This window comes from Pseudomonas sp. IT-P171 (assembly GCF_949767765.1).
Lineage (GTDB): Bacteria > Pseudomonadota > Gammaproteobacteria > Pseudomonadales > Pseudomonadaceae > Aquipseudomonas > Aquipseudomonas fluorescens_B.
The window spans coordinates 56,475-112,143 of the sequence record NZ_CATKQN010000022.1 but is presented as its reverse complement, the minus strand read 5'-3'; the positions used below and the strand labels follow the sequence as shown (position 1 = coordinate 112,143).

The following is a 55,669-nucleotide window of genomic DNA, read 5'->3' as shown; positions in this document are numbered from 1 at the left end:
TGTCGAGCAGGCTGTAGGTGATCAAGCGCGATTCGCGTTTTTCGGCAGCCAGTTGCCGACCGAAATCGTCGTCGAGGTTAACCACCCGGCATTTCAGATCGTTCCAGGCAAACAACCTGGCCTTGGCTTCGCCGTAGGCTTCCATGGTGCCGTGGTAATCCAGATGATCGCGGGACAGGTTGGTCATCACCGCCACATCAAACGCCAACGCGGTGACACGCCCCTGATCCAGACCGTGGGACGACACTTCCATGGCCACGGCTTTGGCACCGGCCTTTTTCAGGTCAGCCAGGGTTGCCTGCACCGCGATCGGGTTCGGTGTGGTGTGCAGGCCGCTTTCCAGCGCGCCGTAGAAACCCGAGCCCAATGTGCCGACGATGCCGCAGTGTTGACCGAGCAGGTCCAGCGCTTGCGCCACCAACTGGGTCACGCTGGTTTTGCCGTTGGTGCCGGTCACGCCGACCAGGTTCAGGTGGCGGCTCGGGTCACCGTAAAAACGCCCGGCGATGTCCGACAGCTGCGCCGCGAGGCCTTTCACTGGGATCATCGGCACATCGGTGATCGGCAATACAGTTGCGCCTTCGACTTCATAAGCCACGGCCGCCGCACCACGCTGCAAGGCGTCGGTGATGTGCGCGCGACCGTCGAACTTGCCGCCGGGGACGGCAAGAAACAGGTCGCCTGCCCGTACGTTGCGGCTGTCCAGTGCCAATTCACGGATCAACAGATCGCGGCCGGCGTGGGCGAAAATCTTGTTCAGACTCAGAGACATCAGCCGCGCCCTCCATTGGCTTTCAGCGGAACGACCGGTGTTGCGTTGGCCTGTTGAACCGGTGGCAGGTTGTCCGGCGTGATGTTCATCAGGCGCAACGTCCCGGACATCACTTTGCTGAACACCGGCGCCGATACCAGGCCCCCGAAGTAACCGGCCTTGGTCGGTTCATCGATCACCACCACGATGGCGTAACGCGGATCGCTCATCGGGCCGAAGCCGGCGAACAACGAGCGGTAGGAATTCTCGGCGTAGCCTTTGGTGCCGACCGACGTTTTACGTGCGGTACCGGACTTGCCACCCACGTGATACGCCGGCACCTGCGCACGGAATACACCGCGCGGGGCCTCGATCACTTGTTGCAGCATGGTCTGCATGGTTTTCGCGACCGCTTCCGGCAACACTTGCGTGGTTTGCGGCGCCTTGTCGGTCTTGATCAGCGTCAGTGGCGCGAGGCGACCGTTGTTGGCCAGGGCCGAGAAGGCATGGACCAACTGGATCGCAGTCACGGAAATACCGTAGCCGTAGGACAGCGTCGCGGTTTCAGCCTTGCGCCATTCGCGGTAGTTCGGCAGGTTGCCCACGCGCTCGCCCGGGAAGCCGAGGCCCGTGTCCTGGCCGAGGCCGACTTTCTGCGCCAGACGGAAAATGGTTTCGCCGCCGATATCGAATGCGACCTTACTCATGCCGACGTTACTGGAGTTGATCAGAATGCCGGTCAGGTCGAGCACCGGACCTTCACTCTTGGAGACGTCCTTGATGGTGTACTTGCCAATCTGCAAGGTGCCCGGATACACCTCGACGGTGTCGGTCGGTTTCCAGCGGCCGGTTTCGATCGCAGCGCTCATGGAAATCGCTTTCATGGTCGAACCCGGTTCGAACACGTCGATCATCGCGCGGTTACGCATCATCGCCGGTTGCAGGTTGCGACGGTTGTTCGGGTTATAGGTCGGCTGGTTGACCATGGCGAGGATCTCGCCAGTCTTCACGTCCATGATCACCAGGCTGCCGGCCTTGGCGCCGTTCTCGATGATCGCGTTGCGCAGTTCGCGGTTGGCCAGGTATTGCAGACGCAGGTCAATGGACAACGCCAAGGGCTTGCCGGCCTTGGCGTTTTTGGTCACCTGAACATCTTTGATAAGTCGCCCGCGCCGGTCCTTGATGACCTGTCGCTTGCCGGGGACCCCGGCGAGCCATTCGTCATAAGCCAGTTCGACACCTTCACGACCGTGGTCATCGATGTCGGTAAAGCCCACCATGTGCGCGGTCACTTCGCCAGCCGGGTAGAAACGGCGGAATTCTTCAATGCCGTAGACGCCCGGTACTTTCAGGTCGAGCACGGACTGGCCTTGCTCAGGCGTCAGCCCGCGCACCAGATAAATGAATTCTTTGTTGGCCTGGGCTTCGAGACGTTCGGCCAGGGCTTTCGGATCCTGACCCAACGCGGCGGCCAGTGCGGGCCACTTCTCTTTGGCCAGCTGCATTTCCTTGGCGTTGGCCCACAGGGTGGTGACCGGGGTACTGACGGCCAATGGCTCGCCGTTACGGTCGGTAATCAGACCACGGTGAGCCGGAATCGGGATGTGACGAACGCTGCGCGCGTCGCCCTGACCTTTCAGGAAGGCACGGTCGACCACTTGCAGGTCAATGATGCGCCAGCAAATCGCCGCGACCATGACGCCGAGCAAACCCACCACCAGGCGAAAACGCCATGGGAACATTGCGCCTTCGAGTTTCATCATGGCGCCACCATCTGCACGTCAGCCGCGCCGGGGATGTGCATCTTCAGTTGCTCGGTGGCCAGGACTTCGATGCGGCTGTGGGCGGTCCAGGTGCTCTGCTCGAGAATCAGCCGCCCCCATTCCGCCTGCGCCTTGTCGCGCACGCTCAACTCGCTGTACAGCGAGTTCAACAGCTGACGGTTCCAGTGGGCGCTGTATGACACGCCGATGGCCGACACAAGCACGCCCACGAACAGCAGCAGCATGAAAAAGCTTCCGCCGGGCAGTGGCTTGGCGAAAAGCTTGCTCACCGCAGCTTCTCCGCGACGCGCATGACGGCGCTACGGGAACGTGGGTTGGCTTTGAGTTCGGCCTCGGAGGCGGACTGCGCTTTGCCATGGACTTTGATTTTCGGTTCGAAAGCGACGTGACGCACCGGCAGATTGCGCGGCAGGTTGTCGGCTTCGCCTTTCACCAGCTTGCGCATGAACAGTTTGACGATGCGGTCTTCCAGCGAATGGAAGCTGATGACGACCAGACGACCGCCGATTTCCAGGCATTCCAGCGCGGCTTCGAGGCCGGCTTCCAGATCGCCCAGTTCATTGTTGACGTGGATACGCAGGCCCTGAAACGCACGGGTCGCCGGGTTCTTGCCCTTTTCCCACGCCGGGTTGGCGACTTTCAGGACTTCAGCCAGGTCGCCGGTGCGCTCGAACGGCTTGATGTCGCGACGCTCAGCCACGGCACGCGCCATGCGGCCGGAGAAACGTTCTTCGCCGTATTCCTTGAACACCCGGGCGATTTCTTCCACCGGCGCGGTGTTGACGAACTCGGCGGCGCTGATCCCGCGGGACGGGTCCATACGCATGTCCAGCGGACCATCGTTGAGGAAACTGAAGCCGCGCTCAGGGTCGTCGAGCTGTGGCGAGGACACGCCCAGGTCAAGCAAAACGCCGCTGACCTTGCCGGCAAGACCGCGCTCGACCACTTCCGAACCGAGCTCGGCAAAGCTGCGCTGCACAACGACAAAGCGGCCGTCTTCGGCCGCTAGCGCTTGCCCGGTGGCAATCGCTTGAGGATCTTTATCAAATCCGAGCACTCGACCATCGGGACCCAGCTTGCTGAGGATCAACCGACTGTGTCCGCCGCGCCCGAACGTGCCGTCCAGATAGCAGCCATCAGGACGTACGGCGAGAGCCTCGACGGCTTCGTCAAGCAGTACGGTGATGTGGTTAAAGCCGCTATCAATAGTCACAGGATCAAATCACGCAGTTCATCAGGCATGGCGCCCGGTTGTTGAATAGCAGCCAGGTCAGCGGCAGAAACCGCATCCCAGGCATCCTCGTCCCACAATTGGAACTTGTTCAGTTGGCCTACCAGCATCGCGCGCTTGTCCAATCGGGCATATTCACGAAGACGCGGCGGAACCAGAAAACGACCACTGCCATCGAGCTCGAGGTCGACGGCATTACCAATCAGTAAACGTTGCAGGCGGCGGTTCTCTTCGCGAAGCGAAGGCAGTGCGCGCAGTTTGGTTTCAATAATTTCCCACTCATCGAGGGGGTAAACACACAAACACGGATCAACGGCATCAATTGTGACGATTAGCTGCCCGGAACTACGCGAAACGAGCTCGTCACGGTACCGGCTCGGCATGGCGAGACGGCCCTTTGCGTCGAGACTGATAGCGTTAGCTCCGCGAAACACGTCAGCGTTTCTCCAAATATTAGCGTTTTGCGTTCAAAAAACCCACTTCATGCCACTTTCCGCCACTTGCGCACACTATAGGAATGCGGCCACCGCACCGTCAAGGCGCGGATTAAAGGAAAACCCTTACAGAACTGAGATTTAGGAGCGTATTAGGAGGGGTAACGAGAATCTGGCGGATGAATTTGCCCAATAACTTGAATCAGCACTGGAGGCTGCACTCAGAAGTTAAAGTAGTTTGTTAAGAGTAAGATTTTTTCGGTATTACAAAAGAGGATATGCGATGGATTATGCAAGGAGGGAAACTGCCATTACGAGCGCCCTGCTCAATGATTCAAGCAGGGAGGAAAAAAGGTGGAGAGTCGATCTGTAAGCCGGGTTCTGTCTTGAACAGTCATTCGTCTACGATGGCCATCACTGGACATCTTTAGCAACCTACCCGGTCCCAGCGCGGGCCACGCCTTGGGACCCTATTTGGTCTTGCTCCAAGTGGGGTTTACCTAGCCACGAACTGTTGCCAGACGTGCGGTGCGCTCTTACCGCACCTTTTCACCCTTACCGGCGCCGAAGCGCTTAGGCGGTTATTTTCTGTGGCACTTTCCGTAGGCTCACGCCTCCCAGGCATTACCTGGCACTTCGCCCTATGGAGCCCGGACTTTCCTCCCCCCCCTAATTTTCATAGAAGGCAGCGACTGTCCGATCGACTCTCCGCCGCGAAGGTTAACGGCAGAGCGGCCGAAGAACAAGCGTTAAACGCCTTCAGCCACGCCTGCACGTCGGGTTTTACTCGCCCTTCTGTTTATCCAGCGCCACCTGATACAGAACATTCTTGCGCTCGCCGGTAATTTGCGCCGCCAAGGCTGCGGCACGCTTGAGCGGCATCTCTTCGAGCAACAGATTGAGAATGCGCATGGCTTCACTGCTGACGGCGTCCTCGGTTTCGGGGGCCGACCAGCCCGCGACCAGCACCACGCACTCACCGCGCTGCTGATTGCTGTCCGACTCGACGAACTCGCGCAGCTCGGCCAAGGGCAGGCCTTTGAGGGTTTCGAAGGTTTTGGTCAGCTCCCGCGCCAGCAACGCCGGACGCTCCGGGCCAAAAACCAGCTCCATGTCTTGCAGGCATTCAAGGATGCGGTGTGGGGCCTCGTAGAAAATCAGCGTACGCGGCTCTTCTTTAAGCAGTTCAAGACGGGCACGACGACCGACAGCCTTCGCCGGCAGGAAGCCTTCGAAGATAAAACGATCCGAAGGCAGACCCGCCGCAGACAGCGCCGCGATCAATGCACAGGCGCCCGGAACCGGCACCACGTTGATTCCCGCCGCGCGAGCCTGACGCACCAGGTGATAACCCGGATCGGAAATCAGCGGCGTCCCGGCATCGGAAATCAGCGCCACATCGTCGCCAGCGAGCAGGCGGGTAATAAAGCGGCTACCTTCATCCCGCTCATTGTGTTCATGGCAGGCTGCCAGCGGCGTAGGAATGCCGAAGTGCTGCATCAATCGCTGGGAGTGACGCGTGTCTTCGGCGGCGATCAAGGCCACTTCGCGCAGGATCTTCAGCGCGCGCGCGCTGATGTCGTCCAGGTTGCCGATGGGCGTCGCCACCACATAAAGCGAGCCAGCAGCGGAATTCAAAGCACCTGGAGCAGTCAAAGCGCACACCTCATGATCGGTAAAAGCCGCCATTGTAGCGCGTAGCGATGCTTTCGATACGCGCAAGCAAGCCCGGTTTTTTCAGCCATTTGTGCAGTGCTGCAACATTTGTACGAGCTAAATTGATCGATTCACGCCAGCAACATCGCGCCCCGGCCAGTGCTTGGGTACAATTCCACGCTAATTTGATCGAGTATCAGGAACACTACATGATCGCTTGCCTGCGGCTGTTCACTGCCCTCTGCCTCGCTGCCTTGCTGGCGGCTTGCGCCAGCTCGCCCTCTTCCAGCCTTGGCGAACTTCCACGGACCCCGGATGCCAGCATCGAGCAACTGCTCGATCAGGCCGCCAAAAGCAAAACACCGGAGCAAGCTGCCCTGCTTCGCTTGAGTGCGGCAGACCTGGCTTATCGCCAGGGCAATGCCGGCCAGTCCGCGCAAATCCTGCAACAAGTGCCGGTCGAACAACTCAAGCCTGGCCAACAGGTATTTGCCAGCACCCTGGCGGCTGAACTGGCCATGACGCGCAATCAGCCGAAAGCTGCGCTGACGGCCTTGAGCCACCCGAGCCTGCAGCGCCTGGGCGAATTGCCTGTCGAACAACAGGTTCGCACTGGCACCGTGCATGCCCGCGCCCTTGAAGCCGATGGCCAGACCCTCGCCGCCGCACGGGAGCGTATTTTCATCGCGCCGATGCTGAGCGGTGAAGCGGCAAGCAAAAACCACGAAGCGATCTGGACCCTGATCGCCTCGCTGCCAACCGATCAACTGCAACCGACCACCAACGACGACCTCGGTGGCTGGATGGGCCTGGCGCTGGCGGTGAAAACCGCTGGCACCCTGGAGCAGCAGCAAGCCGCGATCGACACCTGGCGCGCCCAGAACCCTAAACACCCGGCCGCCGCCCAGTTGCCCCTGCCACTGACCAGGCTCAAGGAACTGGCCAGCCAGCCCCTGAGCAAGATCGCCCTGCTGTTGCCGCAAGACGGCCCGCTGGCAACCGTCGGCAAAGCGCTTCGCGAAGGTTTCATGGCGGCTCATTACCAGGCTCAACAAGCCGGTCAGAAACCGCCAGCCATCGAGTTCTATGACAGCTCGCGCCTGACCTCCCTCGACGAGTTCTATCGCAAGGCTCAGGCCGATGGCGTGCAACTGGTCGTCGGGCCGCTGGAAAAGCCGCTGGTCAAACAGCTCAGCGCTCGTCCGCAGCTGCCGATCACGACCCTGGCGCTGAATTACAGCGAAGGCGAACAAGGCCCGGCGCAGCTGTTCCAGTTCGGTCTTGCCGCTGAAGACGAAGCGCGCGAAGTGTCTCGTCGCGCTCGCGCCGACGGCCTGCATCGCGCCGCCATCATGGTGCCGAAAGGCGAATGGGGCGATCGCGTACTGAGAGCGTTCAGCCAGGATTGGCAAGCCAACGGCGGCAGCATCATTGCCACCGAACGTGTAGACCAGCCGGTGCAACTGGCCCAGCAGATTGCCGACATGTTCCAGCTGCGCCAGAGCGAAGGCCGCGCCAAGAGCCTGCAAAGCACTGTTGGTTCGCAGGTAGCCGCCCAGCCGTCGCGCCGTCAGGACATCGAGTTCATCTTCCTGGCCGCCACACCTCAGCAGGCCCAGCAGATCAAGCCGACCTTGAACTTCCAGTACGCTGGCGATGTGCCGGTGTACGCCACGTCCCACGTGTTCAGCGCCAGCGGCGACGCCAACCAGTACAACGACATGAATGGCGTTCGTTTCTGCGAAACCCCATGGCTGCTGGATGCCAATGATCCACTGCGCAAACAAGTGACTGCACAATGGCCACAAGCCGGCGGCAGCCTGGGCCGCCTGTATGCGATGGGCGTCGATGCCTATCGCCTGGCTCCACGCCTGGGGCAACTCAAGGCACTGCCGGACAGCCGCATCGAAGGCCAATCGGGCAGCCTGGGCATGACTCAGAACCAACGCGTGGTGCGCCAGTTGCCATGGGCCCAGTTCGTCAACGGCCAGGTTCAACGCCTGCCGGACACCCCGCGCTGATGCCTGACAGGTCACGCCAGCAAAGCGGTAAAGATGCCGAGCGCCACGCGCTCGAGCATCTTCAACAACAGGGTCTGCGCCTGCTGGCGCAGAACTGGTTGTGTAAACGCGGCGAGCTTGATCTGGTCATGCTTGATGGCGATACAGTAGTATTCGTTGAAGTTCGCTACAGAAAAAACACTCAATGGGGTGGCGCGCTCGATAGCATCGATGAGCGCAAACGGCAGAAACTGATTGTTGCCGCGCAGTATTTTCTTCAGCGCGAGTCGCGTTGGGCCAATTCCCCTTGCCGTTTCGACGTGGTCGCCATCGACAGCAACCACGATCAGTTGAACTGGCTGCAGAATGCCTTCGACAGCTGATCGCGTGCGTCCCGAAACGGACACTTTCACCCAACAATTTTGCTCTTTGCTTTGCGGGCTGCACATTCATGTGCCGAGTAGCCGCGCTAATTAAGGTCACACAGATGGACATGCAATCCCGAATTCGCCAGCTTTTTCAGGCCAGTATCGACACCAAGCAAATGGCGATGGACGTACTTGCACCGCACATCGAGCAAGCCAGCCAGGTGATGGTCAACGCCCTGCTCAACGAAGGCAAAATGCTGTCCTGCGGCAACGGCGGCTCCGCCGGCGACGCCCAGCATTTCTCGTCCGAGCTGCTCAACCGCTTCGAACGCGAGCGCCCGAGCCTGCCGGCTATTGCGCTGACCACCGACAGTTCGACGATCACCTCGATCGCCAACGACTACAGCTACAACGAAATCTTCTCCAAGCAAATCCGCGCGCTCGGCCAGCCGGGCGACGTATTGCTGGCGATTTCCACCAGCGGCAACTCGGCAAACATAATTCAAGCGATCCAGGCCGCACATGATCGCGAAATGATTGTCGTAGCATTGACCGGTCGCGATGGCGGCGGCATGGCGTCGCTGCTGTTGCCCGAGGACGTCGAGATTCGCGTACCGGCCAACGTCACCGCACGTATTCAGGAAGTCCACCTGCTGGCGATCCATTGCCTTTGCGACTTGATCGACAGCCAACTGTTCGGGAGTGAAGAATGACCCCTAATCGCCTAGGCCTTCTGGCCTTGACTCTGTGCCTTGGCATCAGCGGCTGCACCTCGGTGGTTAACGCCAGCCGTGAAGCACCGATCGATGATGACCGCGGCACGCGCACCTTGGGCAGCAAGATCGACGACTCTCTGATCGACACCAAGGTCGGCGTGAACATCGCCAAGGCCGATCCAGCCCTGGACAACGATTCGCACATCGTCGTCACCAGCTTCAACGGTGTCGTGCTGCTCGCCGGCCAAACCCCACGCGCAGATCTCAAGGCCAAGGCCGAACAGGCCGCCGCCGCTGTCCAGCGCGTGAAAACGGTACATAACGAACTGCAGGTGCTGCCGCCCTCTGGCTTCCTTGCCCGCCAGAACGACACCTGGCTGACCTCCAAGATCAAGACCCAGATGCTCACAGATCCGAACATTCCGGGCTCGCGCATCAAGGTTGTCACCGAGAACGGTATCGTTTACTTGCTGGGCCTGCTGACCAAACAGGAAGCGGCTCAGGCGACCAATCTGGTGCAGGGTGTTTCCGGGGTGCAGAAGATTGTGAAGTTGTTTGAGTACATCGACTGACACTGTACGAGCTATCGAGCGAAACGAGGCTGCGATCTTCTGATCGTGGTTAAAAGCAAAATCAAAAGATCGCAGCCTTCGGCAGCTCCTACGGTTTGAAAATGGTGAAGTAATAAAAAAGGCGATCCTCTCGGATCGCCTTTTTTATTACTTCACCACTTTCAAACTGGGTCGACCGCTGGGACGCGGCGGCTCACTGTCGGGTGGCGGAAGATCATCATCCGGCTCAATCTCTTCCTCGTCTTCCATAGGCGATTCCAGATCAAACACCATGCCCTGACCGTTCTCCCGGGCGTAAATGCCCAGGATCGATGCGATAGGCACGTACAGAGTATGCGGCACGCCACCGAAGCGCCCTTCGAAGCTGACCGCTTCGTTGTCCATGTGCAAATGGCGCACGGCGGCCGGCGAAACGTTCAGGACAATCTGTCCGTCACTGGCGAAACCTTGTGGCACCTGCACCGACGGATATTCGGAGTTGACCAGCATGTGCGGGGTGCAATCGTTGTCCACAATCCACTCGTAGAGCGCGCGGACCAGATAAGGTCGACTGGAGTTCATAGCGGCTCCTTAAGCCTTAGCGCATATCGCGTTCGACACCAGACAGACTCGCCTGGAAAGCCTCACGCGCAAACGAGCGCTCCATATAATCAAGCAGCGGCTTGGCAGGCCGCGGCAGTTCAATACCTAGAATCGGCAAGCGCCAGAGTATTGGCAATAGGCAGCAATCCACCAGACTTTGTTCCTCGCTGAGGAAAAACGGCTTGTCGGCGAAAAGCGGCGACACGCCAGTCAGGCTTTCGCGCAGCTCTTTACGAGCCACCACGCGAGCTGCTTCCTTGGTCCGCGAATCCAGGATCAGATCCACCAGACCACACCAGTCACGCTGAATACGATGAATCAGCAAACGGCTGTTGGCACGCGCCACTGGATAAACCGGCAGTAAAGGCGGATGCGGGTAACGCTCATCCAGATATTCCATCACCACGGTCGACTCCCACAACGCCAGGTCACGATCGACCAGGGTGGGCAGGCTTCCGTAAGGGTTCACCTCAATCAGTTTAGGCGGCTGGCGGCCAGCTTCCACATAAATGATCTCGGCGCTGACACCCTTCTCTGCAAGTACGATACGCACTCGGTGGGAATAGTGGTCGGCGGGGTCGGAGTAACAGGCCAACCGATTGGTCACGCCCATGGCGGTCCTCCTCGCTTGTTGAAATTATCGGAAGCGGAAAAAACGCGCGCGCCCAGAGGGCGCCTCCCGTAACGCCTGGATGACCAGACTCGTTACATTTTCAGAGACGCCCTGGGGCGCGCGCGATTAACAGCAATTGCTTGAAACTTTATCAGTGCACATCTTTCCAGTATTCGCGCTTGAGCAAGTAGGCGAATACAAAGAAGAACGCCAGGTACAGCAACACATAGGTACCGATGCGCTGATGCTCCAGCTTAACCGGGTTAGCCGAGTAAGCGAGGAAGGTTACCAGATTCTTGACCTTCTCATCGAACTGCTCTTCGGTCAGAGCACCGCTCTTCGGCACAATGGTCAGCTGATCGCACGCTTCATGAGTCAGCGCGGTACCGGTCAGCGGATCATATTGCTTCTTGCCGTCCTCGACGATCTGGACCTGTTTGCAACCGACGACCTGACGACCTTGCAGGCCCACCAGGACGTTCGGCATACCCACGTTCGGGAAGACCTTGTTGTTCACGCCCCAAGGACGCGTCGGGTCTTCGTAGAACGACTTCAGGTAACCGTAGAGCCAGTCCGTACCGCGAACACGAGCCACCAGGGTCAGGTCGGGCGGTGCAGCACCGAACCAGGTCTTGGCGTCAGCCGGCTGCATGCCGATGCTCATGTGGTCGCCAATCTTGGCGCCGGTGAACACCAGCTTCGACAACATCAGATCGTGAGGAATACCCAGATCGTCGGCAACACGCTCGTAGCGTTGGAACTTGGCGCTGTGGCAGCCCATGCAATAGTTGGCGAACGTACGTGCGCCGTCCTGCATGGCAGCTTTATCGGAAACGTCGATGTCGACTTTTTCCAGCGCCGGGCCCGCTTGTCCTGCTGCGAAAGCAAACACTGGCAGTGCAGTGAGCATCAATACCGCAAATAGCTTTTTCATCAGCCAGTCACCCTTTCCGGAACCGGTTTGGTCTTCTCGAGCCTGGTGTAGAACGGCATCAGAATGAAGTAGGCGAAGTACAGGAAGGTACATACCTGCGACAGCAGCGTACGACCCGGCGTCGGAGCCAGAACACCCAGAATGCCGAGGATCACGAACGAAATGCAGAACACCACCAGCCAGATTTTGCTCAGCCAGCCTTTGTAGCGCATCGACTTGACGGGGCTGCGATCCAGCCACGGCAGGACGAACAGCACAGCGATGGCTGCGCCCATGGCGATAACGCCCAGGAGCTTGTCCGGAACCGCCCGCAGAATCGCGTAGAACGGTGTGAAGTACCAGACCGGAGCGATGTGCTCAGGGGTCTTGAAGGCGTTCGCCACTTCAAAGTTCGGCTTCTCGAGGAAGTAGCCGCCCATTTCCGGGAAGAAGAACACGATCGAGCAGAAGATAAACAGGAACACCACCACGCCGACGATATCTTTCACGGTGTAGTACGGGTGGAAGGCAATGCCGTCCAGCGGTACGCCGTTTTCGTCTTTGTGTTTCTTGATGTCGACGCCGTCAGGGTTGTTCGAACCGACTTCGTGCAACGCCAGAACGTGCAGCACCACCAGACCGAGAATCACGATCGGCAGGGCAACAACGTGCAGGGCAAAGAAGCGGTTCAGGGTGATACCGGAAATCAGGTAGTCACCACGGATCCACTGGGTCAGGTCGTTACCGATGACCGGGATCGCACCGAACAGCGAGATAATCACCTGGGCGCCCCAGTAGGACATCTGACCCCACGGCAGCAGATAACCCATGAAGGCCTCAGCCATCAGCGCCAGGTAAATCAGCATGCCGAAGACCCACACCAGCTCACGCGGCTTCTGGTACGAACCGTAGAGCAAGCCACGGAACATGTGCAGATACACCACGATAAAGAACATCGAAGCGCCGACGGCGTGCAACATACGCAGGATCGAGCCGTACTCGACGTCGCGCATGATGTATTCGACGGAGGCAAAGGCTTCTTCCGCCGACGGGGTGTAGCTCATGGTCAGCCAGACACCGGTGACGATCTGGTTGACCAGAACGAGCAGTGCCAGGGAGCCAAAGAAATAGAAGAAGTTGAAGTTCTTCGGGGCGTAGTACTTGCTGAGATGGTCTTCCCACATCTTGGTCGCGGGAAAGCGCGCATCAACCCAATCCATGAACTTGCTCATCACGCTTTCTCCGTATCGACGCCAATGACAATGATGTCATCGGTCTCATAGGAATGCGGGGGAACTGGCAGGTTCAAAGGCGCAGGTTGCGACTTGTAGACGCGGCCAGCCAAATCGTAGTGGGAACCGTGGCAAGGGCAGAAATAACCACCTACCCAATCCTTGCCCAGATCCGCGGGCGCCACTTCTGGACGGAAGGTCGGCGAGCAACCCAGGTGTGTGCAGATACCGATCAGCAGCAGAACCTCTGGCTTGATCGAACGCGTTTCCGGGTCGACATAAGTCGGTTGAGTCGAGTTCTTAGAGGTAGGGTCAGACAGCTGGCCCTCGATCTTTTTCAGATTCCCCAGGATTTCCTCGGTACGGCGGACGATGAACACCGGCTGACCGCGCCACTCAGCAATCATCTGCTGGCCTGGCTCGATTTTGCTGACATTCACTTTCACCGGTGCACCTGCGGCTTTCGCCTTGGCACTGGGAAACCATGACCCCACGAACGGGACCGCAGCCCCCACCGCTCCTGCAGCACCCACCACGGATGTGGCTGCTACCAAGAAGCGACGCCGGCCTGCATTCACGCCGTCATTGCTCATTCAGTCCTCTCCCATCAGCTTTGTGGCCTGTTAAATCAGGCATCTACTAAGTAAAACTATGTACTTATAAAAATTTTGCCGAATGGTAATGAAAAGCCCCAATTCTGACAAGGTAATTACCGAAGGGCTCCACTGCCAAGCCTTGCAGTATAGGGGCTCTACGGCTGTGGCAAGTTGTCACAGAGCAATTCTTTGATAAATCGCGCCCATAAAAAAACGCCCAGCTTCGCGAGGAAACTGGGCGTTCTTTTTGAACGCGAAAGCGAATTAACGCTTCGAGTACTGCGGACGCTTACGCGCTTTACGCAGACCGACTTTCTTACGTTCAACTTCACGTGCGTCACGGGTTACGAAGCCGGCTTTGCGCAGAGCACCGCGCAGAGTTTCGTCGTAGTCCATCAGAGCGCGAGTGATACCGTGGCGGATTGCGCCAGCTTGACCACTTACACCACCGCCGATCACGGTGACGTAGATGTCGAACTTCTCGACAGTCTCAGTCAATTCCAGCGGCTGACGAACTACCATGCGGGCAGTTTCGCGGCCGAAGAAATTATCCAGCGAACGGTTGTTGATGGAGATGTTACCAGTGCCCGGACGCAGGAAAACGCGTGCGGTTGCGGTCTTGCGACGGCCAGTGCCGTAATTTTGAGTCGCCGACATAATGAACTATTCCGTTAAAACTTCAGTTCTTGGGGCTGCTGAGCAGTATGAGGGTGTACAGCGCCCGCATAGACTTTCAGCTTACGATACATGTCGCGACCCAGCGGGTTCTTAGGCAGCATGCCTTTGACCGCGGTCTCGATCACGCGCTCAGGGGCTTTAGCGATCAGCTTTTCGAAGTTGATCGACTTGATGCCGCCCGGGAAACCGGAGTGGGAGTAGTAGATTTTGTCGGTGGTTTTAGCACCGGTTACACGAATCTGCTCGGCATTGATAACGACGATGTAATCGCCAGTGTCAACGTGAGGAGTGTACTCAGCTTTATGCTTGCCACGCAGACGGCTCGCGATTTCGGTGGCCAGACGACCCAGGGTCTGACCTGCAGCGTCGACGACAAACCAGTCGCGCTGTACTGTTTCCGGTTTAGCAGTAAAAGTTTTCATTCTTTATAGCCTCAGGGGCCGCCCTGTAAATTAGACGGCGGATCTTACTGAATAGTGCGTACTTTGACAAGTCAAAGGCAGCCGGATACAGACGCTTTCGGGGGCTCGGGTCGGCGCGTCCGTTCAACGGCAAGATTCTTCGGCGGCGGCGCATCACTTCCACTGCAGAAAGAGGTGCGCAATTATGCAGATTGCGAAAAATATTTCAACCTGCTTTTATGATTGTTTTGCCCAAGGAGCACCCGATGGACTATCGACAGCTAGGCCGAACCAATCTGAACGTGAGCGCCATCTGCCTCGGGACCATGACCTGGGGCGAGCAAAACAGCGAGGCTGAAGCCTTCGCACAGATTGAACGGGCCAAGAGTGCCGGGATCAATTTCATCGACACTGCCGAGATGTACCCGGTGCCGCCGAAGGCCGATACCTATGCCACCACCGAGCGCTACATCGGCAATTACTTCAAAAGCCGCGGCGATCGTGCCGACTGGATCCTGGCCAGCAAGATCGCCGGCCCCGGCAACACCATCGACTACATCCGCGACAAAAACCTGCGCCACAACCGCCAGCACATCACCGAAGCGGTGGATGCCAGCCTCAAGCGCCTGCAAACCGATTACATCGACCTCTATCAGTTGCACTGGCCGGAGCGCAGCACCAATTTCTTCGGTCAACTGGGCTACAAACACAAAATCGAAGCCAACCTGACGCCGCTGGAGGACACCCTCGAAGCGCTGGACGAACAGGTCAAGGCCGGCAAGATCCGCCACATCGGCCTGTCCAATGAAACGCCGTGGGGCACCATGCGTTTCCTGGCGCTGGCCGAAGCCCGTGGCTGGCCACGTGCGGTGTCGATCCAGAACCCGTACAACCTGCTCAACCGCAGTTTCGAAGTCGGCCTGGCGGAAATCGCCATCCGCGAACAGTGCGGCCTGCTCGCCTATTCGCCACTGGCGTTCGGCTTTCTGTCGGGCAAGTACGAAGGTGGCGCGCGTCCGCCGAAGGGCCGCCTGAGTCTCTACAGTCGCTTCAGCCGCTATTTCAATCCGCAGTCGGAAGCAGCGTGCAGCCGTTATGTCGCACTGGCCCGTGAGCACGGCCTGGACCCGGCGCAAATGGCGCTGGCGTTCGTGACGCAGCAACCGTTCGTGACCAGCAACATCATCGGCGCGACGACGCTGGAACAGCTGGACAGCAATATCGCCAGTTTCGAGCTGAAACTATCCGACGAAGTGCTTGCGGGGATTGAGGCGATTCACAAGGATCACCCGAATCCCGCGCCGTAAATTGTAGCGCCAAAGAAAAAATCGCAGCCTTCGGCAGCTCCTGCATGGGATTGACGTACACCCTGCAGGAGCTGCCGCAGGTTGCGATCTTTTCACCCATCACAGAGATTCAAAGCGACCGCGCAATAATCTCCTTCATGATCTCGTTGGTGCCGGCATAGATCCGCTGCACCCGCGCATCCGCCCACGCACGCGCAATCGGGTATTCCCACATGAACCCGTAGCCGCCATGCAACTGCACGCACTCGTCGAGCACCTTGCACTGCAGGTCCGTGCCCCAATACTTGGCCATCGCCGCCGTCGGCACATCGAGTTTGCCTTGCAGGTGCAACTCCAGGCAGCGATCGACGAAGACCCGGCCAATCTGAATTTCGGTCGCCATTTCCGCCAGCTTGAATCGGGTGTTCTGGAAGTCGGCAATCGCCTTGCCGAACGCCTTGCGCTCGCGGGTGTACTCCAGCGTCCATTGCAGCGCAGCCTCAGCCGACGCCAATCCGCCCACTGCGACCGTCAGACGCTCCTGCGGCAATTCCTGCATCAGATACGCGAAGCCCATCCCGGCCTGCCCCAGCAGGTTTTCCTTGGGCACCCGAACGTCCTGGAAAAACAGCTCCGACGTGTCCTGCGCCTTCATGCCGACTTTCTCCAGGCGCTTGCCCTTGGCAAAGCCGGGCGTGTCGGCCTCGACCAGAAACAGACTGGTGCCCTTCGCGCCCGCCTTCGGATCGGTCTTGGCCACGACAATCACCAGGTCCGCGAGATAGCCGTTGGTGATAAAGGTCTTCGAACCGTTGATCACGTATTCGTCGCCATCAAGCACCGCGGTGGTTTTCACCCCTTGCAAGTCGGAACCCGCGCCCGGCTCGGTCATGGCAATCGCCGTAACCATCTCGCCAGACACCAGTTTCGGCAGGTATTTGTGTTTCAGCGCTTCGCTGCCGTAATGCAGGATGTATGGCGCGACGATGTCCGAATGCAGGGAAAAACCGATGCCGGTCAGGCCCAGACGCCCCACTTCTTCGATCACCACCGCACTGTAGAGAAAATCAGCTCCCAGCCCGCCGTACTCTTCCGGCAAATGAGAACACAACATCCCCGCCTCCCCCGCCTTGTTCCAGAGTTGGCGATCGATATAGCCCTGTTTCTCCCACTGCCCATGAAACGGCACGGCCTCTTTTTCGAGGAACGTTCGCACGCTGTCGCGAAAAAGTTCGTGCTCGGGACTGAACAAGGTTCTGGGGATCATGCGACACCTGTCGTTATTGTTAGAAGGAATTGACCTTCAGAGACTAAGCCCCGCATCCGATACAGGACACTGGACACATCCGACAAAAAATAAGACGATCCAGCCGTCTGGTGACCACTTTCCCCTATAAGAATAAAGTTGAATTATGTCTAACCAAGTCTCCACGCCCTTGCGGCGCGTCAGCATCCTGGCTATCGACCGGGTTTTCGCTTCCACCCTCATGCAAGCCAAGGATTTCTTCCACCTGGCCAGCCTGCGCTACGGCAAACAACTGGGCCAGGGCCTGACACCGGCGTTCGAAACGCGGCTGGTCAGCCCCGATGGCAAACCGGTGAACAGCTTCAGCGATGTGATCATGCCGGTGGACGGCGGCCTGGAAAACGCCGACGTCATCATCCTCCCGGCGTTCTGGGACGATTTCGAAACCCTTTGCCAACGTTACCCACAGGTCCTGCCGTGGCTGCGCCAGCAACATGCTCGCGGCGCGGTACTTTGTGGCGAGGCCACGGGGGTGTTCTGGCTCGCCGAAGCCGGGCTGCTCAATGGCAAGGAAGCGACCACCTACTGGCGCTTCTTCAATGCGTTTGCCGAGCGTTTCCCGAAGGTTCACCTCAAGCAGGACAAGCACCTGACCGACGCCGACAACCTGTATTGTGCTGGCGGTACGACCTCGGCGTGCGATCTCTATATCTACCTGATCGAGCGCTTCTGCGGCGCCAACGTGGCCCAGGCCGTGGCTCGCGACATTCTTTATGAAGTGCAGCGCAGCTATTCGCCGGGACGCATCGGTTTCGGCGGGCAGAAGCTGCACCAGGACGTGATCATCCTGCAGATCCAGCACTGGCTCGAAGAACATTTCGCCGACAAGTTCCGCTTCGAAGACGTCGCGCGCGAGCACGGCATGAGCATCCGCAACTTCATGCGCCGCTTCCAGACCGCCACCGGCGACAAGCCGCTGCATTACCTGCAACGCCTGCGCATTGAAACGGCAAAGGGCTTGCTGTCCGGCAGCCGCAAAAGCATCAAGACCATCAGTTATGAAGTCGGATATGACGACGCGAGTTTCTTCGCACGACTGTTCCGCCAGCACACGGAATTGTCTCCGAACCAGTATCGGCAGCAGTTTCAGCAGGCGGCTTAAACGCTCGACATTAAACACATGTGGGAGCTCGCTCCCACTGTGGACCTTGCATGTGCAGGGAGTTGGCCATGCATTTTCCTACGCAAATTGCTGAATAAAGAACGACAAAGCCACCGATCAGGCTCACAGACACAACCCCTGAAAAGTCCCAGCATCCTTCCCTGCTTTCAACATCAGGGAGGATCAACAGTGACCATCGGATCAAGCTACGAATACCCGGCACACGCGACCAAGACTGCCGCTCGAACAAAGCGCTCGACTGACGCCAAATGGACGGCACGTTTTCCAAATCCCCCAGACCTCTGCTTCGACTATCGAGCATTGGTCGAACAGGAAAACGGCATCGCCAAAGCCACCACCCCGCACCATAAGATCTGCATCATCGGCGCAGGTGTCACCGGGCTTACTGCCGCCAGAGAACTCTATCGTTGCGGCTTTACCGATATCACCCTCATTGAACAATCCAGGAGAATTGGCGGCCGGCACCTGACCGTTGCTGGAAGCCAGCGCTCCTCGATGAGCCACACCCCCTTTGAAATGGGCGCAATGCGCATGCCTTTCTTCAACAGGGCAGACGAACCGCCGACAGACGGCCGCTCGCTGATGGCCTACTACGCGAAGACGTTTGATTTGGCATTTTCGGATTTCGCCAATCCCGGAAGCCAATGGGTGACCTCGACCGGAATTTATCTGCGAGAGGGCAGCATGGGCGACGGTCAAACTCCGCAAATGCTTATCTGGAAGAATGAAGATGGCCAGACACCACCTCCCGGCGATGAACTGCAAAAGGTTTATGCCAAGTGGAAAACCTTTGCCGATCGCATGACTCGGCACGTCGCAGAGGTCTACGCCAGCCAGGAATGGGAAGGCATGTGGGACGCGATCGTCGAAAAGTACCAAAACATTTCATTTCGCGACCTCGTGAGCATGGCGCCCCTTGAAGATTGGGATGAACGATCGCCGGGAGACTTCGGCGGAATGGGCATGTCCGCGCAAGAGTCGGCCATTTTCTATGCCATCGGCATCGGCGATGGCAGTTGGGGAGCGTTTTATGATGTCTGCTCCCTTTATCCCCTGCGTACTGCGATTTTCGGGTTCAGCAGCCAGTTGCAACTGATCCATGGCCGGGTGGATGCTCAGGGCGATCCGTTGGCGTCACCCTATCTGCAGAGCAAAGCCGTATTTGATTCAAAAGGGCTGACTTTCGACGGCCCCCGTTACATCGGACTCGCTGCTCTGGACGAATGTCTGCTGTTCATGAAAACCGCGGAAACCGGAAAATCTTTCTACGATCATTGCAGTGAACGGGGCAGCGGTTTGCTGACGGATTCGTCCGTCACAAAACTCAAAAAACTGCCCGATCAAAAAATACGCGTCTGCTACGACTGGAAACACAGCCAAGACGAGCACTCCCAGGAACAGTTCGAGGACTTTGATTCGGTCATCATGACCCTTCCTTCCTGGTTGATCGAAACCCGGATCAAGCTTGAAAACTTCACGCCACACATGCTGCCTTTCGAAACGATCGATGCCTATAAAACGGCGCATTGGGAAACCAGCTGCAAAGTCTTCGCACCGCTGAAGAAATCTTTTCTTTCGAAAAACGGAAAAATCCCGCAAGCCATCGTCACCGACAGTTTTATCCACGACGTCTACACCTATCGCTACAACGATACCTACAGCTATGACTGCATCCTGTTGAGTTACACATGGGAGGACGACGCCACCAAGCTGGCCTCATTTACGGACAAGGAACTGGTAAGCACATGCGCCAAAGAGCTGGACCGAATCCTTATGAACGCCGCCAACATCCAGGAAAAAATCTCTCCCTACATCGGGCTTGATCAAGCAGTGGTCCAACGCTGGATGACCGACAAAAATGCCCTGGGCTGTGCAAAGTTGTACCGGCCCGGCACCTACTACGACGCCGTAGGCCTGATGAAATACAACAGAGACTTCGCGCATGTTTCAGGCCTGTATTTGTCCGGAGAGTCATTTTCAGTCGATGCCGGCTGGACGGAGCCTTGTTTCCGAGGCGCCGTTGATGCGGTCATTCACATCTGCAACAAAACGTCTGCGACCTTCAATGGAGGGTTTTCCTTGAGCGACTATCCACACTACAACGTCAGGGCCTGATCACTTGCAGGAGCCACGAACGGGTCTGATTAGGATCCGGACTACAACCTAAACGGAAGTGGCTGACTTACGCCGATCTGCTGATTCACCTCTTATAAACACGCAATTAAACAGCGTGAATAACTATAAAAAGAGGTCATCAACAATGAGTGAGCCAATAAGCCCTGTTCGTGTAGCAGTCGTGCAATTCGACCCTCAGGTCGGCGTGAAGAATCGTGAAGGAAATCTGCATCGCAGCCTGCAACTGGCGCTGGAAGCTGTAAACGGCGGAGCGAATCTCATCGTCCTGCCTGAACTCTCAAGCACCGGGTATTACTTCAGCAGTAGACAGGATGCGTTCGATCACTCGGAGGCGATTCCCGGAGGTGCAAGCCTGCAAGCCTGGATGGAATTCGCCCGCCAGCACAGCGTTTACCTCGTAGCCGGTCTCGCCGAGCGCGACGGCATGCAGCTGTTCAACACCGGCGTCCTGGTAGGGCCGGAAGGACTCATCGGCAAATACCGAAAGGCTCATTTGTGGAACCTGGAAAAACTGTGGTTCACACCGGGCGATCTGGGTTTTCCGGTTTTCGATACACCGATCGGCCGTATCGGGTTGTTGATCTGTTGGGATATCTGGTTTCCGGAGGTGCCGCGAATTCTGAGTCAGCAAGGGGCGGATATCATTTGCAGCCTGAACAACTGGGTCTGGACGCCACCACCTCTGTTCGATGACGCCGGCAAGTGCATGGCTTCGTATCTGACAATGACCGCTGCGCATGTAAACAACGTGTTTATCGCCGCGGCCAGCCGAATCGGCGAAGAACGAGGGGCTCGTTATCTGGGTTGCTCGCTGATTGCCGGAACCAATGGCTGGCCGATCGGCACTGTCGCCTCGGCGGACCAACAAGAAATCCTGTTTGCCGATATCGACCTGACCAGCGCCCGCAGCGCACCCATCTGGAACAACCTGAACGATCTGCATCGCGATCGCCGAGCCGATCTCTACGATCAGATGCTCGGTTACCGCCAGCATTCGTGCCTCCCGCGCTGACAGGGGGGTTGACTCATGCAAACCACAACCCAGAAAAAACGACTTGCCCACCGATCGCCATTCGACACGGCGATCATCCTGCTGATTATCGGCACGCTACTGCTGGCGACCTGGCTTTCATTCACCCACCGTACTGCCTGGTCCGCTCATTGGCCCGGTTACGGCGATTTGCTTTCAGGTCTTCCCGAACCAAGTGCCTGGTTACGCTGGGTGCTCGGAGACATCAGCGAAGTGGCGTTCTACAAGCACGAGTTCGCCTCTATCGGGCTGTTGGCTGGCGCCTATCTGGCCTACTGGGCGAATCGGACCGGAAGATCCTGGCAAGGTTTTGCCATCTCGTACGGCAGCGGATTATGGCCGTGGCTGGTCACCAGTTCATTGCTTGGGCTACTGCTGAGCAACCTGCTTTGGGGCTGGACGGTAACCGCCACTAGCTGGCAACCCACCTTCGCCGCCTTCGTTTCACTGCCGGCAGCAATGGTGCTGATGTTTGGCGGTGGCTGGAAGGTCACGGTCAACGGCGCAATCATGGGGGCCATGCTCGTCACTCCGATGTGTCTGCTGATGGTCAATTACCTGTGCAACCCGCTGGGACTGCCCGTGGTGATTGGTAATGTCTCGGGCATGGCGGTCGCCAGCGTGCTGGCCTTTCTGCTCTGCCGTTATCTGCCAAGCCTGGTGAAGTCAGAGCCATCTACAAATCCATGCGACCCAGCGCCCGAACCCACCGCCACCAAAACGCCTGACTACGGAGTGATCTGGAGTATGCGCCGAGTCTTGGCGGACTTTTCGGAAGCGCCATTTTTTGGCAACGAATGGGCGAGCCTCGGCCTGATTCTGGGCGCCTTGCTGGCGTTCACGCTTAACCCGTTGAGTCCGGTCTACGGTTCGCAGCTGCTGCCCCAGTTGATTGGTGCACAAGCACTGACCTCAGCGCTGGGTGTACTGATCTGGCGTCGGCACTGGATATCGTATGGCTGGTATCCCACCTACGTTCCGCTGGTGTCGGTGGTGCCGGCGGCGCTGCTGACGTACGGCGGCAGCTGGCAGGTCATCGTCATGAGCGCACTGCTGGGGGCCTTGATTGCGCCGCCTCTGGCGTGGGCGATTGCCAGGCGGTTGCCGGCGGACATGCATGGTTTCATCGGCAACGTTCTGTCCATGGCCATCAGTACGCTGCTGATCATTCCATTCATCGGTTTCCTGATGACCCACTAACCCCAAGCCACTCGGCTGTAGCGCGGACGCGGTACAGCCAACCTCTTCAAGCTCAAGCGAGGTAGCACATGGACTTACCCGAACTGGCCATCGCGACGCTCGGCGGCACCGTAAGCATGCAAGCCAGGAACGCCGGCGAAGGTGTTATTCCCACACTCACCGGCGAAACGCTGCTGAATTCGGTACCGGAACTGACGACACTGGCACGGGTCAACGTTGAAACACTCGGGCTTATGCCCAGCGCATCACTGGATTTCGAATTCTTGCTGAGCGTCCTGTCCTGGGCAAAATTCCAGATCAAGCAAGGTGCCGTCGGAGTTGTCATTACCCAAGGCTCGGATACCCTCGAAGAAACGGCCACCTTTTTCGACTATTTGTGGGACTGCGATGAACCGTTGGTCCTGACCGGCGCCATGCGTTCAGCGGCCCAGGCGGGGGCTGATGGTCCCGCGAATCTGTTGGATGCGTGCCGGGTAGCACTGGCTGCAGACAGCCGTCGGCGAGGCGTTCAAGTGGTCATGAACGGGCAGATTCACGCCGCGAGCGCCGTCCGAAAAACCGACTCATTGGCGTTGCAGGCGTTTTCCTCGCCCATCGTCGGTCCTGCCGGCATGCTCATTGAGAACAGCGTCCGATATATGCGCCCGCCAACCCAGCGGAACATCTTGCCGCTGCCGCAGCAAACAACGCAGAAAATCGCCCTGCTGGAAGTCTCGCTTTCTGCGGACACCCTTGTCCTGAACAACATCCTCGACCTCGGATACGACGGGCTTGTAATCGCAGGATTTGGTGCAGGGCATGTTCCCGGAAACTGGTCTGATGTGATCGAAACTATCGCCCAAAAAATTCCTGTCATCATTGCAACCCGGACAGGGTCCGGTTCTACCGCGCGATCCACCTACGGTTTTATTGGCGGCGAGATGGACTTGATCCGTAAAGGCGCGTTGATGGCTGGATTGCTTTGCCCTCGCAAAGCCCGAATTTTGTTGTGGTTGCTCGTTGGTTGCCAGCGGCAGCATCAACTGACGAGTTATCTCTGGGAAATCTGATACTCCCCCCTGTGGGAAATTCTATGGCGCAGGCTCGTTCCCAGAAATTGTGGTGAGCAGACAGCGCACAAAAAAAGGGCCTGCATCAGCAGGCCTTTTTTTATTTTCCGAAACGCCCTACGGCTTATGCGCCCGGGACAGGAATTCGTGGGACTGCATTTCCAGCAGTCGGCTGAGGGTACGCTGGAACTCGAAGTTCAGGCGACCGCCGGTGTAGAGGTCTTTGAGCTCGACCTCCGCGGAAATGATCAACTTCACGTTACGGTCGTAGAACTCATCGACCATGTTGATGAAGCGTCGGGCGATGTCGTCGGTGGTGACGCTCATCTGCTCGACACCGCTGAGCAACACGGCGTGGAAGATCTTGCCCAGTTCGATGTAATCGTTCTGGCTGCGCGGACCGTCACACAGTTCGCGGAAGTCGAACCAGGCCACGTCATCGCAGGTGCGCAAGGCACGTATCTCGCGGTTCTCGATCATCAGCACATCGTTCTCGATGGCTGCCGTGCATTCCGGCGTCAGGGCGCGGAAGCTCTTGCGCAGGCTTTCGTGGGACGCTTCGTCGAGCGGGAAGTGGAACAGCTCCGCTTGCTCGAGGTGACGCAGGCGGTAATCGACGCCGCTGTCGACGTTGACGATTTCGGTGTTCTGCTTGATCAGCGCGATGGCCGGCAGGAAGCGTGCGCGTTGCAGGCCGTCCTTGTACAGGCCGTCCGGCACGATGTTGGACGTCGCGACCAGGGTCACGCCGTTCTTGAACAGCTCTTCCATCAACGTACCGAGGATCATCGCGTCGGTAATGTCGGAGACGAAGAACTCATCGAAACAGATCACTCGCGACTCGTCGGAGAAGCGCTTGGCGATGATGGTCAGCGGGTTTTTCTCGCCGCCGAGGGTCTTCATCTCTTCGTGCACGCGCTTCATGAAGCGGTGGAAGTGAGTGCGGGTCTTTTCCTTGAACGGCAACGCTTCGAAGAAGGTGTCGACCAGGTAGGTCTTGCCGCGGCCTACGCCACCCCAGAAATACAGGCCCTTGACCGGCGCCTGCTCTTTCTTGCCGAACAGCTTGCCGAGCAGGCCCGGTTTGCTCTGCGAGGCGGCGACCAGATCGTCGTACAGGCGCTGCAAATGGCGCACGGCAGTTTCCTGCGCGGCGTCATGGAAGAATTCCGGGCGTTTCAGATCAGCTTGATATCGTTCTAGGGGCGTCATAATTCGTTAGCAAGGCAACAAAAACGGGCCGTCACTGTAGCGACGGCCCGCAGGAATGGCAATCAGCCCTTGGTCGGGCCGAGCCGTCGATTATTCCTGAACCGGTGTCAGCGCAATCCGCAGGGCGTCGATGGCGACGTCGCGAGCGGCACTGTCGGCGAAGGCCGGGCTATCGGCAACGCACTCGCCTTCCAGCCAGACACTGAAGCTCAAGTCTTCGCTGCGCACGTCCAATGGCTGGCCCGCTTGCAGTTGCTTGGTCACCTGACCGGCGGTTTTACCATCGGCGAAGTTGCGCGACAGCAGCAATTGCTCTCCATCGGCCGCCAGCAGACGGAAGCGGAAGCTGCCGTCGTCTTCACGGAAGCTGACAAAACGCGCGGCTTTTGCGGCTTTCTTCTTGGTGGTCGCCGCGACCTGAGTCTGAGCAACGAAAGAACGCAGGCCCACCGCTTCACGCAGTTCGTGGAGGAACGGTGTCGCCACCGAGCGAGCCTTTTTGGCACCGACTTGCAGGATGTCTTCCAGATCCGCCGGGCGCTCGATCAGCTGGTGATAACGCTCACGGGACTCGCCCAATTCGCTGTCGAGCAGCTGGAACAGGCGATTCTTCGCCTCGCCCCAACCCAGCCCCTGCAACAGTTCGCTGCGGAATTCGTCGGACTGCGCCGGGGTGGCGAAGGCCTGGAACAGCGTGAACAGGTGCGAATTGTCCGGATCTTTGGCTTCGCCCGGCGCGCGGGAGTCGGTGACGATCCGCGAGATGGCGTCCTTCATTTCCTTGGCGCTGCTGAACAACGGGATGGTGTTGTCGTAGCTCTTCGACATCTTGCGACCGTCGAGGCCTGGCAGCGTGGCGACGCTTTCTTCGATCAGCGCCTCGGGCATGGTGAAGAATTCTTTGCCCTGGCCGAACAGGTGGTTGAAGCGCTGGCCGATGTCCCGGGCCATTTCCACGTGCTGGATCTGGTCACGACCGACCGGCACCTTGTGGGCGTTGAACATCAGAATGTCTGCGGCCATCAGCACCGGATAGCTGTACAGGCCCATGGTGATGCCGGCATCCGGGTCTTCGCCGGTTTCGACGTTCTTGTCCACCGAGGCCTTGTAGGCGTGTGCGCGGTTGAGCAGCCCCTTGGCGGCGACGCAGGTCAGCAGCCAGGTCAGCTCGGGGATTTCCGGGATGTCGGACTGACGATAGAACGTCACGCGGTCCACATCCAGGCCACCGGCCAGCCAGGTCGCGGCGATTTCCAGACGCGAGCGCTGGATGCGCAGCGGGTCATCGCATTTGATCAGGGCGTGGTAGTCGGCCAGGAAGTAGAACGAATCGGCATTGCTGTCGCGGCTGGCAAGGATCGCCGGGCGGATGGCGCCGGCGTAGTTGCCCAAGTGCGGCGTGCCGGTGGTGGTGATGCCGGTGAGAATACGGGTACGAGTCGTCATGGGTAATCGCTTGTCAGACTGCAATCAATTCGAAAGACGCGGCAGGATCAGATCCTTGAGATCAGTCAGCTTGCCATGAAAAAAGTGTCCGCATTCTGCCACTTTCAGCAGCTCATGGGGGCGCTCGAGTTTCGAGGACCAGTCGTAGACAAGTTGCGGATCGATGACTTCGTCGGTTTCCGGCTGGATCAGGGTCAGCTCGCCATGCTGCGGCAGTTGATCCTGATCTCCCAGACGCATGACCGCAGGCGCAATCATGAACACATGCTTGAGCTGCTCGCCCTTCGCTTCCAGGCGTCCGCCGAGACTGGCTGCAACAAATCCGCCGAAGGAGAAACCGAACAGCGTCAGCGGCAAATCAGGATGCTCGGCCCGCAGCCATTCGGCCGCCGCCTGAGCATCGTCGACTTCGCCGGTGCCCATGTCGTGCGTGCCTTCGCTGGCACCGACGCCACGGTAATTGAAACGCAAAGTAACCAAACCGGCATCGCGCGCGGTGCGCTGCAGGGTCGAGACCACTTTGTTGAGCATCGTGCCTCCCTGCACCGGGTTCGGGTGGCAGATCAGCGCAATGCCGCGAGGTGCTTCATTGTTCAGGTAAAGCGCTTCCAGTTGGCCGACCGGGCCATCAATCACTACAGGGGTTTCGCGCATAAGCAAGGAAGGAACTCCGTGACCTCGAATCGGGTCGACTCGTCTAGCAAATTGTCTGTGCCGATGTATTGCGAGTGAATCGCGGTATACAGCGCAGGTTCGAGCCGTTAACGTAAAGCAAAGCCGTTTATAGAGGAAGGACTCGTGGAACACTCGCTCTTAGTTTGGTTGTTGCCGACTCTTGCCCTGGTTGTGGGTGTCGCCATTGGTTTCCTGATCGCTCGCCTGGTGCCCAACGCCGCGCCGAGCAGCACACAACGTCAGCTGGAAGACATTCAGGAACGTTTCGACAGTTATCAGAACGAAGTGGTCACCCACTTCAACAGCACTGCAACCCTGGTCAAGAAACTGACTCAGAGCTATCAGGAAGTGCAGGATCATCTCGCCGAGGGTGCCAATCGCCTGGCCCTGGACGAGCAGACCCGCCAACGCCTGCTGGCCTCGCTGCACGCCGACGCGGCAGCCGCCCCACGGGAGCGCCTGACGCCGCCGCGCAATCAGGAGCCGCCTCGCGATTACGCCCCCAAAGCCCCGAACGCGCCGGGCATGCTCGATGAGCATTACGGCCTGAAGAAGTAATCAGGTTTCACGCGACATGAAAAAGCCCCCGGATGAGTGATTGTCCGGGGGCTTTTATTTCCGATGAGCTCTTCGCTGAAACGGGCGGCCTCCGGTAGGAGCTGTCGAGTGCAACGAGGGCTTTTGATTTTTTTAGAAGCAAGATCAAAAGATCGCAGCCTGCGGCAGCTCCCACACAAAAAAACCGCCCGATCTGTTGAGAATCGGGCGGTTTTTTTACGCCTGGGGTTCAGTCAGACGATTATGGATACTGTTGAACAGTACCTTGCTGCTGACCACCATACTGCTGACCCGGAATGGCCTTCAGGTTGACCTCGACCCGACGGTTCTGCGCCCGGCCATTGACGTCAGCGTTGCTGGCAACCGGATTGTCCGGACCGGCACCCCGTGCCGACAGGTTCGCACCGCTCACGCCTTGCGACGTCAGGTAGGTTGCCACGCTCTGGGCGCGACGCTGGGACAGGTCCATGTTGTGCTGACGGCTGCCGGTGCTGTCGGTGTAGCCGACGATCTCGATCTGGTTCTGGTTGAACTCCTTGAGCGAGCCTGCCAGGTTGTTCAGCGGCTGATAGAAGCTTGAGGCGATGTTCGCCGAATCGGTAGCGAACGTGATATTGCCAGGCATGATCAGCTTGATCTGATCGCCCTGGCGCTGCACTTCGACGCCGGTATTGGCCATGCTCGCGCGCAGCTTTTTCTCTTGCTGGTCGGCGTAGTAACCGTAACCGGCAGCGGAAGCCCCCACCACGGCGGCACCAATCAGCGCCCCCTTGCCTCGGTTGTTGTGGTCAATGGCGGCACCGGCCAATGCGCCTGCCAGAGCACCGAGGCCACCGTACTTCGCGGTTTTGCTCATGCCCGTGGAACCACCGTCGGCCTGGCCCTGATTGTCGTAAGGATTAGGCGAGGCACAGCCCGACAGCAAAGCCACAGCCGTAGCGACAATAATCAAACGCTGCTTGGTGAACATGAAGAGCTCCTACTTTCTGCATTCTAGGGTGCAACGGAACAAGGCATCGGCCTTAGCGGGCTTTGGATCATTTCGGGCGGCGAAAATTCCATCGGCTACCGTCAGGCCCGCACAAAAGGGTTGTCACGCATTTCATCGCCCAGGCGCGTGTCCGGCCCGTGCCCCGTCACCACTGTCGCGTCCTCATCAAGCGTATACAGCCGTTGCTTGATCGAACGCACGATGGTCGCCTGATCGCCACCCCACAAATCCGTGCGCCCTACCCCGCGACGAAACAGCGTGTCACCGGCAATCAGCAGCTTGGCCTCTGAAAACCAGAAGCTCATGGACCCCGGCGTGTGACCGGGCGTATGCAATGCCACGCCGCAGCCGCAGGCCAGTTCTTCATCATCAGACAACCAGCGATCGGGGGATGGAACCGGGGTATAAGGCACACCGAACATCTGGCATTGCATCTCCAGATTGTCCCAGAGGAACTGATCTTCCTTGTGCAGATGCAAGGTCGCGCCGGTTTTTTCCTTCAACTGACCGGAAGCCAGGAAATGATCCAGGTGCGCGTGGGTGTGAATGATGCTGACTACCTTCAGGCCCAAGGCGTCGAGCCGAGCCAGGATCAGCTCGTGATTACCACCCGGATCGACCACGATGGCCTTTTTCGTGACCGGATCGCCGATGATCGTGCAGTTGCACTGCAACGGGCCGACTGGGAAAGTTTCGCGGATGAGGGTCGGTAGTTGGGACATCGGGGCATGCTCGATAAACAGGGACAGGGGATTTTCGCACACATTGGCATCCCGCCCTTTACCGCCATGTGTATCGACAAACGACGTCAGCCCAAAACGCCCAACGCCTTCGCCCGAGCCACCGCCTGCGTGCGACGCTCAACCCCGAGTTTGCTGTTGATGTGGCTGGCATGGGTTTTAACCGTGTGCAGGGAAATAAACAGCTGGTCGCTGATTTCCTGGTTCGAGCAGCCTTGGGCAATGAGTTTCAGAACTGACAGTTCGCGGGAGCTGAGCTGTTCGCAGGATTGTGAGGGTTCCGGGGCAATGCGTGCAGCGACAAGGGGGAGCCGTTCTGAAAGGCTCTGCGAAACCGCCGCTTTTGCGCAGTTCTGCAGCTGCTCGCGAACCCAGTCAGGGTATCTGTTCAACAAACCGTCAAAAGGCTGCAACGCGCCGCCGCTGGCCGCTTCCAGGGACTGAGCGAAGGCTTGACGGGCTTCAGGCTCACGGTTGTGCGCAAGGAGCAGTTCGGTTTTCTGTGTCAGGGCCATCACACTGAGCAACTGCCGACCGGATTGCTGACCATGCTCGAGCAACGCGTTCAATCGCCCCTCGGCCAGCATCGGTTGCGCCTGAATGACCTCCAGCAAGGCCTGTTGCAACTCGATATGCAGCGGCAGTTGCGGATGGAACTCCGGAGGCGCCGCCGGCTTTTCGCCGTTGTAGGTCTGGCCCAGTCGCGCCAGCCAGGCCTCCGCCAGATCGGTACGGCCCTGAGCCAGCCAGAGTTCGCATTTGACCAGGGTGATCATCGCCAGGTAGTAGATCGGCGGTACGTCCCAGATGTGCATCAGCCGTTCGGCTTCGGCGAGTTCGGCAAACGCCTTGGCGAATTCACCGCTGCTGCCTTCGAGCCTGGCGATCACGCAGTGGCCGATCAGTACGCTGATGTCCCGGCAGGCACGAGCTTCAGTCAACCCCGCCTGCAAGCGCACCTGCGCCGCCTGCGGTTGCAGGCGCAGGGCCAGCAGAAACCCCTCGTACAATGTCAGCCGGGCGCGTACGGCATAGAGTCGTTGCGGCGACAGACCTTGCAGTCGTTGCAGCCCTTGGCGCACCTCATCCAGCGAACGCAGGATTTCCCCTCGCGCCTGCAGCACCCGGGCGCGATCGTAATGGGCCAACGCTTCGAACAATGGATTGCCCACCCGTTGCGCCAGCTCCAGGGAATCACGGTTCAGGCCGCGCGCCCGCCATAAGTCGCCGTCGGCAATGGCCAGGTTGGACAGGGTTGAAAGGCACATCAGGCGCTGGCCGTAACGCTTGGACGGCAGACTCTCCAGCGCTTCGGTGCAATACAGCAGCGTCAATTCGCGATTGCCGCGACCGCGCGCAATGATCCCGCTCAAGGCCAGCCATTGCGCCAGCATGGACTTCTGCGCAGTGGCCGACGGCGCCGGCAGGAAGCGGCTCAGGTGACTGGCCAGCTCCTCGGCGGCATCCAGCTGACAGGCCAGCCCCAGCGCCCAGCTGTAGAGCACGATCAAGCGTGGCGTGCTGATCAGCAGGCTGTCGGGCAAGTCCATTTTCCAGCGCAGCAACATGCCGACGTTCTGTTCGGCCAGCAGCTGTTCTTCGGAAAGGTTCTGTACCAGGTTGGCCGCCACGTCCAGGTGCCCGGCGCGCAACGCCTGTTCCACCGCTTCATCGAGCAGGCCCTGGGCATTGAACCAGCGACAGGCGCGCAGGTGCAGGCTGGCCGCCGGCACCATTGCCTGACGGGTAGGCCGGGTGCGCAGCAGGTCGGAAAACAGGTGGTGATAACGATACCAGTGACCGTGTTCGTCCAGCGGTACCAGGAATACCTGATGCGCGAGCAGAAAACCCAGGATCTCGGCACTGTCATGCGCCTCGCGAACGGCGTCGCACAGTTCGCTGCAAAAACGCTCCTGAGGCGCTGTGTCATACAGAAATGCCTGCACCTCGGCGGGCAGGCAATCGATGACTTCTTCGAGCAGGTAATCGCGAATCAGCCCTTCCCCACCGTGCAGGGACTGGGGCAACGCGCCTTCGGAGCCGGCTTCGGAAGCCGCCAGCAACCAGAAACGCAAGCCAGCGACCCAGCCCTCGCTGCGCTGGATCAGGCTCTCCAGCGCTTCGCCGCGCAGGGAGGTGCTGTGTCGATCGAGCAGGGTCAAGGCTTCGTCGTGGGTCAGGCGCAGATCCTGTTCATGCAACTCGAGCAATTGCCGCGACAGGCGCAGGCGTGCCAGATGCCAGTCCGGACGCTGGCGACTGGTGACCATCACCAGCAAGCCGTCGGGAAGATGATTGAGGAAAAATTGCAGGCAACGATCGAGCACCGGCCCCTGGGCCAGATGGTAATCATCGAGTACCAGCAGCAGTGGCGCCGTCGGCAACAAATGCACGGCCAACTCGTCGAGCAAACCGTCCAGCCATTCTTCGAAGGCAAACGGCTGATGCCGCTGACGCATTTTCAACAGGCCCAGGGACTGCCTGCCCAATTGCGGGAAAAAATCCTGAAGGCCTTCGAGCAACCGCTCGAGAAATCGGCCGGGGTCGTTGTCTCGCGGACTCAACCCCAGCCACAGACTTTGCCAGTGAGCTGGCAGCCCTTGGCAGAACTCTACCGCCAGCGAACTCTTGCCAAACCCCGCCGGTGCGCTGACCAGCAACAGCCTGCCACCAAGGCCGGCACTCAGACGCTCGCATAAACGAGGCCGCAGCACGTGCCCGTCAGGCAGCGGTGGCCGAAAGAAACGGCCGTCCAGTGTCGCGACGGCAACGCTTGCGGGGCCCGGGAGTGGGGACAGATCAGTCATGGCCGGCTCTTGTTTGAAATGCTGTTGGCGGCGTTGCAGATGTCCGCAGACTAGCGGTAAACGAAGAGGTATTGAAGGTTATTGCTACAAATGGCTACAAAAAGTCTACACGCAAAAAAAAGCCCCGAACCAGTCGGGGCTTTTTTTCGAGGATGCGGCCTCAGTTCAGTTCAGCTTATCGAACCCCGGACTGACGCAATGCCGCCGGTGTGAAGTCGCTGGTCGTGGCGGTGAAGCCGAAGTTATACGCCGACTTCTCTTCGTTCTTCATACCGAGTGCCAGGTAACGACCGGACTGCAGGTCGTACAGGGTTTCCAGGGTGTACCACGGCACTTGAACGTTGTAGTAGTTCTGGGAGTGAGCTTCCGCCACTCGCCACAGTTGGTTACGACCGTCGTAGTGATCGATGACCGCTGCTTGCCAGGTGTCTTCGTCGATGTAGAAGTCACGCTTGGCGTAGATGTGACGCTGACCTTCTTTCAAGGTTGCCACGACATGCCAGACCCGACGCAGCTCGTAACGAGCCAGGTCCTGGTTGATGTGACCGGCCTTGATGATGTCGCTGTACTTCAGCTTCGGATCGTCGAGTTTGTAGCTGTCGGAGGCGATGTACATCTCCTTCTTGCCTTCGAGTTTCCAGTCGTAACGATCCGGTGCACCGTTGTACATGTCCAGGTTGTCAGAGGTACGCAAGCCGTCTGCCGCAGTACCCGGCCCGTCATAGGACACTTGTGGCGCACGACGCACGCGACGTTGACCGGCGTTGTAGACCCACGCCGAACGAGGTTCCGCCACCTGGTCGAGGGTTTCGTGCACCAGCAGCACACCACCGGCCAGACGCGCCGGCGCGGTCACTTCCTGCTTGAAGTAGAACAGGATGTTGCCCGGGTTCGCCGGATCGTAATCCTTCATCTTGTCGCGGAACACGAACTGGTCCTGGAAGTACACCAGGCTGTACGAACCGTTCGGCTGCGGCGTGGCCTGAGTCACCAGACGGGTCACGCTGCCACCGCGGTAGCGGGTGATGTGGTTCCAGATAACCTCGATGCCGGTCTTTGGAATCGGGAACGGTACGGCTGTCTCGAAGTTTTTCAGCCCGTTGCCGCCGGACACCAGTTCCGTGGCAGTGGCGTTTTTCTTGATGGCCGCGAACACGTCATCCGGCACGGTCGCGCCGCGATGGGACGGGTAGACCGGCATCTTGAAGGTTTCCGGGTAGCGCTTGAACATCGCGTACTGGCCCGGAGCAAGCTTGTCCTTGTACTGGTCGACGTTTTGCGCCGTGATGGTGAACAGCGGTTTTTCACTGGCGTACGGGTCGGACAGGAAACCCTTGCTGTCGACAGCGCCAGCGTTTTTCGGCAACGGCTTCCAGGCCGGAATCGAACCGTCGGCATTGCCGGCCATCTCGGCGCCCATCGGCGTCAGACTCTTGCCCAACTTGTCCGCTTCGGCCGCAGGGACCGCTGCCATGACGCTGGTCGCCAGCAGCGTTAGCCCCAGAAATCCAGCGTGGAACAGACTCTTTGTTGTTTTCATAGGTGTGTTCGTCCTGAAAATGCAGTGCTTAGAAGTTCACGCCGAAGCTGAGCGCAACGAAGTCGCGGTCATCCACAGTGGTGTAGTCGCCACCAAAGAAGTTGGTGTAGGCCAGGCTCGCGGTGTAGGTGTTCTGGTACTCGGCATCGAGACCCAGGCTCACTGCCTTACGGCCTTCTTCGAAGTTGCCACCAGGGCCAGGCGAATAGCCTTCGACGTCATGGGACCAGGCGACGTTGGGTTTGAGGTTCACACCGGCAAACACGTCGTTGTATTCCCAGATTGCACGACCGCGATACCCCCAGGAAGTGGCGGTAGTAAAGCCTTCGTTGTTGCAATTGGAAGTGAGGTTGCTTCTGTCCGCACCTACGCCGGCGCCCTGGATGGTCCCCGCGTTGAGGGTCGCGCACAAAGGACCTTCGCCAGGTCCGTAAACAGGGTCACGACCATAACGGGCTTCATCGCCACTCTCCAGACCACCAACATGGGTAACGCCCAGTTCACCCACCAGGGTAAGACGGCTGGCGCCCATGACCTGGTCGAAGAAGTGAGTCAGGGTCGTCTGGAATTGGGTAACTTCCTTGCGGCGATAACCATGCTGATCCTGACCTGGAGTCCCTTTCAGCGGCGAAGCGCCACTCAGACCTGGTAACGGGGTGACGCCCGAATAGAGGATATCGGTGGTATTGAGTTGTACAGGCGCGTTCGGGCGGTAGCTGACTTCACCGCTCCAGGCCGTGCCTGTAGGCAAGGTGGTGGAAAAGCTCAAGCCATACAGGCGGATATCTTCCGGGTACTCGATAAAGTATTGGGAGTTACCGGCGATGGCCAGAGGACGTAAGCTCGCTGCAGCGCCGGGCAGAAATGTCACTGCGCTGGTGTAGGCGGAAGCGGGTGCACCCGTGGCACTGAAAATCGGTGCACGGCTGTGGTAGTTCATGAAGTAGGCGCCGAACTCGGTGTCCAGCGGCTCGAATACATAATGGAACGCTGCACCAAACTGGCCGCTGTCGCGCGCGTCACGATCAGGGCCGCGTTTGACCAACACACCCTCATCATTGATGTCGAGTCCGAACCGAGCCAGCCCCGGCAGTGCGCCAGGCACAGTGGCCAAGTACGAACGCTTGGACAGCAACCGCAGGTTATCGGTGCAGCCATCAGCGACCACATCCGGCTGGGAGAAGAACGTACCGCAGTTATCGACAACCGACTGGTCCCATTCCAACTGGTAGAAGGCTTCTGCCGACAGGTTCTCGGTCAGGGTCTGGGACACGTAGAACATGTTGACCGGAATCAGCCCTTCCTTGATTTCGGCACCTGGACGGCGGAATGCCGATACGTCGATCGGGTTGATCGAGTTGATGCCGTTGCCGATAAAGGTGCTTTCACCCCAGCTCACTACTTGCTTGCCTAGACGCACAGAACCTGGCTGATCGGCAATGGAATAGTTGTGGTAGACGAAAGCGTCGAGAATCTGCCCGCCGGAGGACTTGGCGCCTTCCTTGCGGTTGTGATCGCTGACATCCTTGAACAGACGACTTTCGTCCTTGAGTTCAAAGTCATACCAGTACTTGCCACGTACAAAGACACCGGTATCGCCATACTTCAGTTCCAAGTCATGGATGCCCTTGAAAATCTTCGAAAACGTTTCACCGCGCTTGAAGTTCAAGTGGCCATCATCGGAGGTTTGCGACAACCCCTTACCGCCGTTGTTAACCCCGATCAAGTCGCTGTTGGGTTTGGCAGTGGACCAACTGGCACCAACGGACAGGGACGAGTCGAAGCTGCCTTCGATTTCACCAACGTTGAAACTGACGCCGAATGCGGGCCCGGCGAGCGAAGAGGCAAGACTGACAGCCAGGGGCAGTTTAGCCCGGCGCCAGAACTGGTTTACTGATGTCATCGACGCTACTCCATGTGCATTATTGTTATGGCAGTGAGTACTTTTAAAAACGCTGTGGTTGACCGGGGGCCAAGGCCTCCCGAAATCATTCCAAAGTTGCATCGCCCCGTTTTGTGCGTGTGCCCCGTTCTTAAAAATCCTTGAGCGGACTATAGCCAGCAGGTAGTACTGCTTGATCCCTCTAAAGTGTGATTTGCAGCTGCCAGCCACTCTGGAACAGTCCTTTCGCCAGACCGACACCTGTCGGCACGGGAAGGATGGCTGAAAATTCGGATTTCACAAGCCAAGCGCTTGCTTGGTGGGGCTGGCGTGCCCTTTTGGGGCACGCCGGAAGACGCTAAAGCGTCGAGAGGAAGGTGCTGTTGTTGGCTTGCCATTCGGTGATGTCGACGCGGATGCGTTTCTTGTCGAGCTTGCCGACGCTGGTCTTGGGAATTTCAGTAACAAGGGCGATCTGACTAGGGATAGCCCACTTGCTCAGGTGCCCCAGCTCCACAAACGGCTTGAGGTGTTCCTTGAGTTCTTTGGCCCCGATTGCATGGCCCTCGCGGATCACCAGCAGGGCAAACGGGCGCTCGCCCCACTGCGGATCGGCAATGCCCACCACTGCTACTTCGCGTACCGCTGCGTGGCGACTGATCAGGTCTTCGAGGTCCAGGGAGGAAATCCATTCGCCACCGGTCTTGATCACGTCCTTGATCCGGTCGCGAATATCGATCACGCCCATGCTGTCCAGCGTCGCCACGTCTCCGGTGTGCAGCCAGCCGCCAGCCCAGAGCTCGGCGCCCTTTTGCGGCTCATTGAAATAACCTTCGGTGAGCCACGGCGCGCGCAGCACCAGTTCGCCCTGAGTCTCGCCATCGGCAGGCAGGAAGTTGCCATCGGTGTCGACGATCGCCGCCTCCACCAAAGGCCCCGGCACGCCGGCCTTGATTCGATACGTGGTGCGCTCGTCTTCGGTGCCGGCCATCAACTCGTCATTGAGGTGCGCGCACGAAACCAGTGGCCCGGTTTCCGACATGCCGTAAGCGGCGGTCAGCTGAATGCCCTTGGCCTTGGCCGCTTCGTACAACGCACGATTCAACGCGCTGCCGCCGATGACGATTTTCCAGCCAGCGAAATCCGTGCCTTGCGCAGCCTTGGCATTCAGGACCATTTGCAGGATGGTCGGGACGCAGTGCGAAAAGGTGACCTTTTCCTTGCGCCACAGCTCCACCAGGTATTCCGGATCGTAGCGCCCCGGATAAACCTGCTTGAGCCCGAGCATCGTCGCCACATATGGCAAACCCCAGGCGTGGACATGGAACATCGGAGTGATCGGCATGTACACGTCGTTAGTGCCCAACAGCCGCACGCTGTCGATGGCGCCCATGATGGTCGACACACCCATGGTGTGCAGCACCAGTTGCCGATGGGTGAAATACACGCCCTTGGGATTGCCGGTGGTACCGGTGGTGTAGAACGTGGTCGCGACCGAGTTCTCGTCGAAATCCTGGAAGTCGTAGTGCGTGCTCGCGTCCGCCAGCAATTGCTCGTATTCGCCGACGAGGTTCGGCAAGTCGGCGGTTTTTTCCGGCAGATCGGTCAGCAGCAGGGTTTTTTCCACCGTGGTCAGGTGACCGGCAATCGCGTTGTACAGCCCGACGAACTCGCTGTTGACCAGCACGAAGCGGTCTTCGGCGTGGTTCATGGTGTAGAGAATCTGTTCCGGCGACAGGCGCACATTGATGGTGTGGATCACCGCGCCGATCATCGGGATGGCAAACATGCATTCCAGGTAGCGATGGCTGTCCCAGTCCATCACCGCCACGGTATCGCCGGCCTTGACGCCGGCTGCCGTCAGTACGTTGGCCAGGCGTGCGACCCGTTCGATCAGGGTCGGATAGCTGTAGCGCAACTGATCGCGGTAGATGATCTCGCGGGTTTTCTCATAGCGCGCGCCAGACATCAGCAGCCGTTTGATCAGCAACGGGTACTGGTAAGCGCCTTCGGCTGGGGGGATAACGCGAGTCTGCAACATAAGAATCCCTTTTCTGACTGCACGGTCGTGACTGAAAGTAAGCACTCTAGTGCCCTTCCATGACAACCAAATCAGCCGAAGGAATGATTTGCAACATCCAGCAAATGCTAGCGTTGCGCCAGCACTCAACTGCAATCCGGTCCTGTAGGAGCTGCCGAAGACTGCGCCTACAGGGGTTATCGTGCGATCAATGCATCTCGGTAAAGGCCAGTTTCACGCCAATGGCGATCAGCACCGCGCCCATGGTCCGGTCGAACCAGTGACCCATGCGGGCGAAACCGGCGCGCACGCGTTGCTGACTGAACAGCATCGCCACCAGGCAGAACCACAGAGCCGTCGCCGCCGCGAGGTAAATCCCGTATCCCGCCTGCACCGACAGCGGTGTATGCGGATTGATCACCACGGTGAACAACGACAGAAAGAACAACGTGGCCTTGGGGTTCAGACCATTGGTCACGAAACCCGAGGTGAAGGCGCCGCGAGCGGTGCGCTCACCCGCTTCCTGGTGCAGGTCGTCGGCCACCGGTCTGGCCGGTTGCGCACGCAAGGCCTTGAAGCCGATATACAGCAGGTAAGCGGCGGCGGCCCATTTCAAGGCGTTGAACAGCACAATCGACTGGGACACGATCAGGCCGATGCCGAGCAACGAATAGCCGACGTGCAGGAAAATCGCCGTACCGACGCCCAGCGCGGTCCAGGTGCCGGCGCGACGACCGTGGGTCACGCTCTCACGCACCACCACGGCAAAGTCCGGGCCGGGGCTGGCTACGGCCAGCAAGTGAATGAGGGCAACGGTCAAGAACTCTGTCCAGTACATGGGGGCTCCTATAGGGCAGGCCGATCAATAAAAATTTTCAAGGTGAACTCACCTTTTTGCCATCTTCAATTTTGTGGCGAGGGAGCTTGCTCCCGCTGGGCTGTGTAGCTGCCTCAACTCAGGCGACCGCGTTTTGTCAGGCGCATTGCGTCATCCGGCTTACGGCTGCTTCGCTGCCGAGCGGGAGCAAACTCCCTCGCCACAGGCTTTGTGCCAGACCAGCCAGCGAAGTAACCATTTGTTTCTATCTGGTAGGCTCGGCAGATTACGCCTTCAATTCCATGCACAAAAGGTACAGTTGATGACGAACCCTCGCCGCGCCGTTTTCCTCGACCATCCCTCGCTGGACCTCGGCGACCTCGACCTCAGCCCATTGCGTGCTTGCTTCGACGATTTGCAGCTGTTCGCGCAGACCGCGCCGGATCAGGTGATCGAACGTCTCAAGGGCGCGACGGTTGCCATCAGCAACAAAATCCTGATCGACGCCGCAGCCATTGCCGCCAGCCCCGAGCTGAAGCTGATCCTGATCACCGCCACTGGCACCAACAACGTCGATCTCGCCGCCGCCCGCGCCCACGGCGTTACCGTCTGCAACTGTCAGGGTTACGGCACGCCGTCGGTGGCGCAGCACACGATCATGTTGCTGCTCAACCTGGCGACGCGCCTCGCCGATTATCAGAAAGCGGTCGGCGAAGGTCGCTGGCAACAAGCGAAACAGTTCTGCCTGCTGGATTACCCGATCGTTGAACTGGAAGGCAAAACCCTGGGCTTGCTCGGTCACGGCGAGCTGGGTGGCGCGGTCGCACGGCTGGCCGAAGCCTTCGGCATGCGCGTGCTGCTCGGGCAGATTCCGGGGCGCCCTGCCCGGCCGGACCGCTTGCCGCTGGATGAGCTGTTGCCGCAGATCGATGCGCTGACCCTGCATTGCCCACTCAACGAACACACTCGTCACTTCATCGGTGCTCGCGAACTGGCGTCGATGAAACCGGGCGCCTTCGTAGTCAACACCGCCCGTGGCGGCTTGATCGACGAACAGGCGCTGGCCGATGCCTTGCGCAACGGCCACCTGGGCGGCGCCGCCACCGACGTGCTGAGCGTCGAGCCGCCGACCGCCGGCAACCCGTTACTCGCTGCCGACATCCCACGCTTGATCGTCACACCGCACAACGCCTGGGGCAGTCGCGAGGCGCGGCAGCGGATCGTTGGCCAATTGACCGAAAACGCTCAGGGATACTTCAGCGGTAAGGCGCTGCGGGTCGTCAGTTGATAAACTGCGGCACTTTTTTTCACAGGAGCAGAGTATGGATCCGCGCAGTGAAGTACTGCTTCGTCAGGCCGAGTTATTCCAGGGCCCGGTGTTGCTGGCCGGTTTGCCCGCCGATGATTTGCTCGGTCGCCTGCCCGACGCCCACGGCTGGTGCTGGCACGCCGGCGACCAGGCTGCGCTGGACGCTCGCTTCGCCGAGCGCAGCCATTTCGGCGTGACCGCGCCCGAGCGCGAGTTCGATACCGCGGTGGTGTTTCTGCCCAAGTCCAAGGACCTTACCGATTACATCCTCAACGCCCTGGCCTCGCGGCTGGCCGGTCGCGAGCTGTATCTGGTGGGTGAAAAACGCAGCGGCATCGAAGGCGCGGCCAAACAACTGAACCCGTTCGGCAAACCGCGCAAGCTCGACAGCGCGCGTCACTGCCAGCTCTGGCAGGTCACTGTGGCCAACGCGCCAGCGGCCAAGTCGCTGGAAAGTCTGGCTCAGACCTATGAATTGCCGCTGGCCGAAGGCCCGTTGAAAGTCATCAGCCTGCCGGGCGTGTTCAGCCACGGTCGCCTGGATCGCGGCAGCGCATTGTTGCTGGAGCATCTGGACAAATTGCCGAGCGGTCATTTGCTGGATTTCGGCTGCGGCGCGGGCGTGTTGGGGGCAGCGGTCAAACGTCGTTATCCGCACAATCAGGTCACGTTGCTCGACGTGGACGCTTTTGCGGCCGCCAGCAGTCGCTTGACGCTGGCTGCCAACGGTCTTGAAGCAGACGTCATTACCGGTGACGGCATTGATGCGGCGCCGATGGGTTTGAGTGCGATTCTGAGCAACCCGCCGTTCCATGTCGGCGTGCACACCGACTATTTCGCTACCGAGAACTTGCTGCGAAAAGCGGCCAAACATCTGAAAAACGGTGGAGAACTGCGCCTTGTCGCGAACAGCTTCCTGAAGTATCAGCCGCTGATCGAAGAGCACCTGGGCGTGTGTGCGATCAAGGCTGAGGGACAGGGTTTCAGAATCTACCGGGCCAAACGCGGCTGAAAAATAAGTGCTTGCCTAACGGGTTTCGCCTAGGCAGAATCCGCTCCGTCCTAGGGGAGTAGTCTCCCACGAGCGCCATGCTCGTCCGGCATACGTCAACATACTTGGTCCTCAGACCATGGCGTATGCGACCCAAGCGTCCGCATCAGACGGCTCGCCAGGGTTTGACAAGACCTATGACACGAACACCTTACCCGGGGCGGGAAGGCTGTACGTGTCATAGCCGTGTCGACCCGCCCCTTAGGAAAACCCTGATGCTGGATTCACTTCTCGTTCCCACTGCAATCGTTGCCTTGGCCGAAATCGGCGACAAGACGCAACTGCTCGCACTCATTCTCGCTGCCCGCTTTCGCAAACCGTGGCCGATCATTGCCGGCATCGTCGCCGCCACCCTGGCCAACCACGCGGCAGCCGGTGCGGTAGGCGCCTGGGTCGGAGGTTTCTTCTCGGATGCGATGTTGCACTGGATTCTCGCCGCAAGCTTCACCGCGACGGCGTTGTGGACCCTGGTGCCGGACAAGATGGATGACGACGAAGCCAGCACCGCCCGCAAGTTCGGGCCGTTCCTGACGACACTGATTGCGTTCTTTCTGGCTGAAATGGGCGACAAGACTCAAGTCGCTACCGTGATGCTCGCCGCGCAATACCCTGAGCTATGGCTGGTGATCATCGGCACCACCGCCGGGATGTTGATTGCCAACGTGCCAGTGGTACTGGCGGGTAACTTTGCGGCGGACAAACTGCCCTTGACGTTGATCCGTCGACTGGCGGCGTCGGCGTTTTTCGTCCTGGCGATTGTCGCGGTGTACAAGGCGATGCAGAGCAGTGGGTGGGTATGACGCGGCAGACCATTCAATGTGGCGAGGGAGCTTGCTCCCGCTCGCTGCGTAGAAGCCGTAAATTCGGATGAGCGACAAAAACGCGCTCATCCGAAATGGGGCTGCCTTGCAGCCCCAGCGGGAGCAAGCTCCCTTGCCACAAAAGCCCTATCTACATCAGGATTTAGGCGCTTTCTCGTACAACGGCATCACCTTCGGAATCGCTGCCTGCAACGAAGCAATCCGACTGGACGACGCTGGGTGAGTGCTCATGAACTCCGGTGGCGAACCTTCCGAGGCCTTGCTCATCTTGTTCCACAGGGTGATCGCGGCATTCGGGTTGTAGCCGGCGCGAGCCGCCAATTCCAGGCCGATCAGATCAGCTTCGTTTTCATTTGAGCGGCTGTTGGGCAACGTCATGCCGTAGTTGGCCACGGTGTCGGCCAGCGCCAGGCTGTCCTGACCCAGACCGAACAAGGCACCGGCGCCCTGCTTGGCCATTTCGATGCCGTAGGCCTTGGACATCGCTTCACGACCGTGCTCGCGCAGGGCGTGGGCGATTTCATGGCCCATGATCGCGGCGATTTCATCGTCGGTCAGTTTCAGGCTGTCAATCAGCCCGGTGTAGAAAATGATCTTGCCGCCAGGCCCGCAGTTGGCGTTGAGTTCGTCGCTCTTGATCAGGTTGACTTCCCATTTCCACTGGGCCGAATCCGGACGGAAAACCGGCGCCTGGGCAATCAGCCGATTGGCGATCGCCTGGATGCGCTTGGCATCGTTGCTGGTCTTGTCCAGCACACCTTTGCTGGTCGCTTCGCCGACCGTCTTCTGGTACGACTGGGCGTACATCTGGTTGACTTCGTCCGTGGACAACATACTGAACATGTACTGTTTGCGCTCCACACCCACGGCGCCGCCGCTGGTGGTGTTGACCGACTGACAACCGGCGAGCAACAGACCCGCACTCAGAGCACACAAAACCAATCGCTTGTTCATCAAAAAACTCCCTGAAAACATGCCGGGTATCCTAGGCGGGGAAATGTATCGACGCCAGATACAACAGACATTCAGACGCATATTTCGGATAAAGCTCTCATCGCCGTAGGAAAAAATTCACATAACCTCCCCCGCCGCGGCGGGTAACGGCCCGCAATGATTCATTTGCGACATCTACCACTCCAAAACAGCCATTTCACCCTGCCTCGCTCATGGCCCTCGAACCGCGTGCCGATACAGCACCGCAGATGTCCTCTTGCGTGCGGAGCACCCATGAAATTCAAGTCGATCCAGTTTTCCGTGGCGGCCCTGGCCGGCGCCATTGTTTTAAGCGTCGTGGCGGCACTGGTGCTTTACGCCCTGTTTTCCGGTGCCCGGACCCAAGACATGGTCCAGGAGCGGACCCAGGCGCAATTCGAGCAAGTCATCGAACAGCGCCTGACGTCCCTGGCGCAAACCCAGGTCAGCCAGATCCAGCGCGAACTCGAGGCTCCCCTCTTGATTGCCGGCGGGTTGGTGCGGGTCAACGCCCTGATCGGCACACCGGGCGCCGACGGCCAGCCGCAACTGAGCCTGAGCCGTGAGCAATTGATCAGCCTGATCAAGGAAAACGTCGCCAAAAACCCGAAAATCCTCGGGACTTACATTGGCTGGGAAAAAGACGCACTCGATCACAACGATGCGGCTTACGTCGGCACCAAGGTGGTAGGGATCGACCCCAGCAACGGCCGCTTCCTGCCATGGTGGTTCCGCAACGAAGACGGCACTCTGGGCCTGGACAAACTGGTGGACGTCGACGACCAGAAAACCCTGTCCACCGGGGTGCGCGCCAGCGAGTACTACCTGTGCTCGAAAGAAACCAAAAAATCCTGCGTGATCGATCCGGCGCCCTACAAGGTCGGGGACAAGATCGTCATGCTCGCCTCCTTTATTGAACCGATCATGCTCGACGGCGCCTTCCAGGGCATCGTCGGCGCCGACCTGTCGGTGAACTTCATTCAGGAAATGCTGCTGGGCGCGAACCAGAAGCTGTACAACGGCTCGGGCGTCATGGCCCTGATCGGCAGCAACGGCCGGATCGTGGCCTACACCAAGGACCCGAGCAAATTCGGCGAGAAGGTCAGCGACATCCTCGATAGCCAACAGATCGCCAACATGGCCAATCTCAAGCGTGGCGAAGTGACCTACACCGTCGACAAGGCCCAGGGCCGGATCGAGTTGTACCTGCCATTCGGCATCGGCCAGACCGACGCCCGCTGGACCCTGATGCTGCAACTGCCCCTGAACGCGGTGATGGCCGACCTGCAAAAACTCCAGGCCGACCTCGACACACAGCGCAAATCCGACACCTTCGGCATGGCCATGGTTGGCCTGCTGATTGCCGGCATCGGTCTGCTGGTGATCTGGCTGGTGGGCCACGGCATTGCCCGACCACTTAAACAGATGGTCGCCATGCTCGACGACATTGCCAAAGGCGAAGGTGACCTCACCCGTCGCCTGACCAGTGATCGTGCCGACGAACTGGGCTCGATCGCCAAAGGTTTCAACACTTTCCTCGCCAAGTTACAGGCGATGATCACTCAGGTCGTGACGTCGGTGCAGAGCGTCAGCGATTCGTCGGAGCACACCGCCGACATCGCCATTCGCACCAACATCGGCGTGCAGAAACAAATGGTCGAGATCGATCAGGTCGCCACGGCGGTGCATGAAATGACCGCCACCGCCCAGGACGTGGCGCGCAACGCGACCCAGGCGGCGCAAGCGGCCAGTCATGCGGATCAGGCGGCGGCGCAGGGCAAACAGATCGTGCGGGACACATCGAATTCGATCGGTGTGCTGGCAGTGGAAATCGGCAAGGCTGTCAGCGTGGTGCAAACCCTGGCCAAGGACAGCGAGAACATCAACGCGATCCTCACGGCCATTCGCGGGATCGCCGAGCAGACCAACCTGCTGGCCTTGAACGCGGCCATCGAAGCGGCACGCGCCGGTGAACAGGGCCGCGGTTTTGCAGTGGTGGCCGATGAAGTGCGCAACCTGGCGCAGAAAACCCAGAAGGCCACCGAAGAAATCCAGACCATGATCCAGCAACTGCAACAAGGCACGCGCGATGTGGTGCGGGTCATGGAGGACAGCCAGAACCGTACCGATGAAAGTGTTCAGCACGCCGCGAAAGCCGCCGAAGCGCTGGATGCGATCACTCAGGCGGTGTCGGTGATCAACGACATGAACACGCAGATTGCCAGTGCGGCCGAAGAACAGAGCGCGGTGGCGGATGACATCAACCGTAACGTGATCAACATTGGGCAAGTGGCCAATGAAGTGGCCGGTGGGGCGGATGAATCGAGCGCGGCGAGTGCGGACCTGACCAAGCTGGCGGAACAGCAGCGGCGGTTGATCAACCAGTTCAAGGTTTGAGGTTTAAGAGCAAGATCAAAAGATCGCAGTCTGCGGCAGCTCCTACAGGGTAAGGGTATACGCCTACCTAATGCAGGAGCTGCCGCAGGCTGCGATCTTTTTGATGACACCACTTAACCTGGGGTCAAACACTCCGGCCCGTTCAACTTCGGATCATTCACCAGATTCGCCAACACCCGCTCGCGCAACGCAGCGGGTTCACTGGCCAACAACCCCTGCAACACATGCAAAGGCGTCTCGGGATCAAGCCACGCCTCCTGCCCCGCTGCATCCAGAATCAACGGCCGACGCTGACTCGCCGCCGGTTGCGTGATCACTGCCGTGCTCAACCACACTTGCTCCTGCACCGGATACGCTTCCCAGATCGCCGCAAAAAACAGCGTCGAGCCCTCCCCCGGAGTCAACCAGTACGGCCGCTTGCGCGTCGTGCCGCGCCATTCGTAAAAACCGTTGGCCGGCAGCAGGCACCGGCGCTCGCGCAGGGCCTGACGGAACATCGGTTGCTCGGCCACGGTTTCGGCCCGGGCATGGGCCGGCGTGCGGGACAGATCGGTCAGCCACGGCGGCGTCAAACCCCAGCGCGCACGGGCCAACTCGCGTTGGCCGTCGGCGCCGGCACGCAGCATCAACACCGAATCGTTTGGGGAAATATTCCACTGGGCCTGCTGATCGGCAGGGAAGCCAGGCAGGGTCGCGAAGGCGGGGTTCCAGCGAAACAGGGCATAACGTCCACACATGGGGCAACACGACTCTTGATAAAACGAACGTCAGCCTAACAGACCAGCGTGCCGGGAAAGCTTTCCGGCTCATCGCCGGGTAGCGGCAGCGCGGCATTGTACGCGGCGATCAACTCGCGGGCGTATTCGGCCTGGTCATTGTCGACCGACAACCCCAACAGACCGAAAATGGGCAACTCCCCGCTGCCACCGAGCAAATCACGCCCGACCAGATGCGCCTCGATGCCCTCGCTGGCCAGCATGCCTTGCAGCAGCTCGCCTTCCATCAGGTTTTCCGGTTCATAGATTCGCTGCATGGAGCGCCCCTTCATTCGTTTTCGCTGTGAACTTCAAGTAACCATTCCTGACCATCAGTCTGCAGGACAAACGTGATGGGGCGGCAACACACCGGACAGTCTTCGATATAGGTCTGATCGCCACCGGACAAATCCAGCACCGCCTCGGCCTCTTCACCACAATACGGACATTCGTAGCGCTCGGTTTCCAGCATCGCGGTCTCCAGGGTGACTTGTGCGTATAATCGCCGGTCTATTTGCAGGGCTATTTTTGTCTGGCTACCTTTTCAGACCGTGCCCCGTTGGTTTTCGATCAAAACCTTTACTTACCCTAGCCGTTTCTAACAAGAGAGCATGATGGGCGAATTCGATGCCATCCGACCTTACGACGACAGCGAAGTCCCAGCGGTGCTGGCACGATTGCTCGGCGACAAGGCGTTTCTAGATATCCTCACCCACTTCCGCTTCCCGCGTTTCGCCGGTGCCTTCGGCTGGATGCTCAAACCTCTTATAGCTCATCGGTTGCGCCGTGAGTTCGCCGGCATCAATTCGGTGGCCACGCTGCAGGACAAAGTCGAGTATTACGTCGACCACACCATCGAACGCGCCACGGACGGGGTGACGTACACCGGCGTCGAGCAGTTCAAGTCCGGTAGCGCCTACCTGTTCATCGCCAACCACCGCGACATCGTCATGGACCCGGCCTTCGTCAACTATGCCGTGTACCACGCCGGCCTGCCGACACCGCGCATCGCCATTGGCGACAACCTGCTGCAGAAACCCTTCGTCAGCGACCTGATGCGCCTGAACAAAAGTTTCATCGTGCACCGTTCGATCACCGGTCGCCGAGAGAAAATGGCGGCCTATCAGCTATTGTCGGCCTACATCAACCACTCGATCCGCAACGATTGCGCGTCGATCTGGATCGCTCAGGCCGAAGGCCGGGCCAAGGACGGCGACGACCGCACCGAGTCAGCGATCCTCAAGATGTTCCACATGAGTCGCAAGGATGAACCGTTCGGCGAAGTCATCCGCTCGCTGAACGTCACTCCGGTGTCGATCAGCTACGAATACGACCCGTGCGACCAGGCCAAGGCCCGCGAGCTCTACATCCGCGCCACCACCGGCAGCTACACCAAGGTGCCGGGCGAAGACGACGTCAGCATCGCCAAAGGCATCACCGGCTACAAGGGCCGGGTCCACGTGAACTTCGCCGCGCCGATCACCGAGTTGTTCGAAGACACCAAACAATTGGCGATCGAAATGGACAAGCAGATCCTCGGCGGTTATCGCTTGTTCCCGGTGCACTACCTGGCGTACGCGCAGTGGAAAGACGCCGATCCGCAGTTGCAGGTGCCGAAAGCGGCTGACGTGTTTGCAGCCGACGAGCTGGCGAAGGCCCAGGAAGAATGGCAGCGGCGCCTTGAGGCCTGCCCGGAAGAACATCGTCCTTTCCTGGTGCTGCAATACGCCACACCGGTGCGTAATCAGTACCGGGTGAAAGCCGGGTTGGCGCTGTAGGTTTTTACAGCAAGATCAAAAGATCGCAGCCTTCGGCAGCTCCAACATCAATGTAGGAGCTGCCGAAGGCTGCGATCTTTTGCTTTAAGGGATCAAACCCGCGTGCTGATCCACGACACCAGCAACGCCAAGCCCAGGCAGGCAAAACCGAAACGATAGAAAAACCGGTTCATGCGCAAGGTCGCCCAATCCAGCACGGGCTCTTCACTGGGACGGCTCTGACGCTGCGCTGCCAGACTGGCCTGCGCGCGCTGTTCGCGGCGACGCGTAGCGTGCAGCAACCAGCTGCCCGGAAAGGCAAACAGCAAGGCGAGCAGGTTGATCAATTTGGCGGGATGGGCGGTAAACAGCGTCATCAAATGCAGCGACATCACAAACCTCAGTCAAAACAGGTGTGGCGAACGCCGGACCGACGACCGCGGCGCAAATTCTACCGAAAGCCGTCCCTCCTGCCCGCCGCTTTACGACAAATAACTCACCATTTGGCAGATTCCTGCTCTGCGTCACGGCTTCGTCATCTGAATGCGCCAGTCTCTCGGCCCATCGAAACCGACACGGAAACCGTCATGCTCCACGCCGAAAACCAGGATCGCCTCTACCTCATCGCTCAAAGCGACGAACAACAAGCCCTCGTCGGCAGCCTCGCCTTCAACGTTCAGGATTGCCATTGGCTGGTGTATTGCGCACTGGGTGGGCATCAACATGCGGATTTACCGGAGGCGGACTTGCTGACGGGCGTAAGTGTGCTGGATTTTTATTCGCAAGCCGCCTGACTCCGCAGAATCCTGCCCCGCAGGAGCTGCCGAAGGCTGTGATCTTTTGATTTTTTGAGGGAGTAGCCGAAGATCAGGATCAAAAGATCGCAGCCTTCGGCAACTCCTGCGGGGCTCGCATTACTCGCTGAGAATCTGACCAATCGTCGGGTCCTTGAACAGACGCGTCAATGCGTCGCTCAATACATCGCTGACCAGCTTGGTGTTGGTTTCCTGATTCGGCGCCATGCCGAAACGCTGATCCAGCGACGCACCGTAACGACCGCTGTAGCGGCGGTTGGCGTTCTGTACGTCGGAGCGGAAGGTCGCGCCAATGGTCGCCTCGGTCACGTACATGCCTTCCTTCGGCGACTGATACTTCAGCTCAGCCAGGGTCACGGTCAATTGCGGGGCATTCATCGCATTGGATGTCGGGGTAAAGCCCAGCAAACGCACGGCCGCTTCAGCCTGGGCCTGCAACTTCGGCAGGATCTGCGCGCCCTGCACCGTGATTGCACTCGTTTCCGGATACAGACCGCCACGGGTGCCCAGGGTTGGCGACGGACGACCGTCCACCACACGCACCACCACTGGCTGACCATGGCCGACCGGCGCCAGCTGAGTTGTCAGCTTCGGCTCCGGGTTCAGTTGTTGCGGGCTGTGGGCGCAGCCAACCAGGGTCAAACTGGTCACAGTGATCAAACCGAACAACAGGCGTTGCAACATGCTCTTCTCTCCAGAATCAGGCACAAACAGGCCGGCAGTATAGCGGTGGGCCACTGCGGGTAACCAGCGCCTCGCAGTGAATACTGAAATGTCTGACAAACCCTTGGGAAGCCGGTTCCTGTCACACAGATGTCACCGCCCATACACTTGCATGTCACGGCGCTTTGACAACCTTCACGACAGTCACCCCTTGAAGGTACTTTGCCATGCGCCACCTGATCTCGCTGTTCGCTCCGCGCCCATTGCATCGCTGCTTTGCCCTGCTCGACCGCTATGGTCATTGCCAGGCGTTCAAGCAGTGCAGCCTGCAGCCGATGGGCGATGGCTGGGTCGAAATCGAAGAAATCCGCCTCAACTGGCTGCACCATCCCCTGCCTGCCAGTGCCCGTGTCAGCCAGCACAAACCACGCGCGCGGGCGCAGCAGCTGTTGACCACCTGACCAGACGCCTAATAAAAGTCATTAAACACGTCCATTTCCCTGCGTTTCTTAGATACAATCTCCCCCCGATTATAAGGACGTCTCCTGATCGGGCCTCGCAGCATCGTCAATGCTTCGGTATTGGCACCCCGCACCGCCCACAGAGAGCCGCCCACACAGATCGAGTGAAGCTGGCGTGCTTGCTGTTCCTTGAGCAAAACCCCCACTTTTCGCGAATCTGCAGAGCTGTCATTACGCTCGGTCACTGAGCTGTTTGCCCGTTTTGCCTGTCATGCATCCCATGGCGGCAATCCATCCGGGCACGGTGCCAGGCTGGGGCAGCCCTTTTTTGAGGTTCACGTCTTCAAAAGAGCGTGAAAAAAACGGGTTTTCACAACTTCACAAGAGTGTGGCGAGCAAATGAATAGTTTTGCGTCTGAATATGCACCATTAGCGTCTGAAACAGCCCAACGACACAGGACCGAGTATTCCTCGAACACCGGAGCCTGAAGCCTGTCCGCTACGGATTTGGTTGCACAAACGGATGTCTCGACCATAAGTCGAATTGCCAGTCGCGCGTTGAAATGAGTTCATAGACCTCATTGACCCGGCCGGTAGCGTCCGTCGAAGTTGCGATAAATTGCGAAGATTCGGACATGGCGATACTGCCATGAGTACCAGGGGCATCACTGACTCGCCCCGGAACGCCTGGCAGCCATGCCGACAATTTGGTGCTGCAGATTTTGGAGACGCGTTAAATGGCGCATAACGAAGCAGTCGACGTAGTACTGGTTGGGGCCGGCATCATGAGTGCCACCCTCGCAGTACTGCTCAAAGAGCTCGACCCCGCGATCAAGCTGGAAGTCGTCGAGCTGATGGATTCCGGTGCCGCGGAGAGTTCGAACCCGTGGAACAACGCCGGTACCGGTCACGCCGGGCTGTGTGAGCTCAATTACACGCCGCAGGCCGCCGACGGCACCGTCGACATCAAGAAAGCCGTGCACATCAACACCCAGTTCGAGGTGTCGAAGCAGTTCTGGTCGTACCTGACCAAAAAAGGCACCTTCGGTTCGTGCAAGTCCTTTATCAGCCCGGTGCCGCACCTGAGCTTCGTGCAAGGTGACAGTGGCGTGTCCTTCCTCAAGGAACGCTTCAACGTGCTGAGCAAGCACCACGCCTTCTCCGACATGGAATACACCGAAGACAAGGCAAAAATGGCGGACTGGATGCCATTGATGATGCCTGGTCGTCCGGCTGACGAAGTCGTCGCCGCCACCCGCGTGATGAACGGCACCGACGTCAACTTCGGCGCGCTGACCAACCAATTGCTCAAGCACCTGACCAGCGCACCCGATGCCCAGGTCAAGTACTGCAAGCGCGTGACCGGTCTGAAGCGCAACAACGGCGGCTGGACCGTCAGCATCAAGGACGTGAACAGCGGCAACACCCGCGAAGTCGACGCGAAGTTCGTCTTCCTCGGCGCGGGCGGTGCGGCACTGCCGTTGCTGCAGGCGTCGGGCATCGAAGAAAGCAAAGGCTTCGGCGGCTTCCCGATCAGCGGCCAGTGGCTGCGTTGCGACAACCCGGAAGTGGTCAAACACCACCAGGCCAAGGTGTATAGCCAGGCCGCCGTGGGTTCGCCACCGATGTCGGTGCCGCACCTCGACACTCGCGTGGTCGATGGCAAGAAGTCCCTGCTGTTCGGACCTTACGCCGGTTTCACCACCAAGTTCCTCAAGCACGGCTCCTTCATGGACCTGCCGATGTCGGTTCGCGCCGGCAACATCGGCCCGATGCTGGCCGTGGCGAAAAACAACATGGACCTGACCAAGTACCTGGTCAGCGAAGTGATGCAGTCGATGGAGCAACGCCTGGATTCCCTGCGTCGTTTCTACCCTGAAGCGAAAGCCGAAGACTGGCGCCTGGAAGTGGCCGGCCAACGGGTTCAAATCATCAAGAAAGACCCGAAAAAGGGCGGCGTCCTGCAGTTCGGCACCGAGCTGGTCGCGGCCAAGGACGGTTCCCTTGCTGCACTGCTCGGCGCTTCGCCAGGCGCGTCGGTGACCGTTTCGATCATGCTGGAGCTGATCGAGAAATGCTTCCCGGCCAAAGCATCCGGCGAGTGGGCGGCCAAACTGGCGGAAATCTTCCCGGCCCGTGAAAAGGTTCTGGAAACCGATGCTGCGCTGTATCGCAAGATCAATACGCAGAACAACATCGCGCTGGAACTGGTTGAAGAAAGCAGCGAGACCCCAAGCTACGCTTGATCGTCGCGCATAAAAAACGCCCCGTTCTCATTGAGAGCGGGGCGTTTTTTTATGGGCGGCAAAACAATCTTGTGGCGAGGGAGCTTGCTCCCGCCGGGCTGCGAAGCGGCCCCAAAATTCTGCCAACGGCGAAGATTTTGTGAGTGCTGCGCACTAAAGCGGGAGCAAGCTCCCTCGCCACAGGTATTCGGTTCGCTTCGGATACGATCAGCCGCGAGCCTTGTTGATCAGTTCGATGTACTCGGCCGCGTTGCGCTGATCCTTGATCAGGTCAACGAAGGTCTTGCCGTGTTCATCCTGGCCATCAACGTCGTAGCCGGCTTCGACGAAGAACGTCAGAAAACGCTCGAAGTCGTCAATGCGCAGGCCACGGTAGGCCTTGATCAGTTTGTGCAGGGACGGCGAAGTGGCGTCGACCGGTTCGAAATCGAGAAACAACTTGATCTGCTCGTCGCCGATCTCGTCACCAATCACTTGTTTCTTATCTTTACGCATTGCCGACTCCAGCTCGCAGACATTTCACGGGGCGGGCAGTTTACCCCTCACAGGGCGCCGGGCTCAACGCGGACGAACGGCCCCGGTGTGCAGGTCAGCCCAGACATGGCCATTGGCGTAGCTGAGGAACTGGCAATACACCGTGTCATTGCGCAACAAGTCGATCACCACGCGGTACTGCGCCATCGGATAAAACAGCGTCAGGGTTTTGCTTTTGTCGTCGTAGATCGGCTTTTTCAGGCTTTTGCTCTCGCCATCGAAGTTGACCAGTACCTGATTGATGGTCGCGCCCTTGTTCAAGGGTTTGCCCTTGAGGCGGATCAGCAACGGAAACGTCACCGGGATCGGTTGTTGGGTGGACTGGCGCTGACTGCCGACCACCACCGAATATTCGGTGACCTGCAGCAGTTGTTGCTGCTCGGGTTCGGCGTCACGCAGGGTCAGGTCGTCCGGTGGCAGAAACTGCGCATGCATCGGCGCCGGCGCGGCGGCCAGGGGCAGGCTGAGGGTCAGCAACAGGGCGGCGCAGCTGCGGATCAAAAGGCTCATGACGGGCTCCCAGGGCGAAGCGGAGCACTCTAGCATGAGGATCATCTGCGCGAATTAGCGATATGGGTCAATACTTCGCAGTACCAAGCTGGCCATGCTGGAAGAGCTTTCAGCCGTCGATCAATGGTGCACCGTCTACCGTGGAGTGCTCATGTCGTTCTCCGTTCCCCCGTTATTCGCCGCCTGGCGTCAGACCTGGCACGCCGGCTACACCCTCAGACGCTTACGCGGCGACATCAGTGCCGGAGTGACGGTAGGGATTATCGCCATCCCATTGGCCATGGCCCTGGCGATTGCCGTAGGTGTACCGCCCCAGCAAGGGTTGTATACGGTACTGATCGCCGCGCCCCTGATCGCTCTCACCGGCGGTTCGCGTTTTAATGTCAGTGGGCCGACCGCCGCGTTCGTGGTCATCCTGCTCCCCATCACCCAACAATATGGCCTCGGCGGCTTGCTGCTCTGCACCATGCTTGCCGGCGTCATCCTCATTGCCCTGGGACTGATTCGCGCCGGGCGGTTGATTCAGTACATTCCGTATCCGGTCACGCTGGGCTTTACCGCCGGGATCGGCATTGTCATTGCCACCCTGCAATTGAAGGATTTGCTGGGCCTGAACACCCCCAGCCAGGCAGAACACTACATCGAACAGCTGGGTGTACTGATTCTCGCGTTGCCCACCGCTCGGCTCGGGGACGGGATCATCGGTATCGCCTGCCTGGCCGTTCTGATTGTCTGGCCACGGTGGGTACCGAGGATCCCGGGGCATCTGGTGGCGCTGACCGTCGGCGCCCTCCTGGGGTTGGCGCTGGAACACGGCGGGTTGGCGGTGGCGACCTTGGGTGAGCGTTTCAGCTACATGGTCGAGGGCGTCAGCCATCCCGGCATTCCACCGTTCCTGCCGAGCTTCGATTGGCCGTGGAATCTACCCGGTCCCGACGGCCAGCCGCTGCACCTGTCCTACGATTTGATCCGTCAATTAATGGCGCCGGCGTTCGCCATTGCCATGCTCGGTGCCATCGAGTCCTTGTTGTGTGCGGTGGTGGCGGATGGCATGACCGGCAGCAAACACGACCCCAACGCCGAACTGCTGGGCCAGGGCCTGGGCAACCTGATCGCACCGTTGTTCGGCGGCATTACCGCCACGGCTGCGATCGCCCGAAGCGCCACCAATGTGCGCAGCGGAGCCTTTTCGCCATTGGCCGCCATTATTCACAGCGCGGTGGTACTGATGGCGATACTGGTGCTCGCACCGCTTTTCAGCTACCTGCCGATGGCTGCGCTGGCCGCATTGCTGGTCATGGTGGCGTGGAACATGAGCGAAGCCCGGCACGTGCTGCATACACTGCGCATCGCGCCCCGCAGCGATGTGCTGGTCTTGCTGACCTGCCTGAGCCTGACGGTGTTATTCGACATGGTAATGGCCGTCGGTGTCGGCCTGTTGCTGGCCGCCGGGTTGTTTATCAAGCGCATGAGCGATCTGACGGACACCGCCGAACTGCCACGCGCCTACCATCAAGCCTTGCAGGACATGCCGGCGCACGTTCGTTGCTACGCGATACGCGGGCCGTTGTTTTTCGGTGCGGCCGAAAAGGCCTTGGGAGTCCTGCGCAAATTCAGTCCGGAGGTCAAAGTGGTGATCGTCGAGATGAGCGCCGTGCCCATGCTGGACATGACGGCGCTGGCGGCCTTCGACAATATCCTCAGGGATTACCGCACGGACGGCATTGGCCTGATTCTGGTGGCAACCTCCCCGCGGGTGCGCCTGAAGCTCAGACGCGCGGGTATCCATCGGGAGCAGCGTCAGTTGGCCTACGTGAACAACCTGGAACAGGCTCGTCGCAAAAGCGAACGCTGGCTGGCCGGGGAAAACTGAGCGCGCTTCAGGCGAACTGCGCGCGCATCCACGCCTGATATTCAGCCACACCCGGCTCGCCTTCGCGCGGCGCCCAGTGAGCAAGCTCTCCCTCACCGACGGGACGATAAGGGCCGGCCTTGCACTCGAACATCAGGCTGTCGGCTTCCAGCACCACCAGGCCATGGAACACACCGGTTGGCAGGTCAACACCCACGCAATCGCCACCGGCCTGCAGAATCTGCTTGCGCACCACCACACCAGACTCATCGAAAATCAGCAGACCAAGCCGCCCTTTGAGGACCAACAAGGTTTCAGCCTTGTTCTCACACAGATGCCGATGAGGCGGAATGTACGTGGACGGCTGCAGACCCACCGCCATGCGATGGCAAGCGTCTTCCATCCGATGGAAGTTGTGATGCTGGCGCCCACGTGGATTTGCCGCAGCCTTCCCGGCCAATTCATTGAACAAGGATTGATCAAGAAAGCTCGGCGCGCTCATCGCTTACATCCCTTTAACGGCGAAAATTCCGTTGGCGTTACGCCAGTAGCCTTTGTAGTCCATGCCGTAACCGAAGATGTAACGGTCGATGCACGGCAGGCCGACGAAATCGGCTTTCAGGTCCGGGCGAGCCTTGCGGTCGTGGTCCTTGTCGATCAGCACGGCGGTGTGCACTTTGCGCGCGCCAGCGTGTTTGCAGAAGTCGATGATCGCGCCCAGGGTGTGACCTTCGTCGAGGATGTCGTCGATGATCAGCACGTCACGGTCAATGAACGACACTTCCGGCTTGGCTTTCCAGAACAGGTCGCCGCCGCTGGTTTCGTTGCGATAGCGGGTGGCGTGCAGGTAGGACGCTTCCAGCGGGAATTGCAAATGGGTGAGCAGCTTGCCGGCGAAAATCAGGCCGCCGTTCATCACACAGAACACCACCGGATTTGTTTCAGCCAGTTGTTCGTTGATGTGTGCACCGACGCGGGCGATGGCCGCCTCGACTTCAGCTTCGGTGTACAGGCAGTCAGCCTCTCGCATGATTTGACGGATATGCTCGAGATCAGCGGACATGGCGCTCTCCAGGGGGGACGGGATTCGGGAAAAGCGGGCAAAGGTACGCATCCCGCACGGCCAGATCAAGCGTTTGTGGACTAACGTACTCTATGTCTATAGGACAACACCCTCGGAT

54 protein-coding genes, 1 other RNA gene, 1 pseudogene and 1 riboswitch (1 of these 57 running past the window's edge) are annotated in these 55,669 nt (G+C 59.1%); of the genes and pseudogenes, 21 read left to right on the top strand and 35 right to left on the bottom strand.

Translation table 11 applies throughout. The features are described from left to right. The 7 genes from ACM6I5_RS15585 to rsmI all read right to left on the bottom strand — a co-directional run. Positions 1–772: the 5' portion of a UDP-N-acetylmuramoyl-L-alanyl-D-glutamate--2,6-diaminopimelate ligase gene (locus ACM6I5_RS15585; protein WP_017340689.1), read on the bottom strand. Its footprint begins 692 nt before the window's first position; only the first 772 of its 1,464 coding nucleotides appear in the window; its start codon is at positions 770–772; its stop codon lies beyond the left edge, outside the window. After that, positions 772–2,511 (bottom strand): peptidoglycan D,D-transpeptidase FtsI family protein, encoded by a 1,740-nt coding sequence (locus ACM6I5_RS15580; RefSeq protein WP_193393040.1) that lies wholly within the window; start codon positions 2,509–2,511, stop codon positions 772–774. The genes ACM6I5_RS15585 and ACM6I5_RS15580 overlap by 1 nt, the downstream gene beginning before the upstream one ends. Further along, entirely contained in the window at positions 2,511–2,804 is a 294-nt protein-coding gene (ftsL, locus tag ACM6I5_RS15575; protein WP_017340691.1) for a cell division protein FtsL, read from the bottom strand. The genes ACM6I5_RS15580 and ftsL overlap by 1 nt, the downstream gene beginning before the upstream one ends. Next, positions 2,801–3,748 carry a 16S rRNA (cytosine(1402)-N(4))-methyltransferase RsmH gene (gene rsmH / locus ACM6I5_RS15570; protein ID WP_017340692.1) on the bottom strand — a complete coding sequence of 316 codons (948 nt, stop codon included), beginning with the start codon at positions 3,746–3,748 and terminating at the stop codon, positions 2,801–2,803. The genes ftsL and rsmH overlap by 4 nt, the downstream gene beginning before the upstream one ends. Next, on the bottom strand, positions 3,745–4,200 hold the full coding sequence (mraZ, locus tag ACM6I5_RS15565) for a division/cell wall cluster transcriptional repressor MraZ (protein ID WP_008025967.1): 456 nt from the start codon (positions 4,198–4,200) through the stop codon (positions 3,745–3,747). Before mraZ ends, rsmH begins: the two co-directional genes overlap by 4 nt. 354 nt (positions 4,201–4,554) lie before the next feature. Next, positions 4,555–4,908, bottom strand: an RNA gene (gene rnpB / locus ACM6I5_RS15560) — RNase P RNA component class A. A 75-nt stretch (positions 4,909–4,983) separates the two neighbouring features. Next, the gene (gene rsmI, locus ACM6I5_RS15555; protein ID WP_017340693.1) at positions 4,984–5,889 is read right to left on the bottom strand and encodes a 16S rRNA (cytidine(1402)-2'-O)-methyltransferase; all 906 of its coding nucleotides are present in this window, start codon (positions 5,887–5,889) and stop codon (positions 4,984–4,986) included. A gap of 176 nt (positions 5,890–6,065) precedes the next feature. On the opposite strand from rsmI, the gene ACM6I5_RS15550 reads away from it, so the two are divergent. From ACM6I5_RS15550 to ACM6I5_RS15535, 4 genes are all read left to right on the top strand, one after another. After that, the gene (locus ACM6I5_RS15550; RefSeq protein WP_414884185.1) at positions 6,066–7,877 is read left to right on the top strand and encodes a penicillin-binding protein activator; all 1,812 of its coding nucleotides are present in this window, start codon (positions 6,066–6,068) and stop codon (positions 7,875–7,877) included. Further along, entirely contained in the window at positions 7,877–8,239 is a 363-nt protein-coding gene (locus tag ACM6I5_RS15545) for a YraN family protein (protein WP_017340695.1), read from the top strand. Before ACM6I5_RS15550 ends, ACM6I5_RS15545 begins: the two co-directional genes overlap by 1 nt. 104 nt (positions 8,240–8,343) lie before the next feature. After that, the gene (locus ACM6I5_RS15540; protein ID WP_008025961.1) at positions 8,344–8,937 is read left to right on the top strand and encodes a phosphoheptose isomerase; all 594 of its coding nucleotides are present in this window, start codon (positions 8,344–8,346) and stop codon (positions 8,935–8,937) included. Beyond that, complete coding sequence (locus ACM6I5_RS15535; RefSeq protein ID WP_008025960.1) at positions 8,934–9,512, top strand: BON domain-containing protein; 579 nt, start codon at positions 8,934–8,936, stop codon at positions 9,510–9,512. The genes ACM6I5_RS15540 and ACM6I5_RS15535 overlap by 4 nt, the downstream gene beginning before the upstream one ends. A gap of 147 nt (positions 9,513–9,659) precedes the next feature. Here the strand turns inward: ACM6I5_RS15535 and ACM6I5_RS15530 are convergent, their stop codons facing one another. From ACM6I5_RS15530 to rplM, 7 genes are all read right to left on the bottom strand, one after another. Beyond that, positions 9,660–10,073 (bottom strand): ClpXP protease specificity-enhancing factor, encoded by a 414-nt coding sequence (locus tag ACM6I5_RS15530; RefSeq protein ID WP_008037283.1) that lies wholly within the window; start codon positions 10,071–10,073, stop codon positions 9,660–9,662. Between the two features lie 16 nt (positions 10,074–10,089). Beyond that, the gene (locus tag ACM6I5_RS15525; RefSeq protein WP_007905304.1) at positions 10,090–10,707 is read right to left on the bottom strand and encodes a glutathione S-transferase N-terminal domain-containing protein; all 618 of its coding nucleotides are present in this window, start codon (positions 10,705–10,707) and stop codon (positions 10,090–10,092) included. A 151-nt stretch (positions 10,708–10,858) separates the two neighbouring features. Next, complete coding sequence (locus ACM6I5_RS15520) at positions 10,859–11,641, bottom strand: cytochrome c1 (RefSeq protein ID WP_017340696.1); 783 nt, start codon at positions 11,639–11,641, stop codon at positions 10,859–10,861. Further along, complete coding sequence (locus tag ACM6I5_RS15515; RefSeq protein ID WP_017340697.1) at positions 11,641–12,852, bottom strand: cytochrome b; 1,212 nt, start codon at positions 12,850–12,852, stop codon at positions 11,641–11,643. The genes ACM6I5_RS15520 and ACM6I5_RS15515 overlap by 1 nt, the downstream gene beginning before the upstream one ends. Continuing rightward, the gene (petA, locus tag ACM6I5_RS15510) at positions 12,852–13,445 is read right to left on the bottom strand and encodes a ubiquinol-cytochrome c reductase iron-sulfur subunit (RefSeq protein WP_007905300.1); all 594 of its coding nucleotides are present in this window, start codon (positions 13,443–13,445) and stop codon (positions 12,852–12,854) included. The genes ACM6I5_RS15515 and petA overlap by 1 nt, the downstream gene beginning before the upstream one ends. Positions 13,446–13,712: 267 nt before the next feature. Next, on the bottom strand, positions 13,713–14,105 hold the full coding sequence (gene rpsI, locus ACM6I5_RS15505; protein WP_003205364.1) for a 30S ribosomal protein S9: 393 nt from the start codon (positions 14,103–14,105) through the stop codon (positions 13,713–13,715). Positions 14,106–14,119: 14 nt separating this feature from the next. Continuing rightward, positions 14,120–14,548 carry a 50S ribosomal protein L13 gene (rplM, locus tag ACM6I5_RS15500; RefSeq protein ID WP_007905295.1) on the bottom strand — a complete coding sequence of 143 codons (429 nt, stop codon included), beginning with the start codon at positions 14,546–14,548 and terminating at the stop codon, positions 14,120–14,122. Positions 14,549–14,793: 245 nt separating this feature from the next. On the opposite strand from rplM, the gene ACM6I5_RS15495 reads away from it, so the two are divergent. Then, complete coding sequence (locus ACM6I5_RS15495) at positions 14,794–15,834, top strand: NADP(H)-dependent aldo-keto reductase (protein ID WP_017340698.1); 1,041 nt, start codon at positions 14,794–14,796, stop codon at positions 15,832–15,834. Positions 15,835–15,943: 109 nt separating this feature from the next. On the opposite strand, the gene ACM6I5_RS15490 is transcribed toward ACM6I5_RS15495, so the two are convergent. Continuing rightward, positions 15,944–17,080, bottom strand: a complete 1,137-nt coding sequence (locus tag ACM6I5_RS15490) for an acyl-CoA dehydrogenase family protein (protein WP_017340699.1) — start codon at positions 17,078–17,080, stop codon at positions 15,944–15,946. Between the two features lie 244 nt (positions 17,081–17,324). Between ACM6I5_RS15490 and ACM6I5_RS15485 the strand changes: the two genes are divergently transcribed. The 5 genes from ACM6I5_RS15485 (at position 17,325) to ACM6I5_RS15465 (ending at position 23,657) form a co-directional block, all read left to right on the top strand. After that, positions 17,325–18,221, top strand: a complete 897-nt coding sequence (locus ACM6I5_RS15485; protein ID WP_193393041.1) for a GlxA family transcriptional regulator — start codon at positions 17,325–17,327, stop codon at positions 18,219–18,221. 189 nt (positions 18,222–18,410) lie between these two features. Further along, the gene (locus tag ACM6I5_RS15480; RefSeq protein ID WP_414884184.1) at positions 18,411–20,357 is read left to right on the top strand and encodes an FAD-dependent oxidoreductase; all 1,947 of its coding nucleotides are present in this window, start codon (positions 18,411–18,413) and stop codon (positions 20,355–20,357) included. Positions 20,358–20,502: 145 nt separating this feature from the next. Continuing rightward, the gene (locus tag ACM6I5_RS15475; RefSeq protein WP_031319114.1) at positions 20,503–21,390 is read left to right on the top strand and encodes a nitrilase family protein; all 888 of its coding nucleotides are present in this window, start codon (positions 20,503–20,505) and stop codon (positions 21,388–21,390) included. 15 nt (positions 21,391–21,405) lie between these two features. Continuing rightward, positions 21,406–22,608: a hypothetical protein gene (locus tag ACM6I5_RS15470; RefSeq protein WP_414884183.1), complete on the top strand. Its 1,203-nt coding sequence runs from the start codon at positions 21,406–21,408 to the stop codon at positions 22,606–22,608. A 68-nt stretch (positions 22,609–22,676) separates the two neighbouring features. Next, positions 22,677–23,657, top strand: coding sequence for an asparaginase (locus tag ACM6I5_RS15465; protein WP_414884182.1), 981 nt, complete (start codon positions 22,677–22,679; stop codon positions 23,655–23,657). A gap of 117 nt (positions 23,658–23,774) precedes the next feature. On the opposite strand, the gene zapE is transcribed toward ACM6I5_RS15465, so the two are convergent. The 3 genes from zapE to ACM6I5_RS15450 all read right to left on the bottom strand — a co-directional run bounded on the left by zapE (position 23,775) and on the right by ACM6I5_RS15450 (position 26,969). After that, on the bottom strand, positions 23,775–24,869 hold the full coding sequence (zapE, locus tag ACM6I5_RS15460; protein WP_017340705.1) for a cell division protein ZapE: 1,095 nt from the start codon (positions 24,867–24,869) through the stop codon (positions 23,775–23,777). A gap of 90 nt (positions 24,870–24,959) precedes the next feature. Next, positions 24,960–26,315 carry a tryptophan--tRNA ligase gene (locus tag ACM6I5_RS15455; RefSeq protein ID WP_150654043.1) on the bottom strand — a complete coding sequence of 452 codons (1,356 nt, stop codon included), beginning with the start codon at positions 26,313–26,315 and terminating at the stop codon, positions 24,960–24,962. Between the two features lie 24 nt (positions 26,316–26,339). After that, positions 26,340–26,969, bottom strand: coding sequence for an alpha/beta hydrolase (locus ACM6I5_RS15450; RefSeq protein WP_414884181.1), 630 nt, complete (start codon positions 26,967–26,969; stop codon positions 26,340–26,342). Between the two features lie 144 nt (positions 26,970–27,113). Here ACM6I5_RS15450 and ACM6I5_RS15445 point away from each other — a divergent pair, with 144 nt between their 5' ends. Continuing rightward, the gene (locus ACM6I5_RS15445) at positions 27,114–27,548 is read left to right on the top strand and encodes a YhcB family protein (protein WP_017340708.1); all 435 of its coding nucleotides are present in this window, start codon (positions 27,114–27,116) and stop codon (positions 27,546–27,548) included. A gap of 241 nt (positions 27,549–27,789) precedes the next feature. On the opposite strand, the gene ACM6I5_RS15440 is transcribed toward ACM6I5_RS15445, so the two are convergent. The 7 genes from ACM6I5_RS15440 to ACM6I5_RS15410 all read right to left on the bottom strand — a co-directional run bounded on the left by ACM6I5_RS15440 (position 27,790) and on the right by ACM6I5_RS15410 (position 38,366). Next, positions 27,790–28,518: an OmpA family protein gene (locus ACM6I5_RS15440; protein ID WP_017340709.1), complete on the bottom strand. Its 729-nt coding sequence runs from the start codon at positions 28,516–28,518 to the stop codon at positions 27,790–27,792. 101 nt (positions 28,519–28,619) lie between these two features. Next, positions 28,620–29,261 (bottom strand): MBL fold metallo-hydrolase, encoded by a 642-nt coding sequence (locus ACM6I5_RS15435; RefSeq protein ID WP_017340710.1) that lies wholly within the window; start codon positions 29,259–29,261, stop codon positions 28,620–28,622. Positions 29,262–29,347: 86 nt separating this feature from the next. Next, a complete protein-coding gene (locus ACM6I5_RS15430) occupies positions 29,348–32,086 on the bottom strand; it encodes a LuxR C-terminal-related transcriptional regulator (RefSeq protein ID WP_414884180.1) in 2,739 nt (912 codons plus the stop codon). A 175-nt stretch (positions 32,087–32,261) separates the two neighbouring features. Beyond that, positions 32,262–33,626, bottom strand: coding sequence for a DUF1329 domain-containing protein (locus tag ACM6I5_RS15425; protein WP_017340712.1), 1,365 nt, complete (start codon positions 33,624–33,626; stop codon positions 32,262–32,264). Between the two features lie 28 nt (positions 33,627–33,654). After that, on the bottom strand, positions 33,655–35,529 hold the full coding sequence (locus tag ACM6I5_RS15420) for a DUF1302 domain-containing protein (protein ID WP_414884179.1): 1,875 nt from the start codon (positions 35,527–35,529) through the stop codon (positions 33,655–33,657). Between the two features lie 337 nt (positions 35,530–35,866). Continuing rightward, entirely contained in the window at positions 35,867–37,549 is a 1,683-nt protein-coding gene (locus ACM6I5_RS15415; protein ID WP_017340714.1) for a fatty acid--CoA ligase, read from the bottom strand. 187 nt (positions 37,550–37,736) lie between these two features. Beyond that, positions 37,737–38,366 (bottom strand): LysE family translocator, encoded by a 630-nt coding sequence (locus tag ACM6I5_RS15410; RefSeq protein ID WP_017340715.1) that lies wholly within the window; start codon positions 38,364–38,366, stop codon positions 37,737–37,739. A 301-nt stretch (positions 38,367–38,667) separates the two neighbouring features. Between ACM6I5_RS15410 and ACM6I5_RS15405 the strand changes: the two genes are divergently transcribed. The 3 genes from ACM6I5_RS15405 to ACM6I5_RS15395 all read left to right on the top strand — a co-directional run bounded on the left by ACM6I5_RS15405 (position 38,668) and on the right by ACM6I5_RS15395 (position 41,505). Next, complete coding sequence (locus tag ACM6I5_RS15405; protein WP_414884178.1) at positions 38,668–39,633, top strand: 2-hydroxyacid dehydrogenase; 966 nt, start codon at positions 38,668–38,670, stop codon at positions 39,631–39,633. 34 nt (positions 39,634–39,667) lie between these two features. Beyond that, positions 39,668–40,666: a class I SAM-dependent methyltransferase gene (locus tag ACM6I5_RS15400; RefSeq protein ID WP_017340717.1), complete on the top strand. Its 999-nt coding sequence runs from the start codon at positions 39,668–39,670 to the stop codon at positions 40,664–40,666. A 41-nt stretch (positions 40,667–40,707) separates the two neighbouring features. Then, positions 40,708–40,831, top strand: a riboswitch (yybP-ykoY riboswitch). 89 nt (positions 40,832–40,920) lie between these two features. After that, a complete protein-coding gene (locus tag ACM6I5_RS15395) occupies positions 40,921–41,505 on the top strand; it encodes a TMEM165/GDT1 family protein (RefSeq protein WP_017340718.1) in 585 nt (194 codons plus the stop codon). Positions 41,506–41,661: 156 nt separating this feature from the next. Here the strand turns inward: ACM6I5_RS15395 and ACM6I5_RS15390 are convergent, their stop codons facing one another. Next, entirely contained in the window at positions 41,662–42,480 is an 819-nt protein-coding gene (locus ACM6I5_RS15390) for a M48 family metallopeptidase (protein WP_017340719.1), read from the bottom strand. A gap of 156 nt (positions 42,481–42,636) precedes the next feature. Between ACM6I5_RS15390 and ACM6I5_RS15385 the strand changes: the two are divergent. Further along, positions 42,637–44,040: pseudogene (locus tag ACM6I5_RS15385) on the top strand (HAMP domain-containing protein); the annotation flags it as partial. A 12-nt stretch (positions 44,041–44,052) separates the two neighbouring features. Next, positions 44,053–44,895 carry a methyl-accepting chemotaxis protein gene (locus ACM6I5_RS15380; protein WP_414880581.1) on the top strand — a complete coding sequence of 281 codons (843 nt, stop codon included), beginning with the start codon at positions 44,053–44,055 and terminating at the stop codon, positions 44,893–44,895. 113 nt (positions 44,896–45,008) lie between these two features. Here ACM6I5_RS15380 and ACM6I5_RS15375 read toward each other — a convergent pair whose 3' ends face one another. Genes ACM6I5_RS15375 through ACM6I5_RS15365 form a run of 3 tightly spaced genes read right to left on the bottom strand, consistent with a single transcriptional unit; the run spans position 45,009 to position 46,122 of the window. Continuing rightward, a complete protein-coding gene (locus tag ACM6I5_RS15375) occupies positions 45,009–45,632 on the bottom strand; it encodes an SOS response-associated peptidase (RefSeq protein ID WP_414884177.1) in 624 nt (207 codons plus the stop codon). Between the two features lie 35 nt (positions 45,633–45,667). Further along, positions 45,668–45,928, bottom strand: coding sequence for a putative signal transducing protein (locus ACM6I5_RS15370; RefSeq protein WP_031319115.1), 261 nt, complete (start codon positions 45,926–45,928; stop codon positions 45,668–45,670). Positions 45,929–45,939: 11 nt separating this feature from the next. Continuing rightward, on the bottom strand, positions 45,940–46,122 hold the full coding sequence (locus tag ACM6I5_RS15365; protein ID WP_008153387.1) for a CPXCG motif-containing cysteine-rich protein: 183 nt from the start codon (positions 46,120–46,122) through the stop codon (positions 45,940–45,942). 139 nt (positions 46,123–46,261) lie between these two features. Here ACM6I5_RS15365 and ACM6I5_RS15360 point away from each other — a divergent pair, with 139 nt between their 5' ends. Next, complete coding sequence (locus ACM6I5_RS15360; protein ID WP_414880530.1) at positions 46,262–47,428, top strand: 1-acyl-sn-glycerol-3-phosphate acyltransferase; 1,167 nt, start codon at positions 46,262–46,264, stop codon at positions 47,426–47,428. Between the two features lie 92 nt (positions 47,429–47,520). Here the strand turns inward: ACM6I5_RS15360 and ACM6I5_RS15355 are convergent, their stop codons facing one another. Next, positions 47,521–47,799 (bottom strand): hypothetical protein, encoded by a 279-nt coding sequence (locus tag ACM6I5_RS15355; protein ID WP_017340724.1) that lies wholly within the window; start codon positions 47,797–47,799, stop codon positions 47,521–47,523. A 195-nt stretch (positions 47,800–47,994) separates the two neighbouring features. On the opposite strand from ACM6I5_RS15355, the gene ACM6I5_RS15350 reads away from it, so the two are divergent. Then, a complete protein-coding gene (locus ACM6I5_RS15350; protein WP_017340725.1) occupies positions 47,995–48,201 on the top strand; it encodes a hypothetical protein in 207 nt (68 codons plus the stop codon). A gap of 120 nt (positions 48,202–48,321) precedes the next feature. Here the strand turns inward: ACM6I5_RS15350 and ACM6I5_RS15345 are convergent, their stop codons facing one another. Further along, on the bottom strand, positions 48,322–48,906 hold the full coding sequence (locus tag ACM6I5_RS15345; protein ID WP_017340726.1) for a YajG family lipoprotein: 585 nt from the start codon (positions 48,904–48,906) through the stop codon (positions 48,322–48,324). A 206-nt stretch (positions 48,907–49,112) separates the two neighbouring features. Between ACM6I5_RS15345 and ACM6I5_RS15340 the strand changes: the two genes are divergently transcribed. After that, positions 49,113–49,346 carry a hypothetical protein gene (locus tag ACM6I5_RS15340; RefSeq protein ID WP_414880529.1) on the top strand — a complete coding sequence of 78 codons (234 nt, stop codon included), beginning with the start codon at positions 49,113–49,115 and terminating at the stop codon, positions 49,344–49,346. A 737-nt stretch (positions 49,347–50,083) separates the two neighbouring features. Next, positions 50,084–51,592: a malate dehydrogenase (quinone) gene (mqo, locus tag ACM6I5_RS15335; protein ID WP_017340728.1), complete on the top strand. Its 1,509-nt coding sequence runs from the start codon at positions 50,084–50,086 to the stop codon at positions 51,590–51,592. Between the two features lie 207 nt (positions 51,593–51,799). Here the strand turns inward: mqo and ACM6I5_RS15330 are convergent, their stop codons facing one another. Further along, positions 51,800–52,087, bottom strand: a complete 288-nt coding sequence (locus ACM6I5_RS15330) for a PA4642 family protein (protein WP_017340729.1) — start codon at positions 52,085–52,087, stop codon at positions 51,800–51,802. 63 nt (positions 52,088–52,150) lie between these two features. Next, positions 52,151–52,636 carry a hypothetical protein gene (locus tag ACM6I5_RS15325; RefSeq protein WP_414884176.1) on the bottom strand — a complete coding sequence of 162 codons (486 nt, stop codon included), beginning with the start codon at positions 52,634–52,636 and terminating at the stop codon, positions 52,151–52,153. A 151-nt stretch (positions 52,637–52,787) separates the two neighbouring features. Here ACM6I5_RS15325 and dauA point away from each other — a divergent pair, with 151 nt between their 5' ends. After that, positions 52,788–54,509, top strand: coding sequence for a C4-dicarboxylic acid transporter DauA (dauA, locus tag ACM6I5_RS15320; protein ID WP_414884175.1), 1,722 nt, complete (start codon positions 52,788–52,790; stop codon positions 54,507–54,509). 7 nt (positions 54,510–54,516) lie between these two features. Here the strand turns inward: dauA and ACM6I5_RS15315 are convergent, their stop codons facing one another. Then, on the bottom strand, positions 54,517–54,990 hold the full coding sequence (locus ACM6I5_RS15315) for a WbuC family cupin fold metalloprotein (RefSeq protein WP_017340732.1): 474 nt from the start codon (positions 54,988–54,990) through the stop codon (positions 54,517–54,519). Between the two features lie 3 nt (positions 54,991–54,993). After that, complete coding sequence (locus tag ACM6I5_RS15310) at positions 54,994–55,551, bottom strand: hypoxanthine-guanine phosphoribosyltransferase (RefSeq protein WP_017340733.1); 558 nt, start codon at positions 55,549–55,551, stop codon at positions 54,994–54,996. Positions 55,552–55,669 lie beyond the last annotated feature (118 nt).

What these genes read in the sequence shown, in the direction of transcription:
- ACM6I5_RS15360 (WP_414880530.1), top strand. Translation starts at nt 46,262, where the DNA reads ATGATGGGCGAATTCGATGCCATCCGACCTTACGACGACAGCGAAGTC.
- rpsI (WP_003205364.1), bottom strand. Translation starts at nt 14,105, where the DNA reads ATGTCGGCGACTCAAAATTACGGCACTGGCCGTCGCAAGACCGCAACC.
- ACM6I5_RS15415 (WP_017340714.1), bottom strand. Translation starts at nt 37,549, where the DNA reads ATGTTGCAGACTCGCGTTATCCCCCCAGCCGAAGGCGCTTACCAGTAC.
- ACM6I5_RS15355 (WP_017340724.1), bottom strand. Translation starts at nt 47,799, where the DNA reads ATGTCGCTGCATTTGATGACGCTGTTTACCGCCCATCCCGCCAAATTG.
- ACM6I5_RS15545 (WP_017340695.1), top strand. Translation starts at nt 7,877, where the DNA reads ATGCCTGACAGGTCACGCCAGCAAAGCGGTAAAGATGCCGAGCGCCAC.
- ACM6I5_RS15325 (WP_414884176.1), bottom strand. Translation starts at nt 52,636, where the DNA reads ATGAGCCTTTTGATCCGCAGCTGCGCCGCCCTGTTGCTGACCCTCAGC.
- ACM6I5_RS15390 (WP_017340719.1), bottom strand. Translation starts at nt 42,480, where the DNA reads ATGAACAAGCGATTGGTTTTGTGTGCTCTGAGTGCGGGTCTGTTGCTC.
- petA (WP_007905300.1), bottom strand. Translation starts at nt 13,445, where the DNA reads ATGAGCAATGACGGCGTGAATGCAGGCCGGCGTCGCTTCTTGGTAGCA.
- ACM6I5_RS15365 (WP_008153387.1), bottom strand. Translation starts at nt 46,122, where the DNA reads ATGCTGGAAACCGAGCGCTACGAATGTCCGTATTGTGGTGAAGAGGCC.
- ACM6I5_RS15400 (WP_017340717.1), top strand. Translation starts at nt 39,668, where the DNA reads ATGGATCCGCGCAGTGAAGTACTGCTTCGTCAGGCCGAGTTATTCCAG.
- ACM6I5_RS15330 (WP_017340729.1), bottom strand. Translation starts at nt 52,087, where the DNA reads ATGCGTAAAGATAAGAAACAAGTGATTGGTGACGAGATCGGCGACGAG.
- zapE (WP_017340705.1), bottom strand. Translation starts at nt 24,869, where the DNA reads ATGACGCCCCTAGAACGATATCAAGCTGATCTGAAACGCCCGGAATTC.
- ACM6I5_RS15420 (WP_414884179.1), bottom strand. Translation starts at nt 35,529, where the DNA reads ATGACATCAGTAAACCAGTTCTGGCGCCGGGCTAAACTGCCCCTGGCT.
- ACM6I5_RS15450 (WP_414884181.1), bottom strand. Translation starts at nt 26,969, where the DNA reads ATGCGCGAAACCCCTGTAGTGATTGATGGCCCGGTCGGCCAACTGGAA.
- ACM6I5_RS15405 (WP_414884178.1), top strand. Translation starts at nt 38,668, where the DNA reads ATGACGAACCCTCGCCGCGCCGTTTTCCTCGACCATCCCTCGCTGGAC.
- mqo (WP_017340728.1), top strand. Translation starts at nt 50,084, where the DNA reads ATGGCGCATAACGAAGCAGTCGACGTAGTACTGGTTGGGGCCGGCATC.
- ACM6I5_RS15475 (WP_031319114.1), top strand. Translation starts at nt 20,503, where the DNA reads ATGAGTGAGCCAATAAGCCCTGTTCGTGTAGCAGTCGTGCAATTCGAC.
- ACM6I5_RS15520 (WP_017340696.1), bottom strand. Translation starts at nt 11,641, where the DNA reads ATGAAAAAGCTATTTGCGGTATTGATGCTCACTGCACTGCCAGTGTTT.
- ACM6I5_RS15380 (WP_414880581.1), top strand. Translation starts at nt 44,053, where the DNA reads ATGATCACTCAGGTCGTGACGTCGGTGCAGAGCGTCAGCGATTCGTCG.
- dauA (WP_414884175.1), top strand. Translation starts at nt 52,788, where the DNA reads ATGTCGTTCTCCGTTCCCCCGTTATTCGCCGCCTGGCGTCAGACCTGG.
- ACM6I5_RS15490 (WP_017340699.1), bottom strand. Translation starts at nt 17,080, where the DNA reads ATGATCCCCAGAACCTTGTTCAGTCCCGAGCACGAACTTTTTCGCGAC.
- ACM6I5_RS15535 (WP_008025960.1), top strand. Translation starts at nt 8,934, where the DNA reads ATGACCCCTAATCGCCTAGGCCTTCTGGCCTTGACTCTGTGCCTTGGC.
- ACM6I5_RS15410 (WP_017340715.1), bottom strand. Translation starts at nt 38,366, where the DNA reads ATGTACTGGACAGAGTTCTTGACCGTTGCCCTCATTCACTTGCTGGCC.
- ACM6I5_RS15580 (WP_193393040.1), bottom strand. Translation starts at nt 2,511, where the DNA reads ATGAAACTCGAAGGCGCAATGTTCCCATGGCGTTTTCGCCTGGTGGTG.
- ACM6I5_RS15515 (WP_017340697.1), bottom strand. Translation starts at nt 12,852, where the DNA reads ATGAGCAAGTTCATGGATTGGGTTGATGCGCGCTTTCCCGCGACCAAG.
- rsmI (WP_017340693.1), bottom strand. Translation starts at nt 5,889, where the DNA reads ATGGCGGCTTTTACCGATCATGAGGTGTGCGCTTTGACTGCTCCAGGT.
- ACM6I5_RS15435 (WP_017340710.1), bottom strand. Translation starts at nt 29,261, where the DNA reads ATGTCCCAACTACCGACCCTCATCCGCGAAACTTTCCCAGTCGGCCCG.
- ACM6I5_RS15525 (WP_007905304.1), bottom strand. Translation starts at nt 10,707, where the DNA reads ATGGGCGTGACCAATCGGTTGGCCTGTTACTCCGACCCCGCCGACCAC.
- ACM6I5_RS15340 (WP_414880529.1), top strand. Translation starts at nt 49,113, where the DNA reads ATGCGCCACCTGATCTCGCTGTTCGCTCCGCGCCCATTGCATCGCTGC.
- ACM6I5_RS15310 (WP_017340733.1), bottom strand. Translation starts at nt 55,551, where the DNA reads ATGTCCGCTGATCTCGAGCATATCCGTCAAATCATGCGAGAGGCTGAC.
- ACM6I5_RS15370 (WP_031319115.1), bottom strand. Translation starts at nt 45,928, where the DNA reads ATGCAGCGAATCTATGAACCGGAAAACCTGATGGAAGGCGAGCTGCTG.
- ACM6I5_RS15395 (WP_017340718.1), top strand. Translation starts at nt 40,921, where the DNA reads ATGCTGGATTCACTTCTCGTTCCCACTGCAATCGTTGCCTTGGCCGAA.
- ACM6I5_RS15315 (WP_017340732.1), bottom strand. Translation starts at nt 54,990, where the DNA reads ATGAGCGCGCCGAGCTTTCTTGATCAATCCTTGTTCAATGAATTGGCC.
- rplM (WP_007905295.1), bottom strand. Translation starts at nt 14,548, where the DNA reads ATGAAAACTTTTACTGCTAAACCGGAAACAGTACAGCGCGACTGGTTT.
- ACM6I5_RS15350 (WP_017340725.1), top strand. Translation starts at nt 47,995, where the DNA reads ATGCTCCACGCCGAAAACCAGGATCGCCTCTACCTCATCGCTCAAAGC.
- ACM6I5_RS15345 (WP_017340726.1), bottom strand. Translation starts at nt 48,906, where the DNA reads ATGTTGCAACGCCTGTTGTTCGGTTTGATCACTGTGACCAGTTTGACC.
- ACM6I5_RS15540 (WP_008025961.1), top strand. Translation starts at nt 8,344, where the DNA reads ATGGACATGCAATCCCGAATTCGCCAGCTTTTTCAGGCCAGTATCGAC.
- ACM6I5_RS15530 (WP_008037283.1), bottom strand. Translation starts at nt 10,073, where the DNA reads ATGAACTCCAGTCGACCTTATCTGGTCCGCGCGCTCTACGAGTGGATT.
- ACM6I5_RS15375 (WP_414884177.1), bottom strand. Translation starts at nt 45,632, where the DNA reads ATGTGTGGACGTTATGCCCTGTTTCGCTGGAACCCCGCCTTCGCGACC.
- ACM6I5_RS15495 (WP_017340698.1), top strand. Translation starts at nt 14,794, where the DNA reads ATGGACTATCGACAGCTAGGCCGAACCAATCTGAACGTGAGCGCCATC.
- ACM6I5_RS15465 (WP_414884182.1), top strand. Translation starts at nt 22,677, where the DNA reads ATGGACTTACCCGAACTGGCCATCGCGACGCTCGGCGGCACCGTAAGC.
- ACM6I5_RS15455 (WP_150654043.1), bottom strand. Translation starts at nt 26,315, where the DNA reads ATGACGACTCGTACCCGTATTCTCACCGGCATCACCACCACCGGCACG.
- ACM6I5_RS15425 (WP_017340712.1), bottom strand. Translation starts at nt 33,626, where the DNA reads ATGAAAACAACAAAGAGTCTGTTCCACGCTGGATTTCTGGGGCTAACG.
- ACM6I5_RS15440 (WP_017340709.1), bottom strand. Translation starts at nt 28,518, where the DNA reads ATGTTCACCAAGCAGCGTTTGATTATTGTCGCTACGGCTGTGGCTTTG.
- ACM6I5_RS15550 (WP_414884185.1), top strand. Translation starts at nt 6,066, where the DNA reads ATGATCGCTTGCCTGCGGCTGTTCACTGCCCTCTGCCTCGCTGCCTTG.
- ACM6I5_RS15430 (WP_414884180.1), bottom strand. Translation starts at nt 32,086, where the DNA reads ATGACTGATCTGTCCCCACTCCCGGGCCCCGCAAGCGTTGCCGTCGCG.
- ACM6I5_RS15470 (WP_414884183.1), top strand. Translation starts at nt 21,406, where the DNA reads ATGCAAACCACAACCCAGAAAAAACGACTTGCCCACCGATCGCCATTC.